Below are 57,671 nucleotides of genomic sequence, written 5' to 3' on the forward strand. Positions count from 1 at the left end.
ATTAACCATTATTCCGTTGATACCAAGATTTTAGTAATAGGTAGATGAAATTTGCTGTCCATAGCGGTAGATATCTGCTTTTTTAATTAATAAATACACTAATCGAAAATACACTTCTTGTTACTCATACCCTATAAATAGACATTCGTCTCATTTGTGTATATTAATTGTGATTTAAGTATTATTCTTATTATAAGATTATATGTATATTCTATCCTTGTTCTCGGAGCTATTATGAACCCGTATATTATACCATCGACTCTAAAGTCAAGAGTAACGCGTTGGATAGCTCTACCATCCTTATTAATACTGCTACCTAACTATTTAGCTTTTGCAGCGATAACAACATGTCCTGCTGGATACATTTCTGATGAGTTTTCAAAAGTTGATTACAGCAACTTAGCATCTACTGTTTCTCCACCAATCCTTGGGGTAAATCAACTTTTAAATGGACTTAAAAGTGAAAGCTATGTCATTGCATCTAATAGCCTTAGTACTACTGGCACTCTAGATGCCGGAGGTTCCAACTTTTATAGAACTAAAGATATAGGTACTAACATTCCATCTTTCGAGTTTTTTCAGGATTTTACTAACAAGGAATCTACTCGTACGGTTTCGTATACTTTTACAAATAATTTTAGTAAGCAATCACAAGCACTTGATAATGTCAGCTTAAGTATCTATGACATAGATGTGAACTACGTAGCGACAGGAACAGGTAGTAGTAATTTAGGTGTTAGATATTTTGAGTTTTCTGACCAAGTGACAATAACAGGCTTCACCAGCGCAGGTGCACCGGTAACTCCAATTCGAAAATATAGCGGTGCCGGAATGACGACTACGGCACCTTATCGCCAAACGACCACAACTTCTGACGTTCTATGTAGCACAGACTCAATAGACGAAAAATGCAAAGTGTCGGTAGCTTTTGATCAACCTATAGTCAGAGTAGATGTAACTTACGGCAATAATCCTAATTTAGAATATTATGACTTTAATAGTATCGGCAACCCAGGTGACCAACTAATTAATATTGTGTTTGATGGCTACTGCTATCAACCGCAGCCGCGTCTAACATATACAAAAGCGCTTTCAACTTCTCGTAAAACGAATAACGATCAATTTACTGTCCAAATCAAAGACAATGCAGATAATTCGGTAGTTACGAGTGGCATTACTTCTGTTACTACAACGGGATCGAATAACACTGTCACGACTGGTACAGGTACTACAGGAACTTTCAAAGTTAATCCTACCAAGACCTATACATTGACAGAAGCAGTCTCAGGATCGACAAATTTAGCAGATTATACTGCCTTATATGCTTGTAGAAAATCAGATGGTACATCCGTTAGCACTTTAGACCCAAAAAACCTTAAGCTAATTTACGGAGACAACTGGACGTGTACAATCACAAACGGCAGCCCTAACTATGTCTTCTCAGGCACTGTCTTTAACGATAATGGCGGTATTACTGCTGCAGACTCTACTAAACAGAATATTACTAACACCTTTACTGCAAATAGTGCTTACTTTAATGGCATCTTAGATAGTAACGAGTCTGGAATATTTGACAGTGCGTTACAAGTTACTTTAACAAACTGTAACGGTACTAAGGTTATTACAAGCTCAGCTAATCCACAAACAGTATCAAGTTCAGGTAAGTACAGTTTTACTGTTCAACCAAGTGCATTGCCAACTAGAATCTGCTTAGTGGAAACCGAGCCAACCTCATGGGTTTATAGTGTAGATACCACTGCTAATACCAGAGAAGTATCACTTAATAATGGCACCTACATATATAACAATTTAGACTTTGGGGAAGTTCAGGCGAATAACGCTTCTTTAGTGCTTATTAAATCGCAATATGTCCATAATTGTAATATCAATACAAACTTTAACGGTACTACTGGTACACCTTCTCAAACCCCTGCATTTAGTATTGCAGAAATAAAAGACATAGAACCCGGAAAATGTATTGCTTATAGAATTGAAGCTTATAACCGAGGTCATGTTGATTTGAAAGATATTCAAATCAACGATCAATTACAGGTAAAGTCGCAAACCAACTTGGTAACCTCTGTTTTCGCTTTGCCAGTTCCTAAAGGAGATCCTACTTCTCTCTATACTGGCACAACTCTACCGACAGGTACTATTACCTCTGAGCTGTTTAACTTAAACAAACCTACTGGATCAACTCCTACCAAAGCCACGCTATATTTTAATACTAAATATGGCACGACTATGGACACTCAGTAGCTATTATTTCTTGCATCTCTAAAGTATTACTAATCTTCTTTCTAACCAGAAAAGGCCCTGTCTACCTAGACAGGGCCTTTTACCGTTTAGCTACCTCGAATTACCATTTGTCGTCTTTATAATGAATATTTGTATCGGTTACGTGACAATAGCTTAAAGGGAAGATGTGCGCTTTTTACAGACGATCCTGAGATCAAATTATAGACAGTTTCACTTTAGCCCAAGGCATCAACATCCCAATGATAGCAATGATATAAGAAAGGATTTTATATGAAACGTTTCAAAATTCTACGCAATGTTCTATTAGCTACTATAGCTTCTAGCTGTCTACTAAATATAGCACATGCTGACGATGCTCTAAAAATGGAGTTAACGTCTAATCAAGTTGTAAAAAACTCAGAAGGTAAAACGATCTATACACCAGTACGTACCGCGCCAGCAGGTACAGTAATCCAATATAAAGCAACTTATACCAATACCATCAACAAAGATATTAATGACTTGATGGTAACTCTACCTATTCCTACTAATATGACATTTACTGGTGAAGCAGTCCCTGCAAGCGCACAAGCCAGCACGGATGGTAAAAACTACGCTGACATGCCGCTGATGCGTAAAGTAGACGGCAAAATGGTCAAGATTCCATATTCTGAATACCGTACGCTACGCTGGAATATTAAGCTATTACCAGCTAAGAAATCTGCAGCCGTCGCTCTCAATACTACCGTTAATTAGTTCAGTATCTATTAAGCCTCAACTCTTTAAAAACTCTAATTTTTAATCTAAGTCCATATCATCTCTTTTGGAGCATTACATGAAATCAAATACTTTTAACTACAGCATGCTTGCTGTCGGTGTTGCGGCTGTTATGGGCCTATCTACTGGAGCTAATGCTGCAACCCCTACTGGCGGCACTTCAGGCTCTTTTAATGTTACTAACAAAGCGACAGCTTCTTATACAGTTGCAGGTAGTGATGCTTCACAAACCGCAGAATCAAATGTAGTTACAGTGAATGTTACTGAAACAGGATCATTCTCTTTAATCTCGACGGTAGTAGACGATGTAAAGGATGATGATTTTGGTAAAGACCGTGCTATTAATGCGCAAGCGAGCTCAACAGTAGACTTTACTCATACACTAACTAACGGTGGTAACGTTAACGACATTTATAAGATCACTCTTGCTAATATAACTGGCGATAATTTTGACTACAACCTTGGCAACAGTGTTATTAAGTATCAAAAGGTTAATGCTGCTGGCACTAACGTTGGTGGGGAAGTCACTATTGCTAATAATGAATCAATTGCGTTAGCACCAGGTGAAAAAGCTCTAATCACAGTTACTGCTCAATCTAATACTAAACGTGTTGCTGATACTAACGGTATCCTTACGGTTACTGCTGAAAGTACGTATTTGAAGTCTAAATCTGCAAATACAGACCCTGCTACCTATACAGCAGTAAACACCGATAATGCGTTGACTAAGACACCTATTTACGCAATTACCAAGTCAGCTACGACCAACCTTGGTAACAAAAACTTTGACTTAAACAATACTGATGCTTTTGTTGACTACACTATTACTGTCAAAAACGAAGGTAATATCAGTGGTACTGCAATTAGCATCTCAGATGATCTACCATCAGGTTTAGTAGCGATCGCATCAGGACAGCAAAACTATAAAGCACCTTCTGTTGCAACATCTAATGGTAGTGCGGTGGGTACTGCTGTCCTTTCGAACAGTAACAAAACAATCACTGTAGCTGGTCAAAACATCAAAGTGGGCGAAACTATTACAGTTACTTTCCGTGCGAAAAAGGCAACTGATGCAACATCTAGTAGCTTATTTACCAACTATGCAGTTGTTAGAGATAATACTAATAGTGATGTAAATGCTAATACCCCTGATATCATCGATAGATCTGATGATGGTGTGACGCCGGGTGGCCTAACAGAAAGCACTTATGAAAATACAGCTACACCTCTAATAGGTAAGGATGATAATACCAACGCGACAGTAACAACGACTAATCAGACTCGTGCTATTGCTATCACCCCAGGTGCGAACAAAGAAGTAGCTCTAATCACACCTACAACAAATAACGATGTTGCCAACACTTACACTTATACCATTACAAACAACGGTACTGATATCACGGAAGCAGCAGGTACAGGTGACAACGATAGTTCTGTCAAACTTTCTATCAAGCCAACTGCGACTAGAAATAACGGCATTATCGATGATCCTAATATCAGTATTACACGTGTATATGTAGATGCCAACAATAATGGTAAGTTTGACACGGGTGAAACTGAACTTGTAGGCGTAAACGGTATTTATGAGTTGAATGCTGCTACTCCATTTGTGACAGGTAGTACTACCAATCGCAAAGGCTTAGCTCCTGGTGAGAGTGTCAAAATTGGTGTGCAAGTTACCACGTCAGGTGAAGGGAGTAACGATCCAAACTCTACACAAGCTAATGTAAATAACATAGGCGATTTTGAAACTTTAACCCTATCTATCCAACCTAAGGGTCCAGTTAACGGTACCGCTGTACCTACTAGTACTTCTGATAATCCATTGTCTACAACGTCTACTACGATCATGCAGGGCATTAATCTAGCGAAATACCAAATAGTAGATAGTTGTGGTGCAAGTCCTGCTGTTAACTCTGCTGCATGGGTGACTGGAAATCTAACAGCGACTGCTGCTCAATGTATCTTCTATAAATTAGAATCTAAGAACACTTTCACTGATAGCGCTAGAGTTATTAATAATCTTGTCGTATCAGATACTTTGGCACCTACGCTAACGTATCAAGCCAACAGTTTTTCAGCCTCGCCGACGGCAACTGACCAGTCCCTTGGTCAGACAATAAAGGTTACATTTGCAACGGTAAATGCTGGTGCAACAGCCAACGTTGTATTCTCTGCAAAACCTTCACAAACTGGTACTAATCAATAAATAATTCAATCTATTTATCTACGAGTAGTAAATGCTACTCATAGATAAACCCTCTAGCTTGACCTAATCGATTTTGATGAACCAAGCTAGAGAGTTACTACCCTACTCTTCTATGTTTTATTGGATAAGCGACATATGACTCTATCTATCATGACACCGTCTAATCGTACTACGTTGCATACAGCGAAGATCTCTGCGCTGACGGCTGCAATGTTGCTTATGCAATCAAATATGGCTTTTGCTGCGCCAAATGCTCTTGTACAAACTATCAATAACATTGCTAATTCGACTTATGAAGTTAATTCTATTAAACAAAATAGCATTACAAACCAAGTACAAGTAAAAGCCTCTGCACTTCCTGAATATGGTATCAGTTTGACTCAGCATGCTTTACGCACAGTCATGCCTAATACACAGGTAAGTTGGGTCAACGTACTGAGTAACACCAGCTATAGTGATCAAACTGTTGAATTGACACTTGCTATATCACCAACTGTCTCTAATTTAAAGGTCTATCAAGACCTTAATAATAATGGTGAGGTCGATTCAGAAGATCGACAAATCATGCTCGATAACCTGAGCGCTCAGATCAAACTTGGTCAGAGTGAGAGTATTCAGCTTATCGTACAGGCTCTATCAGATGCCAGCGGTGAAGATGGCGATACTGCCGACATAAAAATTGGCGCTATCATACTAGAAGACCCATCAATAGCAGCTGTTGAAGCAATTGACAGACTGGTTATTGTTGAACCTAAAATCAACTTTACTACTCCTCAATTTGACGGTGCTAAAACCACCTCGCAAATCGGGGACAACGTTTATATTGATGCCAGTTACGCGCAGTGTAATGTGCAATCTGATAAACCTGATCAAGTATGGATTACTGTTAAGTCCCCTGCAACAGGTGACACCTACTCTCTTAAAGGAATTGAAACTGGTAATAATACAGGCAAATATCGTCTAACTGCACCGACACAAAACAACGCCAATGCTATTAATGATAAGTTCATTCAGACATTAGCTAACGATACTTTAACTGCTAGTCTAGAAGCGTGTATTGCTCCTTCTGTTGGTACAGATGCTGATCAGCTACCAAGTAATAGTGATTTTACTGTAGTTATCGAGGATCTGAGTTCTCAAGTAAGTATAATTGATAATAGTGCCAGTTTGGTTGTCACGAAAGAAAGTGATGTCAAAACTGCAGAGCTTGGTGATTATGTCAGCTATACCATCGATATTACCAATAACGGCAAATCGACTGCTTACGATGTACAACTAAAAGACGCTTTACCGCGTGGTTTTGACTACGTTGAGAACAGTGTACGTGTTAGTCCAACGACTGATATTGATATCAACCAAGCGCAGACTACCGAGTTTAAAGCTGATGGTAAATATCAGGTTTTGAGCCTAGGAAACATGGCAGTTAACGAAAGTAAAAAAGTTACTTATCGTGTACTCATCGGTGCGTCATCACTAGGCGGCGATGGTATCAACCGCGCCACCGCTACTGCTAGAAATGACCAAGGTCAAAGCGTCGGCTCAAGAGAAGCGCAGTGGAAGATTGATGTAGAGCGCGGAGTGATGAATACTGATGGTATTATCGTCGGTAAGGTCTATCACGATATCAACCGCGACGGTATTCAGCAAAAAGTAGACGGCGAGCTTGGTGTCGCTGGTGTACGTATCTATATGGAGAACGGCAACTTCATCGTGACTGATCCTGAAGGTAAATATAACTTCTACGGTATCAGTGCCAAAACACACGTACTAAAGGTCGATCGTACTACTATCCCTAGAGAAACTGAGCTGGTTACCCAAAGCAATCGCAATACTGGTGATGCCGGTAGTCGTTTTGTTGATTTGAAATACGGCGAATTACATCGTGCAGATTTTGCAATCGTTGGTGGCATGGCAGATAGCACTGAACGCTTAAACGCTGAGCTAATTGCTCGTAGCAAATTAGTAGAAGCTAAAAATGATACGCTAGAGCAAGCGGTAAAAACAGAGCTAACACTAGAACCAGATTACGATATCGACACGACTGATAATGTCGATGCAAGTGGCTGTAATATCAATGGTGACTTAGACCTTGGTAATAGCTGTGATTCAGCTATCGTTAATGACATGGTCAATCCAGTAGATAGCCGTGTTGATATGACGGTAACCACTGTTGCTCCGCCAGTAGAAAAAGAGCTCGAAGAGTACTTAAAAGAAGTGGCGAGTAACGATGTTGCCTTCATTAACCTAAACGAAGGTCAGCAGCTTAGCACTTATAAACAAATGGTACAGGTTCAGGCACCGCTTGGGTCTGTGTTCACACTATATGCCAACGGCAAAGCTGTATCAGAACAAAAAATAGGTAAAACTGCTGAGCAAGAAAAACAGAATGTAACGGCTTTCGATTACTATGCTGTTGATTTACAGCGTGGTAAAAACTCCTTACGCGGTGTTGCGACTGATATAAATGGTCAGGTCATCTCTGAGCAGACGATCAAGGTATTAACTCCTGATAGCTTACAAGCTATCGACTACCGTACTCAGGAAAATCTAGTACCAGCTGACGGTATTAGTGAATATCAGGTAGTCATTAGTCTAAAAGATCGTGATGGTCGTCCATATATTGCATCAACTCCGATTACTATCGATACGAATATCGGCCGAGTTAATCTAAAGGATGGCAGTAAAGACCAATCTGGTACTCAAGTAATCGTATCCGGTGGTGAGCTACTAATACCCGTAACTGCACCTAGCGTACCAGGTAAGGGCGAGCTAGTAATTGACACTGGTAGCAGCAAACAAATCATTCCATTACAGTTCACCGCTCAACTACGTCCACTACTTGCTGTTGGTATTGTAGAAGGTGCTATTTCACTAAAAGACTTTGATGGTAGTAGCATTACCGATGCTCAAGGTGCATTTGAGCAAGAGCTAAATGACTTTGCTGGTAATGATGATTACACAGCTTCTGGTCGTGCCGCAATGTTCCTAAAAGGAGAAGTGCGCGGTGACTACCTGCTAACGCTTGCATATGATAGTGATAAAAAAGGCGAGCGTTTGTTCCGTGATATCGAGCCGGGCGAATACTATCCTGTCTATGGCGACTCATCAGCTAAAGGCTTTGATGCGCAGTCTACTAGCAAGCTTTACGTGCGCCTCGATAAAGGCCGTTCGTTCGCTATGTATGGTGATTTGAAAACTCAGATTGATGATGACGAAGGCATCAAGCTTGGTCAATACAACCGTACATTAACTGGTCTAAAAGCTCAATTTGAAGATAGCAACACTCGTGTTACTGCCTTTTTAGCAGAGACCAGTACTAGCCAACGTGTAAATGAGACTCGCGGTTTGGGCATTTCAGGCCCATATCCATTGGCTGAGAACTTCGATGCGGTATTAGAAAACTCTGAAACGGTTGAAGTTATTACTCGTGATGCCAACAACCCTGGGCTTATTATCAATCGTGAGACGCTTACTCGCTTTGCTGATTATGAGATCGACCCTATCAGCCGTAGCTTATTCTTGACGGCACCAATTGCTAGTCAGGATATCGAAGGCAATCCTATCTATATCCGTGTCACTGTAGAAGTTGATGAAGGCGGTGAAGATTATTTGGTCGGTGGTATTGCCGCGAAGCAGCAACTAACGGATAAAGTCGCCATCGGTGGTAGCTATGTGAATAGCGATGACCCATTGAACAAAGAAGAGTTGGCTAGTGTTAATAGTGTTGTTAAATTCAATAATAAGCTAAAGCTGGTCGCAGAATATGCGATGAACAAAGCTGAGAACCCAAATTTTCAGTCAAGTAATCAAATCAACGCGACAGAATTGACTGATAGTGATGTTGAAGGTAACGCACTACGTATTGAGCTTGATTTTGATAATAAGAAAAATACGCTTGCCAAAGCTTATTATAATGATGCTGATGAAGGTTTTGTCACTGGTGTATCACCGCTTACTGCTGGACGTACTGAATCTGGTGTAGAGGTTACTCATACTCTAAATGATAAGAAAACTGCTCTTAAGTTAGAAGGCATACGCACAGAAGAGCATACTACTGACGCCAGCCGCGAAGGCGTGCAAGCAAGCGTTGAGCATCGTTTAAGCGAAAACATCGTTGGTGAAATTGGGGTTCGTTATTACAAACAAGACGCGACTGCTGCCTCACGTAACACTCAAGCCGCGACAGACGTTGTAGATATTACAGACGATACGCTATTCAATGATGACATTATCAATCAGTCAGCGTTAAGCAGCGTTAGTGACGCTGAAGAAGATATTGAAGGTACGACTGTACGTGCTCGTATTACCTCTCGTCTACCTAAGTTGAATAACAGCTTGGTATTTGCAGAATATGAGCAAGATATCGAAAACAGCTCACGTAATGCGACTTCTATCGGCGGTGAGACACCGCTCGGAAATCTAGGTCGACTATACGCACGTCATGATTTGATCAACAGCCTATCTGGTACTTATGGTCTTGATGATACAGATGAGCGTCAACGTACCACTGTTGGCTTTGACGCAACTTACATGAAAGATGGTAAGGTTTATAGCGAATACCGCATGCGCGATGCAATCAGTGCACGTGAGGCAGAAGCAGCCATTGGTCTAAAAAACAAATGGTATGTTCAAGAAGGTTTAACCTTAAACACTTTATTTGAACGTGTTGAATCTCTGGAAGGTGAAGAAAGCAACACTGCAACAGCGGCAGGCTTCGGTGTTGAATATCTTGCCAAAGAGAATTATAAAGCATCAGGACGTTTTGAAAAACGTTGGGGTGAAACAAGTGATACGCTACTTGGTAGTGCTGGTATCGCCTATCGCTATACTGATGAGGTTACCTTCTTAGCCAAAGACATCTATTCACGCACTGACTATAGTGATGGTGATCGCACTATTAATCGTTTTCAGCTAGGTGCTGCGTATCGTGACTACGATAGCAATCAGCTAGATATGCTTGCAAAATTCGAATATCGTTTGGATGATAATAATACTGGCGATGACGCTTATCAAAAAGACACCATGATTTGGTCATGGAATGGTAATTACCATCCTACGCGTCCGCTAACCTTGTCTGGACGGTATGCTGGTAAGTATACAGAATACGAAGCAGACAGCTTAACCAGCAATAACACGGCTCACGCTGTTTATGGCCGTGGTCTTTATGACATCAGTGAGCGCTGGGATATTGGTTTACAAGCAGGTACTTATTGGAATGATCAGGCTAATGACTTGGCTTATATGCTTGGTGCAGAAGTAGGTTATAGCCCAATAACCAACCTTTGGTTATCACTTGGTTATAACTTCATGGGCTTTGAAGATGAAGATATTGCTTATGATGACAGTACTCAGCAAGGTGCTTACTTTAGATTGCGCTTTAAGTTTGATGAAGACTTATTTAAACGTGAAGACCCACGTAAGAACCAACGTCTGAGCAGCAATTCTGCATTTTAATTGTTTGATACTAATGATACTGTCGTAAGTACAACCTTATAACAGTATCATGATTATCTTATGATGAATTATTTTGTCATTCAATAAACAACTAAGTCAGCCCTAGTAATGGTAAATAATACCAACGTTTATTACCTTAACATAAGGTTTACACCATGTTTGATTCATCCATCAATGCAGCACCTTTCAAGCGCTCAATATGCGTTACACTATCAGCTTTATTTTCGTTAACCTTTATGCAGCCAGCTTTAGCTAAGAGTGAGACTATCCAAGTAGCTAACTCAACTAGCATGGCTAAATACTGCCGTGATGATAGTCAGACTCAAGCACGCTCTTATAGATATCAAAGCGAACAACAGCGCCTGTTAAATTGTATGGTCACGCAGTTAAAACCCTATCAACAAAAAGACAAGACAGCCGCTCAACAGTATTTCGCTTATAAAGCGCAAGCGTGGTTGAACTATGCCATTTATCAAGACAGTATGAATAGCCGCTCATCCGCTGGTCAAGTTGCGTTAGAAATGGCAGAGCCTATATTGCAAGCGCTAGATAATGATACGGTACAAGCCTTGAGCCTGTATCAAGATATTCCGTCTACCTCTGCTTTAATGCGTCCTGATCTATGGGCAACTTTAAGCGCGCTTAAAGACGGCGATGGCATAACATCAGCACCACGTGAGATGGCATTTAGTGAAGTGGCTTTAATTTGGGCAGCAACCAATGCTTACGTCAATGCAAATGACTCACAGACCAATGTAGCGCTAGAGAAGTCAATAGTCAGTTATCATAAGCAGTACTCGCCTTTAGATGCGAGCGATGATACTTGCCGTGGACAAGATTTGACGTCTAACCGTTAGAATAGTCGCTGTTTTATTAGAGATATTAATCTGTATTATTTCCAGTCCTATACTAAAAACTAAACATAAAAAAGCCGACCTATTTGTCGGCTTTTTTATGTTTAAAGTAAGCTCAATTAGCGGTTTTTACGTGGCAACTTTTCTGGTAGGTAACAACGTAAATAAGCAATAAATGCTGTATTTGCTTCTTGGATATACTCTTCAGTAATACTCTGATGACGGCGATAAGACAACGTAAAGATAGCATTTACGATGCTATAAGCAATCAACAAGGTATCTTGGATATCGTGGAAGTTTGGCATCTCATAACGCTCTGACAAACGCTTATAGACCAGATCAACGATTTGATGATCCATATCTTCACCAAAGCTGTCACCTTCAAAATCAGGTGTATTGGTGTCATAGATAAGCTTGGCTTTTGTCTCATCGTTATGGAATATCGTAATACAATGATCGATAAGCGCCGTTAAATACCCTTGCCATCTATCATAGTTGCCAATATCGACCGTCTCTACCATCTCTAATATTTCAATCGCATTCAAAAAACGCAATGCTAAAAATATTGCTTCAATATTGGGGAAAAAATGGTAAGCAGAAGCTCTTGGTATGCCCGCTTCTTCACACACAGCCGCTAACGTAATATCGTTAATAGCATGTGTTTCGCTCAATTTTTTGGCACCAGCCAAAAGTTTTTGACGACGTGCACGGCCTTGCTGGCTAGTAAACTTAAACTTATTAGGTACAAGCTTCTTTGCCAATTCCGAATCCACCAACACATCTTCGATCTTTTCGTCTTTGTTATCACTCATTGTAAATCTCTTAATGTTACGCCCTATTTTATAAATATAACTTTCATCGAATAGTAATTATCCTCAAATCAAGGATAGTTGCCTGTTGGCTAAAATATAAAGCCTATATGGTCACTACTATATTCAATGCAGAGGCATCATAAACGCTTGTATAGCATCAAGCAAGGGACATGAATAGGTTAAAAACAATAATACGCTCAGCAATTTAATAGAGCTAACCGTCTAATTTTATAAAGTTAATCTTTGAGTTTTATTTTCGCCCTTATAATACCATGATCGGTCACTCTATCGTCATAGTCCCATTTCAAATGATCATTAAAATAATCGACTCGTTCAACATGACCAAGTGAAAACTTACTATCAGGCAAAAACTCTTCAGAGACAAATAGCTGATCGATAACTTCTGGCATACCTTGATATATATGGGTGTATGCGACATCTTTCATCCAACCATACCGTGCTTGAATACGAGCAGCATCAAAAAGTGCAACATCACGCATACTTTTATCGTAATTAACCTCCCCAGTTTCTGTCATCAACTGAGTAGTCACGCTACCTGTAACATCATTCATATCGCCCAATAGAATCAATGGTTCACGGGTATGTTGCAATCGCTCTATAATAGACATACGGATGGAGGCCGCTTCTGCCGCGCGCATACATAAACTACGAAGCTTGGCGCGAACTCGAATATTTGGATTGTCCATATCTTCTAATAGGTCACCATTTTCGTCTCGTAAGAAAAAAGCACGTTTGCTTTTTAGATGCGCTGTAATAATAGTAATGGGCTGCCCATACGCGTCAACACGTAACACTAATGGAGGACGGTTGAAGCGTTGATAGGGACCGATATCAGGTACATCAATAATGGCTTTTGGTGCTATATCTTCTAGCAAACTGGTTTCTAACTGCTCAAATCGGCTGATAATACCGACAGCAGGTGTATTCTGTGCACCCATGCCTTTGGTATATATACTCGCGTTATCGTTACTTGCAAGTGGAATGACCGCATGTTCAGGCTTGAAACCTAATGAAACAGCCAGCGCCTCTAATGCATTACTATCCCAAACCTCTTGTACTGCGATAATGTCAGCATGCGCTTTAGCCAATAAATCTGTAAGACCTCGCAGCTTATGTTCATAGGCTTTATCGTTATAAGCTGGCGCATTTTCATAATAAGTTCGATTAGGGTTCGCAAAGTTCAGCAAGTTTGCCGTTGCGATATAAAACTGTTTATTGCCTTCAGTGTTATTACTCATATATTCCCCATCGTTCTCATTATTATAGTACATAATATTCACGTATGTGTATACGCTGCAAATTTTATGCCTAAAAAAACTCCCAAAGTTAAGCCTTGGAAGTTTTAAAATAGCATAAATGTTGATAAGTAGATTTACTAATAGAACTAGACATACAATTAATCTATTTTAGGTAATGGTATAGCAACCTCTAATGTTAGCTAATTACTAAATGCATTGGCTGCCAAGATGTTTGACTAACCGTTCTAATAGTTACCTAAACTCTCTTATGATACACGGTGCCATGCATCACGCGATGCTTTACGTGCTTCATTCCATTCCAAACGAGACTCGCCTTTTACTTCGTGCCATGAGCGCTCTAAATCTGCCTCATGATCTTCAAAACGTGCATCTACTGGATAACGAGCACGGTTTGCGTAACCAACTGCATATGCTGGATGCAAGTCACGGTCGAAATCGTATTCTTCTCTATGATAATCTGCATTTGCGTATTCTGCACGCCAGTACGCTTCTTCATGCGTTGGATCAATGGCTTCTGCTGCTGCATGACCTGCACCGCCACCAACGATAGCACCAATAGCACCACCAATTAGCGTACCTAATGGGCCTGCCATTGTGCCGATAGCTGCACCTGCTGCTGCACCGCCTACACCGCCGATACCTGTACCTACTGGATGTGAACCTGGCTCACCGGTAATGATGTCTGCGTTTAAATCTTCTTTTGTCTCTTTTGACATGTGTTTTACTTCACTGCGATCGATAGCATCATGGTTACTCATAGTATTTTCCTTAAATTATTTATTATTTATTGAATTATTTATTTGCTAATTATTAGCGGTCTTACTAAATCCAATTGAAGTATAGAAATTTATAGGTAAGGACAGATAGGCCGATTTTGTAAACTGTGTCCGTATTGCGATTATCTTACGTTACAGCCTGTATCTTTATCACATTTGTGTACGGCAGCCTCATACTTTGAGTAATTATAAATGTACGATCACAATAAATTTACTAAGTAAATCAATCTTATAACGGCATTAGAGACCTTTTGATAGCCTGCTGCCATTTAGCAAGATGTCGCTCACGAGCATCAGCCGACATACTTGGTTCAAACACGCGATCTACCTGCCATGAAGCTTTCATTGTCGATTCGTCATATAGCCCAGTCTTTAAACCTGCGAGTAGTGCTGCGCCCTTCGCCGTAATCTCTGTATCTCTAGGACGCAATACCGGAACACCCAATAAATCTGCTTGAAACTGCATGAGTAAATCATTATTTGCAGCGCCGCCATCTACCCTCAGCTCAGTCAAAGGATGAGGGCTGTCCTTTTGCATAGCGATAAGCACATCATAGGTTTGATAAGCCACGGCCTCCAATGCAGCGCGTGCAATATGTGCCTTAGTAGTACCGCGGCTCATACCAGTGATGCTAGCACTGATATCCGAACGCCAATAAGGCGCGCCCAATCCTGTAAAGGCAGGTAATAGAACAACATCTTCGCTACTGTCTACTTGACGGGCTAGGTCCTCGACATCACTACTCTGCTGAATCATACCCAAATTATCACGCAGCCATTGAACGATAGCCCCTGCCATAAAGACACTGCCCTCTAGGGCATAAGTGACTTCCTTTTTGGGCGGTTGTAGCATGCGTTTTCCTGACTGTACGATTTGGTCAAATGATAAATTGTCCGGACGAATTGGTGATGTTTTACGTTGCCATGCGATGGTGGTTAGTAGCTTATGCTCACTCAATTTTGGCTGTTGGCCAATATTCATCAGCATAAAGCAGCCTGTACCATAAGTGTTTTTGGCCATGCCTGCATCAAGACAACCTTGTCCAAAGAGCGCTGCTTGCTGATCACCCAATACCGCTTGAATGGGTATTTGCTTTGCAAACAGGCCTTTTTTGGTTTTGCCAAAATCGCCGTCGGACGGTAGTACTTTAGGCAATATATGCATAGGTATAGCAAAACGGTCACAAAGTGTCTCTGACCATGCCAGCTTATGGATATCAAATAGCAATGTACGAGAAGCATTGGTCACATCAATGACATGTTCACCGCCTGTGAGCTTATAAATCAGCCAACTATCAATCGTGCCGACCGCTATCTCACCTCTGCTGGCTCGTACACTCAGCTTCGGATTGTTTTCGAGTAACCAAGCAATCTTACTGGCACTAAAATACGGATCTAAACGCAGACCTGTAATACGTTGAACTTCATGTGCCATGTTGACGCTATCAACACCCGGATGCACAGGGTCATTCGTGCTATTGGTAGCGCTTTCAGCAGCAAGCGTCTTACAGTAATTTGCGGTACGCCTGTCTTGCCAAATGATGGCAGGAGCCAGTGGCTTGCCAGTTTGCTTATCCCACATCACAATCGACTCACGCTGATTGGTAATCGCGATACTGGTAACGTCAGTGGCAAGCAACCCTGCCCGATTAATAACATCATGTGCACAGCTAATCTGAGTTTGCCAAATTTGCTGTGCATCTTGCTCAACGAATCCAGCTCTTGGTGTTTGCAGCGTCGTTGGCTGTTGTACCATTTTGATAGGACGCGCATGATCATCGTACAATATCGCTCGACTTGACGTGGTCCCTTGATCCAACGCTAAAATATACCCTGCCATGACACATCCTCTGCTAATATTGTTTATTCTGTTTGATAGCCATTTAGTGACTATTCATTGACTGATTGACTGATTGACTAATGCTTATTGAGCATTTTTTATTTGTTAATTACTGCCTAAATGCTTTCATAATGAGATTAAAAACAAAATCTAACTAAAAATAAATCGCTTGAATCTAAAATACCTTGTTGGCTATGTTGTTACTTATAAACAGATATTTAAAAATTAAATCAATCCTCTATCATACCGCTACTGGTCGCACAATAGGAAACAGCAAAATACTGAGCATTGACCCGTCACCATTGTGGCTCTACAGTGTACCTCTTATGACGAATGACCGCTTTTTAGCGCTTTCAATATAGACGTATTTTTATATTAGAATATGAATGATTTATTTAAGCATCATTCTTTCGCTAGCTAGCAAATAGTCTATAATAGTTCAGCAACTTTATATCCTGAGCAATGAAACTTATCGGTGCTGTTCCTTATTTTATAATACCTTACATTCTAATTAATGGCTTATGTGACTTATGAAATTCATTTTATCAGCGCTACCGACTGCTATGATGACAGTTGCAGTCATGAGTGTGCCTGTCATGACTTACGCGAGCACTGCCGCTGACAGTATAGAAGTATCAGATGATGTTACACCAGTGGCTGTGACACAAATCATAGATGCTGATAGTCCAACTGATAATGATAAACCAGCTTTAGCGCCTTTTCATACAATACCAAACCCTCAAAACTTTGAGTCGCAGGCACTGTCTACGCTTGTTGACCCTATTACACATAAAACAGTCGATAACAGCTACGCACTAGACGTCTCAAGCTTTTTAAGCTTAGAGCAAGCGCAAAAGCTGCTGGTACAAGTATCACCTAAAATTGCTGCCAATCAAGCAGCGATTGCTGCCAGCGAATACCAAACTGACGCGCTCAGAACTATCGACAATCCGCTCGTATTTGCTCGAGTATCTGCCAGTGCCTATCATTTAGATGAGGATATAGACTTATCTTCTCTCAGAAGCGGTATCGTCAACGAAGTAAACAATGGCGTAGATAACATAGTCCCTCCTACAGCAGACCTACCAGACTTTGGTGAGCTGGTCGGTGAGCGTATTCCCGACTCTTATAACTTCAAGCGCTCAGGCTCTACGTCGGGTGCAGGTCTTGGTGTCGTTTGGCCTATTTATACTGCTGGGCGTACAGACGCATTGACTGGCGCCTCGGATGCACGTACACAAGAAGCGATGGCTGATAGCGTACTGGATAAAAATGAGCTTTATAATACGTTAATTGAGCGTTATTTTAAGGCACAGCTAGCGATTATCGCTGCTTACTTACGAGAAGACGCTTACGATACATTGCAACAGACCGACCATATGGCCGAGCGTCTGTTTGAAGAAGGTTTTATCTCACGTGTCGATAGACTAGAAGCACAGTCAGCGCTTGCGGATGCCAAGAGTGAATCCGTCAATGCGAATAATGACGCGCGCCTAGCCATGATTGCGCTACAGCGTCTACTACGTACCGACTACCGTATTAAACCGACCACGCCATTGTTTGTCTCTAGTCGCCCTCTACCAGATGTGAGCTATTTTCAGGACTTGGCACTAAACAACCATCCCGGACTGCAAAAAGTTGCAGCCAAGCGGGCACAGGCTCAGCAATTACATGCGCTATCAGATACGGGCTACAAGCCTACGGTGTTGCTATACGGTTATGGTCAGGTAGAGAAAGATCCAAGCTGGGTCGCTGGTATATCTGCCAGTTGGAAACTATGGGGCGGACTCGATAAAGCCGCATCACTAGCATCCAGTAGTGCCAAAATACGTCAGGCCGATCTCTCTGAGATTGAAGTCAGTGACAATTTATTGCTACTGGTAGAAAAAAACTGGCACGATGTCAATAATGCCCAATCACGCTATCAGGCATTGCAAAGTAATGTTGATTTGGCAGCAGAAGTATTGCGACTACGACGTTTAGGATTACAAGAAGGTGTAAATACTACCGTTGACGTGGTGCAAGCACAAACGCAATCGCTCAAAGCACGTACCGAGCAAGCACAGGCTGCTAATGACTATGTACAGTCACTGGCTGCCCTTATGCAAAGCTGTGGTACGCCACTTGCTTTTAATGCTTATCTCAATGCCGCTGACATTCAATTGCCTACTTTATATACTGAGCAATGATATAACGTGAGAAACCATAGATCGTGCTGATAAACGCTTTGTATTACCATAAAGCCGTCATCGAAAATACTATTACCAACCCTATTACGAACAGCTGCTTTTATGAAAAAATTGACCTCTAAATCGATAAAAAACTGGCTACAGACGTTACTAGAAACGTGGCGTATTGCCAATAATTCTAACGTTTGGGCGCATTGCGCAAGCGTAGGTTTCTTTGGATTCTTATCAATTTTTCCCGTGATGGCTGTGTTTGTCCTACTTTATGGTCTTGCGTTTTCTCCCGCCGAGATGCAAGAGCAAATCTCGCTTTTGAGTCAATTTATACCTGATACAGTATATGAAGTGCTCAACTCCCGTCTGAACGAGTTGGTTTCTACAACTACGTCTGCTCTGACTTTCAGCCTGCTTATATCGTCCTTGCTCGCACTTTATGCGGGCTCTAAAGGTATCAAATCTTTAATTATTCTTATTAACCTTGCGTTTCATATCACTCAAGAGCGCAGTTTTGTACAAAGCACAATTCGCGCAGTTGGTTTGACCTTTGCAGCAGTAGTCGTATTGATTATCGCAGTCTCTTCTATCGCGATTATTCCCTTGGGAGCAGCCTACTTCCCTTTCCCTCAGATAGCAAAGACGATTGCGCTTTGGAGCAGGTGGCCCATATTGACGGGTATCATATTCTTAAGCTTTTTGGGTCTTTATCGCCTAGCCCCAAATCGTGATGCCGTCGCCCTTAAGAAACTGATGCCGGGCGCTGCGTTAGCAACTGTTTTATGGATTATATTGTCCATCTTATTTTCAATTTATGTGCAAAATTTTAATAACTATAGTGCTGAGTTTGGCGCGCTTTCAGCTGCCGTGGTCATTATGCTATGGCTCTATTATTCAGCATTTATCGTCGCTCTTGGTGCTATTTTTAATTCTGAAACCATAGACAACGCCAAGCCTTATGCGTTTCGAGTGTACTAGTAATAAACCCTTTATTTTCAACTTTGTTGCTTTAGGAATCTCATTGTCATGACAGAATTACCACGCGAATCAGACGACTCAAATAAATCAGCTGATGCAACCGAGTCAGTGACCTCTCAAGATACACAAAATTCAGTCGATCCTGTAGAAGACGTGTCTGATATTGAACCAGAGCAACCGACACCTGCTTATAATCGTGACGCCTCTAAAACTGACAAATCTGCGCGTATGAAAAAAGGATTACTTGTACTATTTATACTGATTGTCCTTGGTACGATTGCGTACGGCTTATACAAAAGTAATGCGCATAGCGAGCCAGAAGTTATTACGCTGCAAGGGCAAATGCAAATGCAGCAAACGTCGATCGCTGCAAAAGTACCAGGGCGCATTGCTCAAATTATGGTAACAGAGGGTGATACGGTAACAGCAGGTCAGCAACTGGTGGAGATGGATTCACCTGAGATTAATGCCAAGATTAATCAAGCACGTGCTGGTAAGCAAATCGCGCAAAGCCAATTAGACAAAGCAGAAAATGGTGCGCGCCCGCAAGAAATCGCACAAGCAAAAGCCGCTTGGCAAGCCAATAAAGCCGCGTCTGACTTGGCAGAAAATACCTATCAGCGTGTCAATCGCCTTTACGAAGAAGGACTGATGGCGCGACAAAAGCGCGATGAAGCATATGCTCAATATCTCGCTACTCAAGACCAAACCGAAGCAGCCCGCTTGCAGTATGATCTGGCGCTAGAAGGCGCACGTACTGAAGATAAGTCAGCGGCCACTGCACAAGTCGCACAGGTCGATGCAAAACTCGATGAAGCACTAGTAGCAAAAGAGGAAGCGAACCTAAGAAGTCCTATCGCTGGTATCGTCGATAATGTCATAGTGAGTGCTGGAGAAGTCATCGGTCAAGGGGTTCCGCTTTTGACGTTGGTGGATACCAACGACCAATGGGTGGTACTTAACGTCACTGAGTCTTATTTAAATCAATTTGCTATTGGTCAGACATTTACCGGTACTATCCCAGCGCTGTCATCAGCGGATAAGCCTTATACAAAACAGTTTACCGTCTATGCGACATCGACCTTATCAGACTTTGCCACTTGGCGTCCGACCAACAACGATGATGGTTTTGATGTGCGTACTTTTGAGGTGAAAGCACGACCATCTAAGCCCGATGCCCGTATCCGCTCAGGGATGAGTGTGGTCGTACGTATCAATCCTACTCCTGTCAATCAGAACCAAGAGTAAGCCATGCACTTGACTAAGTTAAGTGAGGCTTTTTTACGAAGTGCAGCCTACGAGCGCCGTTTTTTGGCAAAAAATCATTGGGACTTTAGCATGGTGGTATGGATACCACTGGCAACGGTGCTGCTAATATGGTGGATATTTTCACAGACTCAAATTACCGATTTGCCTATCGGAGTCATCGATCAAGACAACAGCGCTGTTGCCAATACTGCCGTCCGTTACTTAGAGGCCAGTCCTACTTTGACGGTCAGACAGCTGTATTACTCCCAAGCGGATGCAGAGGCTGCGATTTTACAGCGCGATATTTACGCTGTCGTCATTATCCCAGAGGACTTTTCTCGTAATATATTATCGAGCCAGCCTGCTACGTTGACTCTACAAGTCAATGCACAGTACGGTACGCACTCTGGTATTATTCAGGCAGGTGTCCAAGCGGTCGCTAGTACATTATCCGCAGGTGTAGAGATCAAGCGATTGGTCAAACAAGGCGTAGCGCCATCACAAGCGATGACGGCTTATGCGCCTATCAGTGTGCAGCGTATTAGCTTATTCAATGCTGCGACCAACTATCAGCAGTTTTTGGCATCGACTGTCATACCTGCCTTATTACATATATTGGCAATGGTCATTGGCGCAACCACGATAGGCCGCGAGTTACGTGATAAGAATATCGGTCGCTGGTACCGTTTTATTGATACAGGAAAGCCTCATTTAACCTTATCTAAAACTTTAAAAACGACATCTTCGCTATCAACCAAACAAGATAGCAGCAATAACAAAACATCATCGTCAAGCGCAAAAGTGCCCCATTCGGTCAGCCTATCAGTTTTGGTATTTGGCTTATTAGGTAAGTACTTTTGGCCAATACTGGCATATAGCTTGTGGTCAGCGTTGATACTGTGGTTGGCAACGTCCAATCAGAATATCAACATCATGTCTCTCATGGCAGTCTATGCTGGGTTTTTGTGCCTAATGGTATTGTCGTTTTGGCTGGGTGCTATTTTTACTTTGAATTCTTTTTCATTACGTATGGGTCTATCGACTACCGGATTTATTTCAGCGCCTTCTTACGCCTTTGCCGGTGTTACTTTTCCTTATATTGCGATTAGTGATAGCGCGCAATATTGGTCAAATGCCCTGCCGCTAACGCATTATCTCAAACTCCATATTGCACAGTTACAAATGCAAGCACCGATCGCCATATCGCTACCTATCGTCTATGGCCTCATGCTTGCAGCCATAATAGCGCTAATACTTGCGGCACTATTAACCAAACGCGCATTGGCGCATCCTGAACGTTGGGGAGCACGCTAATGTCTGCACAATCAAATAATACACACTCAAAAACTAAATCAACGGTCACGCCAGCATCACAAAGCTTTTGGAACAGTTTTATCCAAACTTTCAAAGACGTTTTTGGCGATAAAGGCGTACTTTTGATGTTGATTATCGCCCCTATCATCTATGGGTTTTTCTATCCTTGGCCTTACTCGTCTGAAGTAGTCAATCATGTGCCAGTAGGTATCATTGATCATGATAACAGTAACTTATCGCGTACTCTCGTTCGCTATGCGAGTGCTAGTCCATATCTAAATACTGAACGATTTATCAATGAGCAGGCTGCCAAAGAAGCCATATGGTCAGATCAAATTGCAGGCTATATGGTGATTCCAGCTGGTCTTGAAGAACAAGTTCAGTCCGGAGAGCAAGCGCACGTTAGCGTACTGGGTAATGGTGGTTATTTTATTTTAAATAAGAACGTCCAATTGGGATTCTCTCAAGCAGTAGGTACGGTATCGGCTGGTATTAAGGTAAAGAAAAGCATTGCGAAAGGCGCTTATGCATCTACCGCAGCGCAGAATACTCAAGCTGTACCGCTACGGATTATGCCACTGTATAACCAAACTGAGGGCTATGGTGCTTATGTCGTACCTGCTGTCTCTGTTATTATCTTACAGCAGACACTTTTAATGGCGACTGCAATGCTGATTGGCACATGGTACGAGCAGCGCCGTCACAGTACCAGTATACGTGGCTGGCTAGGACGTATTGGAGCGCTAAGCTCACTTAGCTTTATCGTTGGCTGCTTTTATTATGGTTGGGCGTTTGAGCTACATCATTATCCACGCGGACAAAACATGCTTGGCACGCTGCTGTTTTTGGCACTATTTTGTCCGACAGTCGCAACGCTCGGCTGCGTGCTCGGATTATGGTTCCGGCAGCGTGAGCGCAGTATGCAGATCTTAATTTTTATCTCCTTACCGATATTCTTCTTAAGCGGCTACCCTTGGCCAGCAGACCAATTGCCTCAAGTATTACAAGTAATACGTTGGCTCGTACCGACTACGCCTGCAATCAATACCTCTGTGCAGCTTAACCAAATGGGTGCCAGTATCTCTCAAGTCTCTATAGGATTTTATGCGTTGGCTGGCTTATGGTTGCTCTATTTTGTTTTATTGCTATTTTTACGCAAGCGTATTCCGCAAAGAAAAGCCTATTTATAAATCCTCAAATTAATGAAATCTATGAGCATAAAAAAAGCGCCTGCACTATTAATAATATAGTAGCAGGCGCTTTTTTATTTATACGATATCAATAGCGGTGGTTTAAAAGACTCGGTTCAAACCATTCAATGCTGCCACACGATACGCTTCTGCCATCGTTGGATAGTTGAAAGTCGTATTTACAAAGTACTCAAGCGTATTGTTGCTCTTACACTTCATCACGGCTTGACCGATGTGAATAATCTCTGAAGCGTGGTTACCGTAGCAATGGATGCCTAGAATTTCTAACGTATCACGATGGAACAATATCTTTAATACGCCCGAACGTTCACCAATAATTTGGGCACGTGCCAGATGTTTAAAGAACGCCTGACCCACTTCATACGGAACTTTTTCATCAGTGAGCTCTTGCTCTGTCTTACCGATACAAGAGATTTCAGGAATCGTATAAATACCAGTCGGTACACTAGATACTGGCTCGGCATCACTATCACCAACCATAAATGCAGCGGCACAACGACCTTGGTCATAGGCAGCAGAGGCTAGTGATGGCCAACCGATTACGTCGCCCGCCGCATAGATATTGTCGACGTCCGTACAGTAAGTGTCATCTACTTTTAGCTGACCACGGCTATTGGCTTTTAGGCCAACGGCTTCTAGGTTTAGGCCCTCTGTATTACCTGATCGACCATTTGACCAAAGAATGGCGTCAGATTTGATGCGCTTGCCGCTCTTTAAGTGTAAAACCACATAATCATCATGAGTCTCAAGATGATCAATCTCTTCATTACTACGGATAAGTACACCGAACTGTCTAAAGTCATGCGCGATGGCATCACTGATTTCGCTGTCTAAGTAGTTGAGCAATTGATCTTGGTTATTGATTAGGTCAACTTTGTAGCCAAGTCCAGTAAAGATAGATGCATACTCACAGCCAATAACCCCTGCACCATAAATGATGATTTTCTTGACCACATAATCCATTTGCAAGATTTTGTCAGAGTCAAAAACGCGTGGATGATTAAAGTCTAAAATTTCAGGACGGTAAGGACGACTACCGACAGTAATGATGGCTTTATTGAAAGTGATGGTTTCGTACACATTTTCATCGACTTCAATACGTAGCGTATGTGCGTCAATGAAACTTGCCCAACCTTGGATGACTTCGATACGGTTGCGCTCATAAAAACGTGTATGGGTACTGACTTGACGACGAATAACTTGACGCGCCTTAGCCAATACTTCATTTAGCGGTACTTGCTTATATTCCATCGCCTTGGTAAACATTGGATCGCGGCGGAAATTAATCAAGTTAAATACAGATTGGCGCAGTGCTTTACTTGGAATTGTACCGACGTGAGTAGAGTTACCCCCTACTTGATCACGCGGATCGACGACAACAACTCTTTTACCAGATTTAGTCAGCTTCATAGCAGCGGCTTCACCAGCAGGCCCCGCCCCTAAAACAACGGCATCATACTCATACTCATGGTCGTCACTTTTTAGACGACGAGAGTCTTTGGTAAAGCCAGACTTAATATCGATTCGTGTGTCATCGAGCGGATTCACTAAGTCAGGATGATGCATGACATCATCAGTCACTTGCTCGTGAGTCTGCTCTATCTTTTCTTTTTTGTTCTTACCTTCGGTATGTTCAGGGCTTGGCACGTGTCCGCTAGATTTATTTGATACTTCGGTATGAATATCTTTACCAGTATCATTGGTCTCGTCGCTTGCACTTTTACTTACCATGATGTCCTCTTTATATTTATTTATCGAGTAAATGTTTGAGATATAAATGAATCAATATGTAGATGAGTTAGTATCATGTAGATAAATGAATACCGCCCTACTAAGGCATGACCACCATACGTTGTGACAGTATGTTTTGCAATGTCCAGTGACCAGTGGCACTCTGTTGCCCTTCATCAATCTGCGGGCGGGCGCTAATAATGTACTCTGTACCAAGGGTTGGTTTGAAGTCGTCGATCCAGTCATAAGGAATCTGGAATACGCTACCGTCTTTAGACTTAGCAAGTAGGCACTGCATTGGTAACTCTGAAGCACAAGCCACACGGTTTGGCATGACGGTCAGTGTTTGCGCCTCTCCCAATACAATACTTGGAATATAGCGCGGCTCAGGTACTGGATCCTTTGCAAATGGTGATGTTTGACAAGCACTCAATAAAGTCGCTGCACTGATTAAACCTGCCAGCAACAACGATGGCTTTATAGATTGATAGGCTGAAATCATAGTATTCTCTATATGATAATTATCTAGGATGAAATGATGTATGTTTATTAGTGTTTTTTGCGCATTTATTAAAGCTGCCTGAACACTTATTAATACCGATTGAACAGATACTGTTTAAGCTGACATTCATTATCCAATACGGCGTTTGAGACCTGTCATCTGCAAAATACGCGTGGCAATCTCTTCAACAGACATCTCTGATACATCTAAGCTTGGGATACCGTGCGTGATATAAATACCCTGAATCGCGCGCTGCTCTTGCTGGCATTGCTGATAGCTAGAATAACGACTGCCTGCACGGCGCTCTTGACGGATTTTTACTAAGCGATCAGTATCGATGAGCAAACCAAACAGCTTGTCTTTGTGCTCACGTAATGCTTTTGGCAACTGATTGTCGTACAAGTCATCTTCAGTCAAAGGATAGTTAGCCGCTCGAATACCGAATTGTAATGCTAAGTATAAAGAAGTCGGCGTCTTACCAGAGCGCGACACACCCACCAGAATAATATCGGCTGCATTGTAGTGACGAGTACGCGCGCCATCGTCATTGTCTAAAGCAAAATGAACTGCATCGATACGCTCTTTATAGGTCTCAGAGTCGACATCATCATGCGCATGCCCTGAATGACCATCTGGCTCTACACCAGTCTCTTCTGCAACACGGCCAATCAGACCTTCATACATATCTAAATTACAACTATGCGCTGAGTTAATCTTTTCGCGAATCTCAGGATTGACGATCGTATCGAAAACCAATGGCAACGACCCATCGCGCTGATACGCCATATTGATTTGTTCAACCGCATCTTCCGCACGCTCTAAGCTATCGACGTATGGCAATACTCTTGTTTCAAAGGGAACTGAGGCAAACTGACTCAAAATAGCGCGTCCAAGTGTCTCAGCCGTAATCGCTGTGCCATCTGAGATAAAAAACGCCGTTCTAATCGCCTGTGAGCTGTCCAAGTTTAGCGCATGGCGATTTTGGATAGTGGACTTAACTTGTTCAGATGGATTGCTTGAGTACATATCGTTGACACCTCGGTTGAAAACTCAATAATGACCTTCATTTAGTTTTTGGTATAGATCTTAGTAATAATTCAGACTTGGTAAATGTTTAGCAGTTATTGACTATTAATGGCGTGAATTTTACTCGGCTTCTTATAGCTGCCTTTATAACTCGTATAACTAAGTTTTATAACTGCCTTCTTAAAACGAACCTTTTTCAGCACCTATACCGCACATTTAATATGCAATGCGCATCAACTATCTATGCGCTACATTATACGCATATTAGCCTCTTAATAGAAATCAATGTTACAGGCGTACACTTAGGACCAACATTGTTTTTCATCTTGTCACCATAGTTAATTCACCTTTCATTGAGGTATTTTTTTATGCTTCTTCTATTATGCTTTGTTTATACAGATACATAAGATTGAAACATAAATTATAGAAATACTCTAAATGTGGCTTATTGGAATGTATCTATTTTATGCAGTAATTGGCTTTTATAAGCGCATAACATCGTCACTAACGATGATGTTTTTCATCTGAGTAAATAAGAAACTTGATTGGACTGGCCCTAATTTATGTAGCAAACCCCACAATTTGTATATTTTTAACAAGTTTTTTGGTGAAAACCCTCGAAATTGTCCTAATATGGCGGTATAATTCACCGTTATAATCTTTACTAAATAACCTTATTTTCTGGAGTTATCATGGCAGCGCAATCTACAGCACTTGTAATCAATCTTGATCAGCTAGGAAAAGACGACATCGAAATGGTTGGTGGTAAGAACGCTTCGCTTGGCGAAATGATCAGCCATCTTTCTGATTTAGGCGTTAGTGTTCCAGGCGGCTTTGCCACCACTTCAAATGCATTCAACCGCTTTTTGACTGAAACAGGCTTGCTTGACAAAATCAACAGCGAGCTAAAAACACTAGACGTAAATGATGTTAATAAGCTTGCGGCGACTGGTAAAAAGATTCGTACTTGGATTATTGAACAAGAACTGCCAAAAGATCTTGAGCAAGAAGTACGTCAATCATTTGAAACCATGAGTGGCGGCGAAGACATCGCTGTTGCTGTCCGTTCTTCTGCCACTGCTGAAGATTTGCCAGATGCGTCATTTGCCGGTCAACAAGAAACCTTCTTGAACATTCGCGGTATTGATAACGTCCTAATTGCTATTAAAGAAGTATTTGCCTCTCTATACAACGACCGTGCAATCTCTTACCGTGTACACAAAGGTTTTGAGCACGAAGGCGTTGCACTATCTGCTGCTGTACAGCGTATGGTACGTTCAGAGACTGGTGCTGCTGGTGTTATGTTCACGCTAGATACCGAAAGTGGCTTTGATCAAGTGGTATTCATCACCTCAAGCTATGGCCTAGGTGAAATGGTTGTACAGGGTGCGGTTAACCCAGATGAGTTCTATATTTCTAAGAAATTGCTAGCCAATGGTAAGCCTTCAGTTATTCGTCGTAACCTAGGTAGCAAGCATAAGAAAATGGTTTATGGTGATGAAGGCAGCACGGCTAAATCAGTTAAAACCGTTGATGTTGAAAAACAAGATCGCATGCAGTTCTCTCTATCGACTGAAGAGCTAACCTCACTTGCCAAGCAAGCGGTAACGATCGAACAGCATTATGGCCAAGCGATGGATATCGAGTGGGCAAAAGACGGCGATACTAACGAAATCTTTATCGTTCAAGCACGTCCTGAGACTGTTAAGAGCCGTCAAGACAGCAACGTAATGGAACGTTATGTCATCGACACGACTGGCGCAAAAGTATTGTGTGAAGGTCGTTCAATCGGTCAACGTATCGGTTCAGGTAAAGTGCGTATCGTTAGCAACCTAAACGAGATGGACAAAGTAGAAGAAGGCGACGTACTCGTATCAGACATGACTGATCCGGATTGGGAGCCAGTTATGAAGCGCGCTTCTGCTATCATCACCAACCGTGGTGGTCGTACTTGTCACGCTGCTATTATCGCGCGTGAGCTAGGTGTGCCAGCTATCGTTGGTTGTGGTAACGCAACTGAGCTATTGGTTGATGGTCAAGACGTAACTGCTTCTTGTGCTGAAGGCGACACTGGTTTCATTTATGAAAGCCAGATTGATTTTGAAGTACAGACTAACTCTGTTGAATCTATGCCAGAGCTAGCATTCAAAGTGATGATGAACGTTGGTAACCCAGATCGCGCCTTCTCATTCACTCAAATGCCAAACGAAGGTATTGGTCTTGCGCGTTTAGAGTTCATTATCAACCGTATGATCGGTGTGCATCCAAAAGCGCTGCTAAACATGAACAGCTTGCCACGTGAGATCTCACAAGCCATTCAAGAGCGTATCGCAGGCTATGCGTCACCTGTTGACTTTTATGTTGATAAATTGGTTGAAGGTATCTCAACCCTAGCCGTTGCCTTTATGGATCAGCCAGTTATTGTTCGTATGTCAGATTTCAAATCAAACGAATACGCTAACCTGCTTGGTGGTAAGTTATACGAGCCATCAGAAGAGAACCCAATGCTTGGTTTCCGCGGTGCTAGCCGTTATGTGTCTGATAACTTCCGTGACTGCTTTGAGCTTGAGTGTAAAGCACTAAAACGTGTACGTGATGACATGGGCTTGACCAACGTTGAGATCATGATTCCATTCGTACGTACTGTTGGCGAAGCCAAAGAAGTCATCGAATTACTTGAGAAAAATGGTCTAAAACGTGGCGAGAATGGTCTACGCGTCATCATGATGTGTGAGCTACCAACCAACGCCCTATTGGCAGAAGAGTTCCTAGAGTACTTTGATGGTTTCTCAATCGGTTCTAACGATTTGACTCAGTTAACGCTTGGTCTTGACCGTGACTCAGGTATCGTCTCACATCTATTTGATGAGCGTGATCCTGCTGTTAAGAAGCTATTGTCTATGGCTATCGAAGCTTGCCGTAAGCAAAACAAATACGTCGGCATCTGTGGTCAAGGTCCATCAGACCATCCAGATCTAGCGTTTTGGTTAATGGAGCAAGGTATCAGCTCAGTGTCATTGAACCCTGACTCAGTACTAGATACTTGGTTCTTCTTAGCTGGTGAAGAAGCGAAGTAAACCGCTACGTTTAGTCACAGCGGTCATTCACACAGTCATTAAAGATACCACTATTAGGGTCTATTTGATTTTTTCAAATAGACCCTAATATAATGTCCTAAGACATGACTAACTATGCAGGCAATTATGCAGATTTTCCTTGCTCGAAATAACGTACAAGCTGGCCCATATCAGTTGGAGCAGCTGAACATCATGCTGGCATCTGGCGAAGTATTGCTTGATGATTTGATGTGGCATGAAGGCTTAGCTCAGTGGCAGCGCGTAGGTGATCTTACCAATAACCAAACGGTGTATCGCCCGACCAGTGCTAACACGCCTGAAGTAAACGACTCTATCATCAATAACGTGACCGTCTTCCCTGAAGATACCAATAAAGCAAAAGATGATAAGTCAGTATCGTTAGACAGACTATATGGCAAGCCTGAACGTCCTAAAAACGTGAAAGCCGACATGACGACCAATCGTCATCAAACGCCGCACAACAATGTCTCACTGAATAAGTCTACTCTCAAAAAAGCTGTTGCAGACAATGATAAAGTCGTCGGCAACGTGGTACTTGCGCCAATTATGTCACGCGTATTGGCAACCGCGCTTGATTGGCTGCTACTAATAATGGCGTTTCTTCCATTAATGCTAGCTATGAGAAAGTTGGGAGACATGCCCACAGACTTACAGAATATGGAAGCAGTAATTAAATATTCTTTGAGTCTTTCTGAAAGTATTCCGCAAGCGACACAATTAATATCCAATGCGATGGTTTTCGGCCTTATCGCTTTGCAATTACTTTTTATTATCTTGCGGGGCCAGTCGTTAGGTAAATTGATTACGGGAATTCGTGTTGTAGATCAAACCACCCATCATTTACCTTCTTTTCTTAGATTGGTTGTGATACGTACTCTTTTTCTAGCACTACTTTATATCCCCCTTTCTACTTCATTTATAGTACTGATACCTTTAGCCATTCATTACTATATGGCATCTAAAAGCCCTGAAAATATTGGTTGGCATGACAAACTTGCCAAAACCTTAGTGGTCAAAGCAGACAGTAGCCAATTGGCAAAGAAGTCAAAATCTGAATAACAGTATTTTGATTTGGCTATTGGTTTTATAGCTCGTTATACTTAAAAAAGCTGCGTACTATCGCGGCTTTTTTATTTAGCAAAGCTTATTTAGCCTTTTTTTATATTTTATTGACAGTAGCTTGGTGATTAACCTTTGTGTTAGTTGCCGAGTACTGTTATAATACGGCGCTTTATAAACTAAGCTTATTCTTGATTGTTTTTTATAAAATATGACTAGAATTGGGCTTACCTTATAAATCTCCTTGCTATTAACATAGGGTTAATAGCTACTAATCCGTAAGGAGTCATAATGCGACATTACGAACTGGTGTTACTTGTACACCCAGACCAAAGCGACCAAGTGGTCGGCATGGTTGAGCGCTATATCAAGTTAGTTCAAGACAACAACGGTGTTATCCATCGTCTAGAAGATTGGGGCCGTCGTCAACTGGCTTATCCAATCAACAAGATTCACAAAGCTCATTACGTTCTTTTCAACATTGAAACTGACGGTGAAACTTTAGCTGAACTTGAAGAATTATTCCGTTATAACGACGCGATCATTCGTAGTCTAGTTATGCGCCGTGACGAAGCTGTCACTGAAGAGTCGCAGTTAGCCAAGAATGCCGATGAAAAACGCGCACGCAAAGCAACTACTCGTCGTCCAGACAATCGTGAAAACGATAATGACGACAACGACAACAGTGAAGACTAATTAAAGGAGAATACTCATGGCACGTTTCTATCGCCGTCGCAAATTCTGCCGTTTCACTGCTGAAGGCATCACTCACATCGACTATAAAGATGTTGAATTGCTAAAACAGTACATTAGTGATAATGGTAAAATCGTACCAAGCCGTATTACTGGTACATCTACTAAATATCAGCGTCAATTAGCGACTGCTATCAAGCAAGCTCGTTACTTATCGCTACTTCCATACACTGATAACCATCAAGGTTAACCGCTAACTAGGAATGACTCATGCAAATTATTTTGTTACAGCGTATCGTCAACCTTGGTAAACTCGGTGAAACTGTCGATGTAAAACCAGGTTACGGACGTAACTTTCTTATCCCTCAGGGCAAAGCGCTACCTGCTACTAAAGCTAACATTGAAAAGTTCGAAGCACGTCGTGCTGAACTTGAAGCTGAAGAAGCAAAAGAGATCGCTGTTGCTCAAGAGCGTGCTGATGCATTGACTGACGTTAATGTTATCATGCGTGCTAAATCAGGTGACGAAGGCAAGCTATTCGGCTCTATCGGTACTCGCGATATCGCTGAAGCATTGACTAACTCAGGTCTAGAAGTAGACCGTGCTGAAATCAAGCTACCTGAAGGCACTCTACGTCAAGTTGGCGAATACAATGTTGATATTCAGCTACATCATGACGTTACTGCTAGCATCTTAGTTACTATTCTTTCTGAAGATGGTAACAATGAAGATTCAGCTGACGAAGAAGCTGCTGAAGAAGACTATTCTGAAGAGTAATCTTCTATATAGTTAGACTCAGTCTGTAAAAAGCCAGCAACTTAGGTTGCTGGCTTTTTTACGTGCGTCATTTTTGACATTAGAGTTTATGTATTTAGATTATTTATATCACTAACTTGCACCCCTTTATCTCAATAAATGTGGATTTTATATATTCCTAAACAGCTTAGGGTTCTCAAAAAATCTATTGCTATGATAGCGGTGTTATCTATGCAATGTTGTAGTAACTAAATGCAACAATTGCCTTAAAAACGCTATACCAAACAACAAGATACTGCCTATATAATCATCTTTATTACTATTAGCAGAATTGATAATCTACTGCTATCTAATGTACTAATAGGGCGCAAGAACATGAAAGAAAATCATAACATTCATACCAATGACAAGCTTATCTGTACTCAAGGTAATGCATACTACTCCGAAGGTGAGGTGTATACAGTTGGCAGAATAGTCAATGACAAATACTTTCAGCTGCTGACCAGTGGCAATGATGATCATTGGTATGCCACGTTGGATGATCAAGGCATTTACGTCAGCTTTGATACTGCAACTGCTACCAATAACAAAGCTTTTTTTGATAAGATTGCCTAACTGTCAATCAGGGCACTCCTTAGAATACCTATTCTAAAAATAATCATTACTCAGGTAGGTAAATATTGTTTAGACAAAAACTGGTCATTATAAATGGCCAGTTTTTTTTGTTTGAAGTATTAGCAATTGCTAGTTATAAAAGTATTTCCACACACCTCTTCGACGTTTTATTACTGATTTCCGTCATTTTAAAATTAAGTATCTCTCAATTTTTTGTCAACAGCGCCAACTATTTAACGAATCTATTTCCTAGCGGCGTCTATTTGCTATAAAATATGCCCCTTTAAAATTTCGTATCGTTAGTGATGCAGATAGTTGGTCCAATATCGTTTAAATGTAGATATGGTAAAAGCACTTGCAAGCACTACGCAAAGTAGAATTAGCAAGCTATATACCGTGTTTAATCTCGATATAATTGGCTGTATTGCATTGGTAATCAATTAAGATATAAACCATATTGAGACAGTGATGATTGTATTTTGGCTTGTACTGACCATTCTTTTTATTATTTTCGCTACCGCAAAACTAAAGTGGCATCCCTTTTTAGTATTGATTCTCTCTGCTTTTTTGGTCGCGCTATTTTATCAAGTACCGCTTAATACTGTCGCAAAAACGATCTCTGATGGTTTCGGTGGTATCTTAGGCTATATCGGCCTAGTGATTGTATTTGGTACGATTATTGGCTTAATCCTTGAAAAAACGGGTGCTGCTATCGTAATGGCAGAGTCAGTCATTAAAGTATTGGGACCACGCTTCCCTACTTTGACCATGTCTATCGTCGGTGCAGTCGTTTCGATCCCTGTGTTTTGTGACTCTGGCTATATTATCTTGAACTCTCTAAAAGAGTCTTTGGCTGAGCGATTACATGTATCAAGTGTCGCGATGAGCATTGCCTTAGCCACCGGTCTATACGCTACCCACACCTTTGTCCCGCCTACGCCAGGCCCAATCGCAGCGGCAGGTAACTTAGGTCTAGAGTCAAACTTGGGTTTGGTCATTATGGTCGGTGTGGTCGTGACAGCAGTTGCGGTACTAGCTGGTTGGTGGTGGTCTAATCGCTTCCTTAACGCCACTCCTGACAATATCAATGCGGCAGATGCTCCTACAGCCGCAATGCCTGAAGGAATGAAAACTCGTGACGATTACAGTCACTTGCCTTCAGCAACAATGGCTTTCTTACCGATTATCGTTCCTATCATATTAATCTGCTTATCGTCGGTAGCTAATTTCCCAAGCGCACCATTTGGCAGTAGCATGGTAGCGGAGATTTTGATATTCATTGGTAACCCATTGACTGCGTTACTTATCGGTTTGTTCTTATCGTTCTTCTTAATTAAATCAAGCCAAAAAACGCAAGAAATCAGCGACAGTATCTCGCAAGGCTTGGTAGTGGCAGCCCCTATCCTATTGATCACTGGTGCTGGTGGTGCGTTTGGTGCCATGCTAAAAGTAACACCGATCGGTGATTATTTAGGTTCGACGCTATCGGCCTTGGGTTTAGGTATCTTCATGCCATTTATCGTCTCTGCTGCGCTAAAAACAGCACAAGGCTCAACCACAGTCGCATTGGTTACGACTTCTGCTATGGTTGCCCCACTATTGAGCCAGATTGGCCTAGACAGCGAACTTGGACGCGTGTTCTGCGTGATGGCAATTGGTGCCGGTGCCATGACCATCTCGCATGCCAATGACAGCTTCTTTTGGATCGTGAGCCAGTTTAGTCGCATGAGCGTGGCACAAGCTTATAAAGCGCACTCAATGGCCACTGGTATCCAAGGTGTGACTAGCATCGTATTCATCTGGTTGTTAACCCTAGTGTTTATCTAGTTCATGAGATTGGGTACGTATACATACGTTTATTTGATTATTACTAAGTAAACGTTTTAAAAAATGACACTATCGCAATGATCGTGTCATTAAGATATTCAAAGAGAGCCGTATGAAAATTTTGATCGCCCCTGACTCATTTAAAGAAAGTTTAGAAGCACTTGATGTTTGCCACGCCATTCAATCTGGCTTTAGCCAAGTGTTTCCAGATGCTGACTATAAGCTGTTGCCAATGGCCGATGGCGGTGAAGGTACCTCTGCGGTATTGTCTTATGTATTGGGCGGGCGCTGGAAAGAAGTCAGAGTACATGACCCATTGATGAGACTGATTACGGCAAAGTATCTATTATTGCCTGACACAACCGCTGTTATCGAAGTGGCTCAAGCCTGCGGATTGCATCTACTGACAGCTGATGAGCGTAATCCTGTTATTGCGAGCAGTTATGGTGTTGGGGAGCTGATCGAAGATGCATTAGCAGAAGGTGCTAAGCGTATCGTTATCGGTCTAGGTGGTAGCGCAACCAATGATGCAGGCCTTGGTATGCTAATGGCGCTAGGCATAACATTTCATGACATCAATGATAGCCTACTCACTCATGGTGGTGGCGCACTTGCCAGCTTACATAAGCTCGATAATACTAGCCTTCATGCAAAGATATCAGACACGGTATTTGAAGTTGCTTGTGATGTGACCAATCCGTTATGCGGTCTGCTGGGTGCAAGCGCAGTATTTGGCCCACAAAAAGGCGCCTGTCCAGAGCAAGTCAATACCTTGGACAAGGCACTCAGTCACTTCGCTACCATATGTGGACAGCAAGGCTATGAAGACTGTCAACACGTTGCAGGCGCTGGCGCTGCTGGTGGTCTTGGCTATGCGATGATGACTTTCTTTCAAGCTCAGCTAAAGTCAGGCTTTGATACGGTCGCCGAAGTGGCTCACCTGTCACAGTATATCGCAGAGGCAGATCTCGTCATCACTGGCGAAGGCAAACTCGATGCACAAACAGCCATGGGTAAAGTGGCAGGCGGTATCAGCCAAATTGCTAAGGCTAGCCGTACTCCTGTCATCGCAATCTGTGGCAGCGTCGATGGACTAAAACCTGCTCAGACCAGCCAGTTCGATGTGGTCATGCCGAGTATCCAAAAAGTAGACACGATCGATAATGTGTTAGGTTCTGCTTACAACAATATTGAGACTACTGCTGCTAATATTGCTGCAAGTATCAAACTTGGGCAGACTTTGAAATAGATGCAATCTTTCATAGTCACAATCTATCAATGAACCTCCTCCACTAAACGCACAGCTATTGAACTTTCGATTAACCTTTCGTTAGCTGTGCATTTATCATTCTCAACATATCTATAACCATTTTTGCACGTCATCAATAACCGTATACATTCTATTAGAAAGTGCCTGCTGTCTTCTAACTGCCAGATATAGCGTTTCGCTAACGGCAACTGGTAAATGATGACTGTTAATCAGCTCAGGCTTTGGATAAGCAGCCACGGCATGTGCTGGCAAAACAGTAAAACCTATTCCCCTGCTGACTGGCTCTAGTATCAGACCAATCTGATTCGAAAATCCTTTTTTCTTAAAATCATTGATATGCTGGAATTGCTCGTAATTTGCAGTCAGTAGCATGCCTGCATGATGGGCGCCATCCGGATGATCGATAAATCCAAGTGCCATAAGCTGCTCCCAACTGGGCTCCACTGTAGCCGCAGGGGTTACTAGTATCAATGCTTCTTGCGCCATAGGCTTGCAGCTAACCGTTTCATCATCTGAGATATCCGTCATAAAGCCAATATCAATCTCGTGATTAGCCAGTGCTCGCTCTATATCAGAATTGGGTGCAAAACGATAGTCAATGATTAGTTTTGGGTGCTGCTGCTGTAAAGACAAAAGCTGCGGATACAGCTTAAGTCCCACACTCCCCGGTGACATCAACCGCACCAATCCTTCATAAGGAGGATCTTCACCGATGCGCTGTTCTAAATTTGATAAGCGCTGCAATATCTCGCCTGCTTCTTTATAGAGCTGCTCACCTGCACTGGTCAATGAAAATTGCTTTCCTTGACGAATCAACAAGTCTGTATCTAGTTGCTCCTCTAACTTACTTATGTGTTGGCTCACACCGGACTGCGTCATATATAGACGTTCAGCCGTACGAGTAAAGTGCCCAACTTCAGCAAGCGTACAAAAGGTGCGTAGCCATGTGATATTTATCATTACGTTTCATACTTATTTATATAATATTTGATAATTTTACATAATGAATGTGCGTTTGTATACTGGCCTCACGTTAAACAAGAGTACAGCAAACAGGAGCACAAATTATGAACAACGTTTATCCAAGAAGCTTTTCGCACATCGGTCTTTCAGTCCCTGACCTAGATGCAGCCGTAAAATTTTATACTGAAGTGATGGGTTGGTACACCATCATGGAGCCAACTGAGATTGTCGAAGATGACAGTGCCATTGGTGAGATGTGTACCGAAGTATTTGGTGCTGGTTGGGGCAGCTTTCGTATCGCTCACCTGTCGACTGGTGACCGTATCGGCGTCGAGATTTTTGAATTCAAAAATCAAGAAGACCCTGAAAATAACTTTGAATACTGGAAAACGGGGATCTTCCACTTCTGTGTTCAAGATCCAAATGTTGAAGAGTTGGCTGAGCGTATGGTTGCAGCAGGCGGTAAAAAACGTATGGAAAAACCACGCTACTACTACCCTGGTGAAAAGCCATATCGCATGATTTATATGGAAGACCCATTCGGTAACATCGTTGAGATCTATAGCCACAGCTACGAGCTTATCTATAGCGAAGGCGCATACTAATCTCAAGATACATACAGCTTAGTATAAATTTAAGTTAGTATAGATTTAGATTATATCTGATTGAAAAACCAATAGCGTACTCATCATCTGAGTGCGCTATTTTTTCGTGCGCTTTCTATGTGCTCCATCTATTGTATAGAATGTGAGCCATGCTACTATTTAGTCAGCTATATATAAAACTATAAACCAACCCATTATCAAGGATGATACATGACTCAATCTGACATTACTCTAGACCTAGACGACCTTCTGGTTATTAGAGAAGACAATAAAGAAAGTGGCGTCGTCACGCTCACCTTAAACCAACCCAAACAATTTAATGCGTTGTCCGTTGAAGTGCTGTCTGCCATGCAAACAGAGCTAGACAGTATCGCTCAAGACGATACGATCAGAGTCGTGGTTATTCAAGCGACAGGCAAAGCATTCTGTGCTGGTCATAATCTAAAACAGATGCGCACGCATACAGATGCAGCATTTCACCGTGCCCTATTCCAGCAATGTAGTAAAATGATGCTTACCATCAACCGTATGCCGCAAGTCGTTATTGCAAAAGTACAAGGCATTGCCACAGCCGCAGGATGTCAGCTGGTCGCCGCTTGTGACTTGGCCGTTGCCGCTGATAATGCAAAATTTGCCACCTCTGGAATAAATGTGGGACTTTTTTGCTCTACGCCTGCTGTAGCCGTCAGTCGCAATTTGCCTCGCAAGCAAGCATTTGAGATGCTGATTACGGGTGAATTTATCGATGCGCACACTGCCTTGCAATATGGCTTGATCAATCGAGTTGCGCCAGCAGAGCAACTTGATCAAACACTACAGTCACTGATAACATCAATTACTGCCAAATCTCCGGTAGCAGTAAGAACGGGCAAAGATATATTTTATAAACAGCTAGATATGAACATCGAAGATGCGTATGACTATGCCAGTGAAGTTATGACGGGCAATATGATGGCAGACGATGTGGGTGAAGGGATTGATGCATTTATTGAGAAGCGCCAAGCGGTATGGAAAAGGTGTTAGTACCTATGACACTAATCACTGTATTACTTAGCTGACATCATACAGCGTAGGCTTTATCTAGAAAGCTAGCACGCTCTTTTTCAGTTATTAAATGGCTTATTACCAAGCATAAAAAAGGCCACGATATCATTATCATGGCCTTTTTTATTTCTATTTCTACTTGATACAGATACTGCGAGCCGTTTATTACTCAGCAGCGATAGCGATCATTTCAACCAATAGCTCAGGACGTGCTAAAGCTGACTCACCACAAGCGCGAGCCGGTGGCTGAATACCTTCAAACCACTGGTCATAAACTTCATTCATGGCAGCAAAGTCAGCCATGTCTTTGATCCAAACCGTGACTGATAGTAGCTTTGATTTATCACTACCAACTTCTTCTAGCAACGTTTGGATCTTTTCTAGACAAGTCAATGTTTGCGCTTTGATATCGTCTTCTGCATTACCTACCTGACCACACAAATAGATCGTCTGGTTATGGATTACGGTTTTGCTCATACGTTGATTACTGTGTAGCTTCTTAATCATGTCTATACCTTTCATTTATTAATTTAAGTCTGTGCTAACTATAATCAATCCACTATAAAAGCGTTACAGCGTTAACCTCGCTTGAAGTATGACATATACATCTGCACTCGGTTGCCTTGTATCGCTCTTAAATTGGATCAACTATATATCAGATGCGCTCTTAGTTAGAAAAACGCTGGGCACTAAATGGTGCAAGATTGACCAATGTCGGCTTGTCGTGAATCATCTCTTCGACCAGACGCCCTGTCATTGGTCCTAAGGTAAAGCCTTGATGACTATGACCAAATGCGAACCATAGTTTGTCATGCCTGTCAGCAGGACCGATTACTGGCTTCATATCAGGCATACAAGGACGTGACCCTGCCCATGCTTCACTCTCAACCGCATCTTCTAATGGCAAGATTTTTTTAGCCAGCTTCAATACAGTTTTTAACTGACCAAAGTTCTTTGGCGCATTCATCGTGGTCATCTCAGCACCAGTGGTGATACGGATACCCTGCTGCATCGGCCCCATCACAAAACCTTTGTCCATATCAAACATACTGTGATTGATGGTGTTCTTTTCTGTCACTTTGAAATGCTGATGATAGCCGCGCATTGGGAACAACGGCAAGTTATAGCCAAGTGGTCTGATCAAATCATTAGACCATGGGCCTGCTGCGATAACCAATTTATCACTATAGTAGGTATCGTTATCAGTGATAATTTTCCAGCCCTCACCGTCTTGAACGATTTCTTTTACATCGCTTTCTTTGATCGTACCCTGCATATCTTGGAAGTTTTTCGCATACGCTTTGACTAGCGAGCTTGGGTTTGATACTTGCCAAGAGTTTTTCCAATGAATTGCGCCAACAAAACCTTCAAAATTGGCACTAGGCTCCATTGCTTTTAGCGCTTCAAGGTTTAGTACGTTATGCTCAACACCTTGGTTACGTGCATCAATGGCTGCTACTTGCGCTTCTTTAAACGTCTCTTCAGAACGATGCAGTTGTAACCAGCCGTCACGCGTGATTAGCTCATCAGCACCAGATGCTTCAATCATCGTTTGATGCTCACTGGTACAATGCTCAATCAAAGTCTGCCACTCTGATTCGATTTTTTTGACTGAAGCTGGCGTAGAGTATTTCCAGTACTGAAGCAGTGCTTGGTGATAACGCAAAATGGCCGGAATACGATAGCGAATATCGGTCCCTTGGTTTGGCAACACTCTAATCATTTCTGTCAGCTGACGAGGAAAAGGATGTGTATGAATGGCTTCGCGCTGAATCAATCCTGCATTGCCGTATGAGGTCTCTGACCCTGGCAATTTCTTGTCTAAGAGTAATACATTTGAGTTATTTTTTTGTAGATGCCACGCGATTGACGTGCCAACCATACCTGCACCGATAACGATAACTTCGTAGCGCATAACCTATCCTTTTCTTAGGGTGTTAATACAGAGTATCAAATATAAGGGTCTAACAGAATTAGGTGGTAATAGTAACGCATTAGGATAAATTTGAAACCCTTATCTGAGAAATATTTTCGCGTCACATACTTTTGGTTATGGGGTTTTTGAGAAGGTATTTTTGATAGGAATAATATTGGCTTCGAGCAATAATCTAGCAACAAATTTATTGAGAATCGCGGCAAATTATCCAATGTTTTTGGTTATAAAACGTTCAAGTATTCGAAAGCTCACTTATCTATATTACTGAACGGTTTTATTAGCTTATGTTTAATTGATTGGATAATCAACTAAACATAGAGTATTACCACCAAATGGGATCATCGTCTTCTATCATGGTTCGCCTTGTCGTCTCAACCGTTACCTCGTCCGCAGATAGCTCAGCGATAAAACGTGACGGTTTGTCAAAGTATCCAGAATAACTAGAAAAGTAGTTCGGTGCCGTCAGATATAACTGGGTTTTGGCACGACTGCAGGCAACATAAAACAGCTTACGTTCTTCTTCTAACGCTTCAAAGTCATCTAAAGAACGATGATGCGGCGTGATGCCATCTACTAAAGAATTTACAAACACTACTGGCCATTCAAGCCCCTTAGCACTATGAATGGTCGAGATAGTAACTTTGTCATTGCTACTGTCTTGTCCATTATCCAGATTACCCATGACAGCAACCGAATCATTAGGTGGGTCTAAAGCGAGGTTTTCTAAAAAGCTATCAAGGCTTGTGTGCTCTGTCGCTAAGTCCTTTAGCACCCGAAAATCTTCGGTACGCTCACGCCAATTTTCTTCAATCAGCTTTAACACTGGAATATAAAACTCAAGAATATGTTCAATAGCTGTCTCGACCGATTCAGCTTTCTGTGCCTTGGTAAGCGCATAATATAGAGGTTCTAGCTGATCACTTTTTTTTATAAAGGGCGCGGCCAGTAAGGATTCAAACGCATTGTTGTCAGCAGTAATGGCTTGGGTTAATCGCGTCGCCGTTACTGCTCCTACCCCTTTAAACAAAGTTAAAATACGATGCCAAGCAATCGTGTCATTTGGGTTATAGAGTATTTTGACAAAGGCCAATACATCTTTGATATGACGTCTTTCAATGAACTTGATACCGCCCACCACGATAAAGGGAATATTGCGCGCCATAAACTCTAGCTGTACGTAATTGGACTGAAAAGACGTACGGCATAATACCGCAAAGTCGTTGTAGTCATACTCTGGCTTAAGCGCGACAATCTTATCAGTGATATAGCCCGCTTCTTTTGGCTCATCACTGAGTCGTCGAAATACTGGCTTGTGTCCTTCTATTGGCGCATCAGAATACAGCTGCTTTTGATAGCCTAGCGTGATTTGCGCGGACAACGCATTGATATAATTTAAAACGGATGGCGAGCTACGATAATTTTGCTCAAGCTTAATAAGTTTGGCTTGAGGATAAGTCTCACCGAACAGAAGAATGTTTTCATAATTGGCACCGCGAAACGCGTAAATACTTTGATTGTCGTCACCGACTACCATCAGCGATACCGACTCAGGCTCACATATTAAGTCGATTAGCTGCTTTTGCGGAATATTGGTGTCTTGGTATTCATCAACCATAATATAGCGATACTGGCTTTGCAGCAGCTGTCGAAAAGTGTCATTAGTTTTTAAATGACGCACTACTTGGCTGATGATGTCATCAAAATCATATAAGTGATTGGTGCGCTTGTACTCATGAAAGTCAACTGCCAGCTGCTCGATGATAGGAATATGCACGGCAATATCTGGGTAGTTACTTTCGATTAAGTCGCGAATTTGTATACGTCTATTTCTAGACGTCGATATGATATTTTGCAGCGTTTTTTTGCGTGGAAAGGCTTGTGACTTGGTCTGAGCAGGATACTTTTTTTCTTTATGCACCAAGTCGATAGCGTCCTCACTATCACCCGTATCCAAAATGGTAAACCTTGGATTGATACCGAGTAGCCCTGAATATTGACGTAGTAACATATTACAAAACGAGTGAAAAGTACCACTAGCTATGCTATTTAATGCTTTATCAGTTGGCAGCTTACCCTCAGCCAGCTCTTCATCTGATAGTTCTTGATTTGAAAGACTGCTAGCTAGCAAGGACTTAGCTCGATCTTTTATTTCATTTGCGGCTTTACGCGTAAAAGTCAGTAGCAAAATCTCTTTAGGCAACACCCCGTTTTCCAATAGATAACTGGTGCGGTAGGTCAAAGTTTTGGTCTTGCCCGAACCTGCACCAGCAATGACCAATACTTTGCCGTCGATCGTAGTCGCGGCCATTAACTGATCGGGATTTAACTCTCTGGCATAATCGACCTTTAACCCCAGTCCACTATCTAGCCTCTGCTTTAACAATTTGATATTTTTCGGCTCAGCAGTATCAATTAAATTTGCCTCTAGCTTTTTAATAGCCTGCTCAAGCCGAGTCAGTTTAGGCTTCATCTCAAGGAAGTTCTGTGGGTATTTATAGTGGCGTGTGTCAAAAATCGAGGTTGTCATTGTCTAAAATTGCCTTACATTTTATTTTGGCGATATTATCAGCGTATATCTGACTGTCTATAGCTTTAGAATAATTATGATTTGCTAAACTTAGCAGAGTATATATGCTGAATTTTCGTGAACTTTTAGTCCTTATCTATGAGTGACAGTTTACCATATTAAAAAATAGGGTTTATTAGCTCACATAAGCTATGTGTCACTCCTATTGGTTAGCCTTGTTCATTTTTAAGCCTCTAATATGACCTGCTTTTATCGTAAAGATGCATATTGTCATCGGGTAAAAACCTGAGCATATACCGTAACAACCTCACCCCTATTCAGGTAAATTTGCTACAATGTGCCCAATTTTGATTTATCATTTAACCAAACTTTATACCAACTGATTTTATTAATACATTGAGAGAATGTTATGGGTTTTAATTGCGGCATCGTCGGCCTACCAAACGTGGGTAAATCCACCTTGTTTAATGCGTTGACCAAAGCGGGTATCGCCGCTGAAAACTTTCCATTTTGTACCAAAGATCCCAACACGGGTATCGTACCAGTACCAGACCCACGCCTAAAACAACTGGCTGACATCGTCAATCCTGAGCGCGTATTACCAACGACCATGGAGTTTGTTGATATCGCAGGTTTGGTTGCAGGCGCATCGAAAGGCGAAGGTATGGGTAACCAGTTCCTAGCCAACATCCGTGAGACCGATGCAATTGCTCATGTGGTACGCTGTTTTGATGATGACAACGTCGTACACGTTGATGGCCGTGTTAGCCCGATTGATGATATCGAAACCATCAACACTGAACTGGCACTTGCAGATTTAGAAGCTGTTGAGCGCGCAATCCACAACCAAACCAAAAAGGCTAAAGGTGGTGATAAGGATGCGCAAGCATTGCTTGATGTGTTCAAAAAAGTTGAACCATTATTAGCAGAAGGTAAAGCGGCTCGTGCAGCTAATCTAGACGCTGATGAGAAAAAACTGATCAGAAGCTATGGTTTAATTACGCTAAAGCCGACCATGTATATCGCTAACGTCTCTGAAGATGGTTTTGAAAATAACCCATATCTTGACGCTGTTCGTGACTATGCCACTGGTGAAGACTCTATCGTTATCGCCCTATGCAATCAGATCGAATCTGAAATTGCTCAGCTCGATGAAGACGATAAAAAAGACTTCCTAGCTGAAATGGATATGGAAGAAGCTGGTCTTGATCAAGTCATTCGCGGTGGCTATGACTTACTTGATATGCAGACTTACTTTACCGCTGGCGTAAAAGAAGTACGCGCTTGGACTGTCGCTATTGGTGCGACAGCGCCGCAAGCAGCTGGCGTAATTCATACTGATTTTGAGCGTGGTTTTATTCGTGCTGAAGTCATTGCGTATGACGACTTTATCGAATACAACGGTGAAAAAGGCGCTGCTGCTGCTGGTAAATCGCGTCTAGAAGGTAAAACTTACATCGTACAAGATGGCGACGTGATGCACTTTAGATTTAACGTGTAACTTTAGACAATACAACTTGCTTAAAGTTAATTAGCCGATGTTGGATATTCTCCATCATCGGCTTTATTTTATCTATCAATTGTTATATTATAACATATCTTTATTTTTCTTATTTGAGGGTTCATACTGTGACTAACTATTCTTCTAGACTTGCAGGTATTACGATATTAGGAACTGTGATAGCAGGCTCTTTACTGGGCTGTCAGCCAAACAACGATACCGATGCAGTGGCATCTGAAGAAGCACCAATAGATAATCACGCCGAGCATGAACAAGGTCATGAGATGCATGACGATAAAGAGCATGAAGAGCACGGCCACGAAGAACATAGCGATATGGAACATGGTCATGAAGGGCCTAATCATGAAGGACACGATCATGAAGGACACGATCATGAAAGTCATAATCACGAGGAACATACGTACGCAGGTCATGATCATGCAGCTCATACCAGCAACAGCACTCCTTTCTCTTGTGAGCCTACTGCTACTATTGGCGTTTCTTATCATAGCGACAGTACACCACAGACAGCGCATTTGCTCATCGATGGTATCGAATACGATTTAACAGCTACTGCTAATAGTGAAACTGATGCTGATAAGGGCATCTATACCAGCGATATTGGATTAGACGATACCCACGGCATCATATGGCAAGTAAATGGAGACAAAGCGACATTGCTCAATAAAACACTGGACAGCGATGTAGCTATCGACAAGGAAGACGTACTTTTTAACTGTCAAAAGTCTTAATATAGTTGATTCAATATAACTTGGATACAGGCAAAGCGAGTGAAAGCACTACCAATAGTAGGCTAAGCGAAACTGGCACCGTATCCGATCTATAGGGCATTAACTCTAGTCAAAGAAGTCTAAAATGGGTACAAGGCAGCCGACTACAGATTGTAAAAATAGCACTTCTAAGGAGGGTAACACCGTAGCCGTTTAGTAGTTCTCTGACTATATAGCTGTACCAAGGGCGCTATTTTGCTATGCTAGAGGCTCCCTTGGTTCCGGATGTTTCAATATGCTAAATAAACCAACTTCCTTGTCGTCCCCTACCACACAATGGTCACATCTTCTCAACTCACAACGTCTTGGTGCTTCCAAAAAATTTAACGCCAATACCAGTACTCGTTCTCAGTTTCACAAAGACTATGACAGACTGGTATTTTCTCACTCTTTTCGCCAGTTAAATCAGAAAACCCAAGTCCATCCATTGACCAATCAGCTCGGTATTCATACGCGTCTGACTCACTCGTTAGAAGTGTCTTCTATTGGTCGCTCTTTGGGAATGATGGCTGCCGAAAAAATTCATGATGCACTAGGTAGCGGCCTACCAGCAGGAGTTTCACCTGCAGACGTCGGTGTGATCGTACAAGCAGCTTGTCTCGCTCATGACATTGGCAATCCGCCTTTTGGCCATGCTGGAGAGTATGCGATTCGTGATTGGTTTCGGCAGCCTGAACCGCAAGCGATTTTGGAAAATTTAAGCAGCAACGAGCGATTAGACTTACTGGCATACGAGGGTAATGCTCAAGGGTTTCGCCTATTGGCACGTAATGAGCATCATCCTGACAAGGGTGGTATGCGGCTCACCTGTGCCACGCTAGGCGCCTTTATGAAGTATCCGTGGTTGGCAACTCACAGTAACGATGTCAATGAAAACCATTATAACGTGCAAAAATTTGGCTGCTTTTATAGTGAGGCCTCTCAACTAGAAGAATTAGCGGCATGCTTGCATTTACCACGCTCGGAGCAACATGATGGCTTTGCGCGCCATCCATTGGCTTACCTATTGGAAGCGGCGGATGATATCTGTTATGCGCTAATCGATTTAGAAGATGGCATCAATCTGAATATGTTAACCTATAGCGAAGTGGCTACGATATTTTATGAGCTGATTGGTGAACGTCCGAGTAGCGTAAACTTGCCAGCGCATATGTCTGTCAGACAAAGTCTCGCCTCCCTTCGGGCACGAGCCATGATGCGTTTGGTCAATACCGTCACCGATGCCTTTGTAGCCAACAGTGATGCATTACTAGCTGGCACGTTGCAAGGCAGCCTATTTGCCCATTGCGATACCAGCGTACAGAATGGTATCAATCAAGCTAAGCAACTGGCACGCGAAAAAATATTCAATCATCCGAGCAAAGTAAGAATGGAGCTGATGGCCAATCAGTGCTTGCATAGCCTATTGAATGCCTTTATGCCACTCGCTTGGACAGGGTCGCAATCTGCTACTATGCAGCCGCCGATGTCTTTTGAGCAGCAACGTCTGTTAAGATTACTACAGCCCCATCTTGACGAACATCGCCGCATCTTGTCTGACGATATCTATCATAATGTCTTAAATATTTTGGATTTTATTACAGGTATGAATGACCATGAAGCTTATCGACTGGCGCAAGAATTGCAGGGTCATTGGGGCACAGTGGTTTAAAAGACCAGTACAGGTTTAGTAAATTAACACGAATGACGTATTTCAGTCGTATTTATGCGTTGAAATGAGTATGATAAACACCTACCGGACAATTTTGAAATATTATGAGCAGTCGCGAACAAAAAAAACTTCAAACTCGGCACGCCTTTTTTAATGCTGTGCTCGATTTATGTATGACAGGGCAATCTTTTAGCTCTATCAGTCTCAGACAAGTAACACGCGAGGTTGGCGTTGTGCCGACTGCGTTTTATCGCCATTTTGATGATATGGAGTCACTCGGGCGCGCTTTGGTCATTGAGGAATTGGGCGGTACGTTAGCCACGTTAAGTGATAGCCTGCAGATTGGGCGCAAACGTAGCTTTGATCGTCAAATCGCAAAAAGTATTCAGCTATTCTTGTATATGGTCAGCGATCAGCCTTATTACTGGCAGTTCTTGGTCAGTGAGCGTTATGGTGGGTCAGAAGCAGTACGAAAAGCCATCAATGAGTTGATTAAGATACATGCTCAAGGGTTGGCCGACGACTTAGCGTTGCAGCCAGCGTTTACCCATATCAATGCTTATGACCGTCGCCTATTAGCTGAGGCTGGCGTAAATATGTTCTTCTCTTGGATTATTGATTGGCTAGAGCTGACCTATACAGAAGATCATGATGATGAGATTGATCTAAACGAAATCGAAGAAAACAAGCAGCTAATGCTACATAACTGTACTCGTCAAGCACAGATGCTTTTTTACGGGGCTTATAATTGGAAGTCTAGCGAAGAAACACGCCTAAAAGACTAAATGTTGCTCTCAATACCATCCGCTAAAAGCTCGGACGAAATGCCCATAGTCGCTGTGTTACTACTTTGACTTCCTTGGGCCTTTTACCGTCTACCCCACTACTATTACTCGCCTGATTATTATTAGCTGTCTGACTACTATTAACTGCCTGATTATTATCAACGACGGTTTTACTAATCAAAACAGTGGCAAAACGCTCTCTAGCCTGACCGACAGTTGCATTATCAGTCGCTGTGATAAGTGCCATAAATGCTTGGCTATCAACGGCAAGCATTGGTGTTAAGGCTTTTCGTTGCTCATCATTTAGACTGCCGAATATCGGTAATTGCCATACTGTATCAATAGACGCCAGCGCCTGCTGTGCGCGCATATCTACCAGTGATTGCATCTGTTGGCTGTTAGCATTATCAACTAGTGCGGCTAACAATACAGGACTGGCAGTATTGATATTAATCGGCACATAATAAGGCACTGCGGTAAGATAAGGCCGTAATACTGCTAATGTCTCAGCGCTTACCCCCGTCACTTCTAGTAGCTGATCGATACTGACAAAAGGCTGATTTGGCAGAGCATCTGTTGCTACAGCATTTGATTGCTGCGCATATACCGTACTTTCATCACCGCCATCTTGGTATACCTCACCGTCTGCATCTTGCCAATCAAGTATAGCAATAGCAATATCAGGCTCTAGATTTAGTTGCGTGAGTAGTCGTTGGAATACTGCTAAAGCAGTGGTGTTGGCTGACCCATCTTGATTCAAGTTATTAATGTTAAAACGACCAGACTCATCGCGTAGCTCGATGCTGACACTGTGACTAGCCAATGTATAAGGTGGTATAGGCTGTGCCCAGATATCTTGCGCACTATCCGTATCATTGAGGTTGCTATCAGCGCGAATCATCGTCACTGCCAACTGTTGACCTGCATCGATATCTTGCAGCAATTGATTTTGATCGAATAACAGACCACTACGCCTAATTGCAATTTTTTGGCTAGCAAGCATCGACCCTGCAACCACAGTAATACTTACTACCAATAATAAGATAGTCAGCAGTGCAACACCGCGTTGAGAGTTCGCAGTCATTGACATACATAACCTTTGTTATTGAGCAATTGATGCATTTTAACTACTACCTTCTCAATTATTCGTTCCTAAATTGCTATTATCCGCACTACTATTATTGTCACTACCGCTGTCGTCGTTATTAGCGTTATCATTGCTGCTACTATCTGTATCATTGGCCATGCTTTGACTATTGCTAGGCGATATCGGTTGCGGGGCGAGTGCCCATTGCCAAGTGATTGGCATATCTTGGTATGTAAAGCTGACCGCGACTCCTTTCGGTAATAAAACAGCTGTTGGCTTAGGACTCGCTGTATTCGCTGACTGTCCCACCGCTGTATTTGTACTACTGCCACTGTTAGCGTCATCGCTCGGAAATCTGGTACTTAGCTCTGGTAGATAGGCTTGCCAGCTCCCTGCTGTGACACCTTCAAGCAATACGCTGTCCAAGCTGACGCTATCACGCCCGCCTTCCATACTGGTATACTGGCGACGTATCAAACGCTCATCCGCAAAAATATATTCGATACGTTGGAGTCTATTGCTACTCTGATATCGTGGATCAGGATCGGCAAAGCGTACAAAGCTGATAATTTCACTATCTAAGCTCATAAAGGGCTCAGGCGCTATTTCGTTCATTTGCTCGCTTGATTGGGAGCTAGTGTTCGCGTTAGTACTATCGCTTGGACTGTTATTCGTCGCACTGACACTTTGAGTAGTAGACGCTTGATAAGGGATGATTTGACCCATGTCTTGCTGTAGTTGCAAATAGGCGTACTGCAGGACAGCCAGATTGTCAGCATGGAATTGTGCGCGCTCACGAGCACGGTTGACCCCATCAAATACTTGCCAGCCTGCAACGGCTAACATCGCAAATATTGCCATTGCAACCATTAGCTCAAGCAGTGTGAAACCACGCTGATGCTTCATAGACCGCCCCCGGCCTGCTCGCTATTACCTGCTATGCTTAGACCACTTAAATCCAAACTGTTCGTATCTTGCTCAGCATTACTTAGCATCACAGTGATATCAGTGACCGATGTGCGTGTCTGTCCATCTATAATAGGCGAAACTGCGATATTTACTTCTTTTAAGGCAGGTGTGATGGCGTCACCGACCGTCATTTCTATTTGCCAATTGCGCCCTTGTGCATTAACGGTTTGGGTGCGGTTGGCTGTCAGCCACGTCTCTTGAATACGTAAATCAGCGGCGGCATTTTGGGCAACGAAGTGAGCAAGCGTACGAGTACGCAATATATCAACCGAACTCAGATACGCACTACTGGCACGGCTCGCCGCGACTGCTACCACTGCCAAAATAGCCAGAGCAACCATCACTTCGATAAGGGTAAAGCCGCTCTCGCGCCCACACTTGAGTGATATGGATTTTGATGACATAGGCTGGCTTGTCATAGGAGGTTTATATAATTTAGTCACTATACCCCCTGTCCGATTCGCATACTGCCATCTGGCATTATAGTAATCACCTCGCCCACTAAACGCGAATCATGAAGCACTTCAATGGTGACAGGCGTTGCTTGTCCCGTACCAAACCACAAGACTTGTGGTACGTTTTGGTCGCTAAACCAAGGCTGTAACGTTTGGGTTCGTCCCATATTTTGTAAACTACTAGAATCTAAACTTTGAACTCTAATACTTACGCCAGTAGGCGGTTCAGGCAAATTGATGCCCAACTCAACCTCCCAACTTGGCGTTGGTTTTTTCTCATTAGTAGAGCCTGATAGACCAGCCACCTCTGCCGACAGCTCCATAGCATTCTTAGGCTGACTGTCGGTGCTATCTGACATCATCTCTGTTGTCTGGTACGCGACATATGGATTTGATAGGGTAACAATGACTGGCTCTACTTGACCTTGCTTATCTGCCTGCATACGCAAACCCATCGGCTGCATACGTTCAGCCGATAATAGGCGAACGTAGCTCAACGAATCGGTCAAATGCTCATAAAAAGCGCGGTTTTTGCGGGATTCACTGCTACCGACAGACAAACTCATTATGCCAGCAAATATAGATAAGATAACCACTACCACCACGATTTCTACCAATGTAAAACCAGTCTGTGTCCGACTGTTTAACGATGAGACTGATGATAAGTGATGGGTATTAGTTGATATGGAGGCGCAGCTGTGACAATGGTCTGTAGGTCTTGTATCTAAGCAGCTTGACTGAGACGTTTGATTAATTAGAGTAAAAGAGCAAGTAGCCGCTGAACTGGACTGAGTCTTGACAGTGACCGGCATATTGCACCTATAAGCCCAATTTTAATTATCGCAGAATGAGAAAGGGTTTTAAAGAATGTAGAAGATATATGAATTCGTGCTGCAATAGTAAGCATTACAACACGATTTATTAAAGCCGAAAAAGGTTCACAACCCAAAAATTACTTGCTACTTTATTAATAACTACTTTAGTAGTTGGTATTACGGTGCTCTTCTGATTCAGTATCGATTTGCTCTACCAGCTCTTGCATATCTTCATCCATGACCTCTTCATCGTCAGCAGGATAATGACTTGGCAACTCTAGTACTTGCTGAACAAAGGCGTAACGCAGCGTATCACGACGACCTAAGTAGCGTTGGTAAAAGCTTGAGTTTAGTAGTCCCGCACCGCCCTGACCAATCGCCCAAATAGACGATAGATAATCACGAGTACTCAAATTACTGTGTTCGTCTTTTAAGTATGCACTAATAATATCAATCAAACGTTTCATGCGCTGGCGACGGATATCATATAACTCACCAAACAAACGATTGAGACCAGTCACTGATGCTGCCAAACGCTCTTCAATTTGGTTCAATAGCATGGCTTTTTGCGGGTTGAATAACTGCTGAAAAATCATACGGGCAACGCCTGCCGATGGGCAGTCATCAATACGGTTAATCTCAAACAATTGCTCTTCGTAACGAATAATAATACGCAGATAAAGCTCATCTTTACTGGAGAAATGCTTGTAAAGGGTGCCTTTAGCCAAATCGAGCTGATCTGCCAAACTGTCTAAAGTGATATCACCATCGCCTGACTCAAGTAGCAATTGCTCTGCCATCGCTAAGATGTTCTCTTCTCGTGCCTTGAACTGGTGCTGACGACTCATAATCTCTCCTAAAACATGACAAGATTAAGCATATGACCATCAATTATGTGCGTACATTTGGCAATGAGCGTATAAAACTATACAAGAACTGCTGAAATACCATAAAAGGGATATGCTTATATTTACAAATAGTCATTGATAATCATATAGTTACATTTAGCAATTCAAATACTAAAGGGGATTGAACTATAAGACTATCACATAAATGACTGACTGGTCATAGCATAACCATTTTAGCGATACTGTGCCAGTAAATTTTCAAAGTTTTTTGCGGTTAATGCTCCAACCTCGTTACTATCACAACCGTACATATCTGCGATAAAGCTGGCGACATAAGGTACGTAGGCAGGCTCATTGGGACGACCACGCTTAGGTACAGGCGCCAAATATGGACTGTCTGTCTCAATCAAGATTCTGTCTCTAGGCATGTGCCTTGCAGCATCTTGGATATTTTGGGCACTTTTAAAGCTAACAATACCTGAGAAGGAGATATAAAATCCTAAATCTAAAGCACGTTTCGCAGTCTCCCAGTCTTCAGTGAAGCAATGAATAATACCATGCTCAGCGCCTTCACTTTTTAAGATATCGATCGTATCTTCTTTTGCGTCACGCATGTGTATGACAAGCGGTTTTTTTAGTTGCTGACTGGCATGGATATGGCGTGCAAGACTGGCTTGCTGCTCTTTTTTATTTTCTGTAGACCAGTAGTAATCTAGCCCTGTCTCGCCTATTGCCCATACATGGTCTTTATCAGCAGTCTCTATGAGACGCTCAACCGTCGCTGATTTAAGTACATCGATATCTTCGCAAGGATGGATTCCTACACTCATCCCTAGATTTAGCGTCTCGTCACCATAGGTGCTCACAATATTGGCAATCTCGTCGTATTCTGCAAAATCACACATAATCGCCATCGCACGGGTAACATTAGCAGTTTTCATGGCGTCAATCGCGCCAGATAATTTACCATCGTATTTCGTCAAATCTAAACGGTTGAGGTGGCAATGAGTATCTGTAAACATAAATAATCTCGTTGTTAAAAACTTATCCATTAAAAGTCTGGGAATTAAAAATTGAAATTTTCATTATATTGATTGCTGTGAGGTGCGCTGTTTTCAAGTGGCATCGTATTTCCTATTTTTAAAATAATATCCACTAATGCACGTCCTAATACATAAGACTAATTAAGAGGCACGACTCGCATCACCTCTTCTATAGTTGTCACGCCTTCACTAATACGTTTTGCGCCTGATAAACGTAATGGCTGTAGTCCTTCGCGATAGGCTTGTTGTTTGAGTACATCTAAGTTTGTATCGGCTGCGACCAGTTTTTTTAATTCGTTAGACAATGGCATAATCTCGTATAGGCCGACTCGTCCCTGATAACCAGTGTGTCGACAATGCTCGCAGCCTTGAGCCATATAAATTTGTGCTGGAGTAGGCGCACGCCATGGTTGTACCAACTCCTGCCATTGAATGGCAATCTCACTATCTGGCACAACGTCTACTGCTTTTTTGCAATGCGGGCATAGCGTACGTAACAAGCGCTGTGCCATTACGCCTAAGATAGTCGCTGATGTCAAAAATGGTTGAATACCCAAATCATGCAAACGAGTGATTGAACTTGGCGCATCGTTAGTATGTAGTGTCGAGAGCACCAAATGCCCTGTCAATGAGGCTTGTACTGCCATATTAGCTGTTTCAGCATCACGAATCTCCCCTACCATAATGATGTCAGGATCTTGGCGCATCAAAGAGCGAATGCCGTCAGCAAAGTATAAATCAACGCCTGGATTTACTTGCATTTGGTTAAATGCAGGTTCAATCATCTCAATAGGATCTTCGATGGTACAGACATTGACTTGTTCAGTCGCTAGCTGCTTGAGAGTACTATACAAGGTCGTGGTCTTACCCGACCCTGTAGGCCCAGTGACCAAAATAATCCCGTTTGGATGAGCAGTCAATTCATGCCATGTTTCAAGCTGCTTGCCCGATAAACCAAGCTGAGCAAAGGAGCGCACCAGTACTTCAGGATCGAATACCCGCATGACCAGCTTTTCACCAAACGCAGTTGGCATAGTCGATAAACGAAGCTCTGTCTCTAGTCCCTTCGGCGTTCGCGTCTTTAAACGACCGTCTTGTGGTTTACGCTTTTCTGCAACGTTTAGTCGCCCTAGAATTTTAATACGTGCGGTCACCGCGACGATGATTGCCAATGGCATCTCATACACCGTATGGAGTACACCATCGATACGGAAGCGCACCTTACCTGTCTCACGACGTGGCTCTAAATGAATATCACTAGCTCGTTGCTCAAAAGCATATTGCAACAACCAGTCAACAACTCTGACAATATGCTGGTCATTGGCATCAGGGTTGGTATTGTCACCCAATTGCAATAATGCTTCGACATTGGTCACATCGGCAGCTGCACGCTTATGGACACTATTTGCGCCTGCGATCGCTTGGGTGACTTGATAGAACTCCTGCCGGTAGCGTTTGATCTGCTCAGGATTGATATAGACCGTACGATAGCTTTTTGATTTGATCAATTTTTCAATACTTGAGTGCCAGTCAGTATAAAAAGGCTGATCTGTTCCGATAACCACTTCGTCTACAGCGACCTCAATCGGTAAAATATGCTGTGAACGTGCATATTCAAATGACATCAATTGTGTAACTGCAGGGACATCAACTTTTAGAGGGTCAATACGAACGAGAGACATATCTGCTTTAGCCGCCAACCACTGGTTGAGCCAAGCCAAAGTTAATTTATTTTCAGCGCTATTGTCCGTCGCATGGCCATTAGGCAAGCCAAATTCACTAATCGTTAGTAGAGGGTGCTGCGCTTTGTCGCGGCGGCTAGTAATGACTAGGTTATAGCCGCGTTGGTCAATCACTTTATCTGCCAATAGCTCATCTAGACACCAACGCAAATCAATCACTATCGAGTACTGTTGAGCAGACATATCTCTCTTCTTCTATTGTTTTAAAATGTGTTGTCAAAAATGATATCAGTGCAAGCCAGTTAGATTGCAGCTACGGCAGTTATCTGTAGCTGTCCTGATTCTATCAACTGAAAACTCACATCAACGGGTTTATAACGCATAACAAATGGTGTAGCGATCTCTGTCCGTCGATAAGCTGGACGCGGGTCTTGGGCAATTAGCTCTTTGATAATGCTCATATCTGAGGCTATCAATTGATTTTGTATATGATGAACTGTAGACGCAACTGTCGCACTGTTCGACCCAGTATTTGCGTCTTTAACACTTGTCTTATTATTATGAGTACTGTTGTTTACTAACATCATAAACTGTTCGTTAGCAGCATCGGTCACGGTTACGTTTAATAATTCTGGAGCGGTTGGTGCAAAACCACTCTCTGTCTGAATCAACGCATCACTATAGGCCACATATGGCTTTATATCGATGATTGGCGTGCCATCTATCATATCAGCACCTTCGATAATCAATAATACACGACCTTGAACTATTTTGACCTGTTCGAGCTTGACAACAGATAGGCCTAGTCCTGAAGGACGATACATACTGCGACTGGCAAACACCCCTATTTTTTGATTACCACCCAATCTTGGTGGGCGTACTTGAGCGCGAAAACTAGTACTGGTTTCATTGTTATTTTTATATCGATAATTATGATGAAACTGCCAACTCACCCATATATGACTAAACTTGTCCAAACCAACAAATGCAGCTGGCGTATCATATGGCGCTAACATCTCAATGACACTAGTCAAAGCGACTAGGTTTGGCTGGCGCGGCACACCGAATTTTTGTGAAAGCGGGGCACGGTGATAGCCAATAACAGGAGCTTGATGGTAGTTATCTAACAGGGAATTCTCGTCAAGCATATACCAACTCCAGTAATACAAAACTGCCCTGATAAGGCAGTTTTGTCAAATGATACAAAATTACTCACTAACGATATTCCATTTTATCATGCTAGACAATCACTGCTAGACGGATTTTTATTTTAAAGTTTGGTATTATGAGCAAGAAATTTGATGAGAGTCATTTACATTTGGGCGATATGACCAGTAATGCTGTCATCGTTGACGCAAATCTACTATGTCTAATGCCGTAATAGATAGCTGTATATAAGCTGATAAACTAGTTCTATTGCGCTTACTCATCATTTACTCGTTCATAAAAATAGCAGTTTCGACAACGATTAAAAGACTGATACGTTTTTACAATGTTCAATTTAACATTGTAAATTCTGATTTAATACTTATTCAAACTTAACACACAAATAACAACTTATTAACGAGGACTTTATGTCAAAACTTCGCACCGAAACGGTAACAGAGGTTCATCACTGGAATGACTCTCTATTTAGTATCAAAACCACTCGTGACGATGGTTTGCGCTTTCGTAATGGCGAATTTGCGATGATTGGACTTGTTGTCGATGGCAAGCCACTACTACGCGCTTATTCAATTGCTAGCCCTAACTATGAAGATCATTTAGAATTCTTCTCTATTAAAGTGCAAGATGGTCCATTAACTTCGCGCTTACAGCATATCAAAGTAGGTGATGAGCTGTTAGTCAGTAAAAAACCAACGGGCACACTAGTCTTGGACGATCTGCTACCAGGTAAGAACCTGTACATGCTCTCTACTGGTACTGGTCTTGCTCCGTTCTTGTCACTAGCACGTGATCCTGAAGTGTATGAGCGTTTTGACAAAATCATCTTAGTACATGGCGTACGTCATGTTCATGATTTGGCTTATCGCGAAATGTTTGAAAATGAGCTGCCTAACGATGAAATCTTTGGCGAATGGTATCGCGAAAAATTCATCTATTACCCAACCGTTACGCGTGAAGAATTCAGAAACCAAGGACGTGTCACTGATTTGATGAAATCAGGCAAATTGTTCGAAGATATTGGTTTACCGCCAATGAATAAAGAAGACGACCGCGTCATGCTTTGTGGCAGCATGCCATTTAATGCTGAGGTTTCTGCTATTTTAGATGATTTTGGCCTGACTGTTTCACCACGTATGGGTGTGCAAGCAGATTACGCAGTTGAGCGTGCCTTTGTCGGCTAGAATGATGCTATTTAGCATCGTTAGAATAAATGAAAAATTGTATAAAATAATACTTGACGCATGTAAATAGGCTGCTATAATACGCAGCCTATACAGTCAACACTGTAGCCCAATTAGATAATATTTAGTCAATAACTATTATCACCTAACATGCCAGTGTGATGGAATTGGTAGACATGACGGATTCAAAATCCGTTGCCTTTAAAAGCGTGTCGGTTCGAGTCCGACCACTGGTACCAATATATAGTACAAATTAGCCTCCTTTATCGGAGGTTTTTTTGTGCTTATTGTTTATATTTGTTTTAACAAATTCTTAACTCGTTTATATCGATACTTCAAATGGCATAACAGCGCTTATCTTAATCGGTACTGCATAACTCCATGGCATGCCAGCGCTACAATAAAAATATCCATCATTAAACGATACGATATAAGCGGTAAAATCATTACCACACTGATCCATCATCGCTTGTTCATCGCTTTCATCACAAACCGCACACCATATATTTTCATCACCGCGCGCTAACATTGCTCTTGTCAAATCGCTCCCTTTTAGTTCATGACTCATCATCAGCTCCTTAATTATCTTGAACTTTCTCATTAATATTTTTAGAAAGTTAATTTGCCAGTACTCAATTTATAAGTTTGGTATGAGCTATAAACAATGTTTTATCAGGTAAATAAAATTCCTATAAAAAACCATTTATTACTTTCATAACTATTGATTATCGTGGTTAATATATTGTAAAACGATAGCATTAGAACTGTAACATATAACTATAATATTCATGATGGAAGGCTATTATATTCAGACAGACGGTATAGAAAATCTGAAAAACTTAAGGTATGTACCATACAGAACATCTATTAGTA

Annotated in this window: 45 protein-coding genes and 1 tRNA gene; 26 read left to right on the forward strand and 20 right to left on the reverse strand. The window is 42.2% G+C overall.

What is annotated here, in order from left to right; translation table 11 throughout:
* Positions 1-234: 234 nt before the first annotated feature.
* From ACI2IW_RS01135 to ACI2IW_RS01155, 5 genes are all read left to right on the forward strand, one after another.
* Entirely contained in the window at positions 235-2,259 is a 2,025-nt protein-coding gene (locus ACI2IW_RS01135; RefSeq protein ID WP_404692365.1) for a hypothetical protein, read from the forward strand.
* A 270-nt stretch (positions 2,260-2,529) separates the two neighbouring features.
* Positions 2,530-2,994 (forward strand): hypothetical protein, encoded by a 465-nt coding sequence (locus ACI2IW_RS01140; protein ID WP_404692366.1) that lies wholly within the window; start codon positions 2,530-2,532, stop codon positions 2,992-2,994.
* Positions 2,995-3,073: 79 nt separating this feature from the next.
* Positions 3,074-5,224 (forward strand): beta strand repeat-containing protein, encoded by a 2,151-nt coding sequence (locus ACI2IW_RS01145; protein ID WP_404692367.1) that lies wholly within the window; start codon positions 3,074-3,076, stop codon positions 5,222-5,224.
* Between the two features lie 135 nt (positions 5,225-5,359).
* Positions 5,360-10,678 carry a hypothetical protein gene (locus tag ACI2IW_RS01150; protein ID WP_404692368.1) on the forward strand — a complete coding sequence of 1,773 codons (5,319 nt, stop codon included), beginning with the start codon at positions 5,360-5,362 and terminating at the stop codon, positions 10,676-10,678.
* 155 nt (positions 10,679-10,833) lie between these two features.
* Positions 10,834-11,535 carry a hypothetical protein gene (locus ACI2IW_RS01155; protein ID WP_404692369.1) on the forward strand — a complete coding sequence of 234 codons (702 nt, stop codon included), beginning with the start codon at positions 10,834-10,836 and terminating at the stop codon, positions 11,533-11,535.
* Between the two features lie 116 nt (positions 11,536-11,651).
* Here ACI2IW_RS01155 and ACI2IW_RS01160 read toward each other — a convergent pair whose 3' ends face one another.
* The 4 genes from ACI2IW_RS01160 to glpK form a co-directional block, all read right to left on the reverse strand.
* The gene (locus tag ACI2IW_RS01160; RefSeq protein ID WP_101205430.1) at positions 11,652-12,344 is read right to left on the reverse strand and encodes a TetR/AcrR family transcriptional regulator; all 693 of its coding nucleotides are present in this window, start codon (positions 12,342-12,344) and stop codon (positions 11,652-11,654) included.
* A gap of 236 nt (positions 12,345-12,580) precedes the next feature.
* Entirely contained in the window at positions 12,581-13,603 is a 1,023-nt protein-coding gene (locus ACI2IW_RS01165; RefSeq protein WP_404692370.1) for an endonuclease/exonuclease/phosphatase family protein, read from the reverse strand.
* A gap of 266 nt (positions 13,604-13,869) precedes the next feature.
* On the reverse strand, positions 13,870-14,382 hold the full coding sequence (locus tag ACI2IW_RS01170) for a hypothetical protein (RefSeq protein ID WP_165597173.1): 513 nt from the start codon (positions 14,380-14,382) through the stop codon (positions 13,870-13,872).
* A gap of 247 nt (positions 14,383-14,629) precedes the next feature.
* On the reverse strand, positions 14,630-16,240 hold the full coding sequence (gene glpK, locus ACI2IW_RS01175; protein WP_404692371.1) for a glycerol kinase GlpK: 1,611 nt from the start codon (positions 16,238-16,240) through the stop codon (positions 14,630-14,632).
* A gap of 530 nt (positions 16,241-16,770) precedes the next feature.
* On the opposite strand from glpK, the gene ACI2IW_RS01180 reads away from it, so the two are divergent.
* The 5 genes from ACI2IW_RS01180 to ACI2IW_RS01200 all read left to right on the forward strand — a co-directional run bounded on the left by ACI2IW_RS01180 (position 16,771) and on the right by ACI2IW_RS01200 (position 23,150).
* Positions 16,771-18,429, forward strand: coding sequence for a TolC family protein (locus ACI2IW_RS01180; protein ID WP_404692372.1), 1,659 nt, complete (start codon positions 16,771-16,773; stop codon positions 18,427-18,429).
* A 102-nt stretch (positions 18,430-18,531) separates the two neighbouring features.
* Positions 18,532-19,398, forward strand: coding sequence for a YihY/virulence factor BrkB family protein (locus ACI2IW_RS01185; protein WP_404692373.1), 867 nt, complete (start codon positions 18,532-18,534; stop codon positions 19,396-19,398).
* Positions 19,399-19,446: 48 nt separating this feature from the next.
* Positions 19,447-20,646 carry an HlyD family secretion protein gene (locus tag ACI2IW_RS01190; RefSeq protein ID WP_404692374.1) on the forward strand — a complete coding sequence of 400 codons (1,200 nt, stop codon included), beginning with the start codon at positions 19,447-19,449 and terminating at the stop codon, positions 20,644-20,646.
* Between the two features lie 3 nt (positions 20,647-20,649).
* Positions 20,650-21,960 (forward strand): ABC transporter permease, encoded by a 1,311-nt coding sequence (locus ACI2IW_RS01195; RefSeq protein ID WP_404692375.1) that lies wholly within the window; start codon positions 20,650-20,652, stop codon positions 21,958-21,960.
* Positions 21,960-23,150, forward strand: a complete 1,191-nt coding sequence (locus ACI2IW_RS01200) for an ABC transporter permease (protein ID WP_404692376.1) — start codon at positions 21,960-21,962, stop codon at positions 23,148-23,150. The genes ACI2IW_RS01195 and ACI2IW_RS01200 overlap by 1 nt, the downstream gene beginning before the upstream one ends.
* A 102-nt stretch (positions 23,151-23,252) precedes the next feature.
* Here ACI2IW_RS01200 and sthA read toward each other — a convergent pair whose 3' ends face one another.
* The 3 genes from sthA to ACI2IW_RS01215 form a co-directional block, all read right to left on the reverse strand.
* On the reverse strand, positions 23,253-24,902 hold the full coding sequence (gene sthA / locus ACI2IW_RS01205) for a Si-specific NAD(P)(+) transhydrogenase (protein ID WP_404692377.1): 1,650 nt from the start codon (positions 24,900-24,902) through the stop codon (positions 23,253-23,255).
* Between the two features lie 100 nt (positions 24,903-25,002).
* Positions 25,003-25,404: a DUF4377 domain-containing protein gene (locus ACI2IW_RS01210; protein WP_404692378.1), complete on the reverse strand. Its 402-nt coding sequence runs from the start codon at positions 25,402-25,404 to the stop codon at positions 25,003-25,005.
* A 129-nt stretch (positions 25,405-25,533) separates the two neighbouring features.
* Complete coding sequence (locus ACI2IW_RS01215; protein ID WP_101205440.1) at positions 25,534-26,430, reverse strand: pyruvate, water dikinase regulatory protein; 897 nt, start codon at positions 26,428-26,430, stop codon at positions 25,534-25,536.
* Positions 26,431-27,122: 692 nt separating this feature from the next.
* Between ACI2IW_RS01215 and ppsA the strand changes: the two genes are divergently transcribed.
* The 8 genes from ppsA (at position 27,123) to ACI2IW_RS01255 (ending at position 35,727) form a co-directional block, all read left to right on the forward strand.
* Complete coding sequence (gene ppsA / locus ACI2IW_RS01220; protein WP_290177758.1) at positions 27,123-29,507, forward strand: phosphoenolpyruvate synthase; 2,385 nt, start codon at positions 27,123-27,125, stop codon at positions 29,505-29,507.
* Positions 29,508-29,621: 114 nt separating this feature from the next.
* Positions 29,622-30,587 carry an RDD family protein gene (locus ACI2IW_RS01225; protein ID WP_404692379.1) on the forward strand — a complete coding sequence of 322 codons (966 nt, stop codon included), beginning with the start codon at positions 29,622-29,624 and terminating at the stop codon, positions 30,585-30,587.
* A gap of 291 nt (positions 30,588-30,878) precedes the next feature.
* Positions 30,879-31,283 carry a 30S ribosomal protein S6 gene (gene rpsF, locus ACI2IW_RS01230; protein WP_101205443.1) on the forward strand — a complete coding sequence of 135 codons (405 nt, stop codon included), beginning with the start codon at positions 30,879-30,881 and terminating at the stop codon, positions 31,281-31,283.
* A 16-nt stretch (positions 31,284-31,299) separates the two neighbouring features.
* A complete protein-coding gene (gene rpsR / locus ACI2IW_RS01235) occupies positions 31,300-31,530 on the forward strand; it encodes a 30S ribosomal protein S18 (protein ID WP_010198808.1) in 231 nt (76 codons plus the stop codon).
* A 20-nt stretch (positions 31,531-31,550) separates the two neighbouring features.
* Positions 31,551-32,057, forward strand: coding sequence for a 50S ribosomal protein L9 (gene rplI, locus ACI2IW_RS01240; RefSeq protein ID WP_057759378.1), 507 nt, complete (start codon positions 31,551-31,553; stop codon positions 32,055-32,057).
* 354 nt (positions 32,058-32,411) lie between these two features.
* Entirely contained in the window at positions 32,412-32,651 is a 240-nt protein-coding gene (locus tag ACI2IW_RS01245) for a hypothetical protein (RefSeq protein WP_101205444.1), read from the forward strand.
* A gap of 468 nt (positions 32,652-33,119) precedes the next feature.
* Positions 33,120-34,478 (forward strand): GntP family permease, encoded by a 1,359-nt coding sequence (locus ACI2IW_RS01250; RefSeq protein WP_397476961.1) that lies wholly within the window; start codon positions 33,120-33,122, stop codon positions 34,476-34,478.
* A gap of 112 nt (positions 34,479-34,590) precedes the next feature.
* A complete protein-coding gene (locus ACI2IW_RS01255) occupies positions 34,591-35,727 on the forward strand; it encodes a glycerate kinase (RefSeq protein WP_404692380.1) in 1,137 nt (378 codons plus the stop codon).
* A 111-nt stretch (positions 35,728-35,838) separates the two neighbouring features.
* Here the strand turns inward: ACI2IW_RS01255 and ACI2IW_RS01260 are convergent, their stop codons facing one another.
* Positions 35,839-36,708 carry a LysR family transcriptional regulator gene (locus tag ACI2IW_RS01260; RefSeq protein WP_404692381.1) on the reverse strand — a complete coding sequence of 290 codons (870 nt, stop codon included), beginning with the start codon at positions 36,706-36,708 and terminating at the stop codon, positions 35,839-35,841.
* Positions 36,709-36,815: 107 nt separating this feature from the next.
* Here ACI2IW_RS01260 and ACI2IW_RS01265 point away from each other — a divergent pair, with 107 nt between their 5' ends.
* Together ACI2IW_RS01265 and ACI2IW_RS01270 are read left to right on the forward strand one after the other, a co-directional pair.
* The gene (locus tag ACI2IW_RS01265) at positions 36,816-37,316 is read left to right on the forward strand and encodes a lactoylglutathione lyase family protein (protein ID WP_114700921.1); all 501 of its coding nucleotides are present in this window, start codon (positions 36,816-36,818) and stop codon (positions 37,314-37,316) included.
* Between the two features lie 210 nt (positions 37,317-37,526).
* On the forward strand, positions 37,527-38,339 hold the full coding sequence (locus ACI2IW_RS01270; RefSeq protein ID WP_404692382.1) for an enoyl-CoA hydratase: 813 nt from the start codon (positions 37,527-37,529) through the stop codon (positions 38,337-38,339).
* 186 nt (positions 38,340-38,525) lie between these two features.
* On the opposite strand, the gene ACI2IW_RS01275 is transcribed toward ACI2IW_RS01270, so the two are convergent.
* The 3 genes from ACI2IW_RS01275 to ACI2IW_RS01285 form a co-directional block, all read right to left on the reverse strand.
* Positions 38,526-38,864 (reverse strand): RidA family protein, encoded by a 339-nt coding sequence (locus tag ACI2IW_RS01275; protein WP_055124581.1) that lies wholly within the window; start codon positions 38,862-38,864, stop codon positions 38,526-38,528.
* A gap of 163 nt (positions 38,865-39,027) precedes the next feature.
* Positions 39,028-40,275, reverse strand: coding sequence for an NAD(P)/FAD-dependent oxidoreductase (locus ACI2IW_RS01280; protein ID WP_404692383.1), 1,248 nt, complete (start codon positions 40,273-40,275; stop codon positions 39,028-39,030).
* Between the two features lie 343 nt (positions 40,276-40,618).
* A complete protein-coding gene (locus ACI2IW_RS01285) occupies positions 40,619-42,823 on the reverse strand; it encodes an ATP-dependent helicase (protein WP_404692384.1) in 2,205 nt (734 codons plus the stop codon).
* 409 nt (positions 42,824-43,232) lie between these two features.
* On the opposite strand from ACI2IW_RS01285, the gene ychF reads away from it, so the two are divergent.
* The 4 genes from ychF to ACI2IW_RS01305 all read left to right on the forward strand — a co-directional run bounded on the left by ychF (position 43,233) and on the right by ACI2IW_RS01305 (position 47,551).
* Positions 43,233-44,324: a redox-regulated ATPase YchF gene (gene ychF, locus ACI2IW_RS01290; RefSeq protein WP_201547425.1), complete on the forward strand. Its 1,092-nt coding sequence runs from the start codon at positions 43,233-43,235 to the stop codon at positions 44,322-44,324.
* A 128-nt stretch (positions 44,325-44,452) separates the two neighbouring features.
* Complete coding sequence (locus ACI2IW_RS01295; RefSeq protein ID WP_404692385.1) at positions 44,453-45,076, forward strand: hypothetical protein; 624 nt, start codon at positions 44,453-44,455, stop codon at positions 45,074-45,076.
* Between the two features lie 274 nt (positions 45,077-45,350).
* Entirely contained in the window at positions 45,351-46,766 is a 1,416-nt protein-coding gene (locus ACI2IW_RS01300; protein ID WP_404692386.1) for a deoxyguanosinetriphosphate triphosphohydrolase, read from the forward strand.
* A 104-nt stretch (positions 46,767-46,870) separates the two neighbouring features.
* Positions 46,871-47,551: a TetR family transcriptional regulator gene (locus tag ACI2IW_RS01305; protein WP_057759356.1), complete on the forward strand. Its 681-nt coding sequence runs from the start codon at positions 46,871-46,873 to the stop codon at positions 47,549-47,551.
* Between the two features lie 22 nt (positions 47,552-47,573).
* On the opposite strand, the gene gspK is transcribed toward ACI2IW_RS01305, so the two are convergent.
* The 8 genes from gspK to tsaA form a co-directional block, all read right to left on the reverse strand.
* Positions 47,574-48,641, reverse strand: a complete 1,068-nt coding sequence (gspK, locus tag ACI2IW_RS01310) for a type II secretion system minor pseudopilin GspK (RefSeq protein ID WP_404692387.1) — start codon at positions 48,639-48,641, stop codon at positions 47,574-47,576.
* Positions 48,642-48,689: 48 nt separating this feature from the next.
* On the reverse strand, positions 48,690-49,544 hold the full coding sequence (gene gspJ / locus ACI2IW_RS01315; protein WP_404692388.1) for a type II secretion system minor pseudopilin GspJ: 855 nt from the start codon (positions 49,542-49,544) through the stop codon (positions 48,690-48,692).
* On the reverse strand, positions 49,541-50,011 hold the full coding sequence (gspI, locus tag ACI2IW_RS01320; protein WP_404692389.1) for a type II secretion system minor pseudopilin GspI: 471 nt from the start codon (positions 50,009-50,011) through the stop codon (positions 49,541-49,543). The genes gspJ and gspI overlap by 4 nt, the downstream gene beginning before the upstream one ends.
* Positions 50,012-50,049: 38 nt before the next feature.
* A complete protein-coding gene (locus ACI2IW_RS01325) occupies positions 50,050-50,874 on the reverse strand; it encodes a prepilin-type N-terminal cleavage/methylation domain-containing protein (protein ID WP_404692390.1) in 825 nt (274 codons plus the stop codon).
* A 167-nt stretch (positions 50,875-51,041) separates the two neighbouring features.
* Positions 51,042-51,725 (reverse strand): TetR/AcrR family transcriptional regulator, encoded by a 684-nt coding sequence (locus ACI2IW_RS01330; RefSeq protein ID WP_057759351.1) that lies wholly within the window; start codon positions 51,723-51,725, stop codon positions 51,042-51,044.
* Between the two features lie 233 nt (positions 51,726-51,958).
* On the reverse strand, positions 51,959-52,747 hold the full coding sequence (locus ACI2IW_RS01335; protein ID WP_290177744.1) for a TatD family hydrolase: 789 nt from the start codon (positions 52,745-52,747) through the stop codon (positions 51,959-51,961).
* Between the two features lie 158 nt (positions 52,748-52,905).
* A complete protein-coding gene (locus ACI2IW_RS01340) occupies positions 52,906-54,693 on the reverse strand; it encodes a GspE/PulE family protein (RefSeq protein WP_404692391.1) in 1,788 nt (595 codons plus the stop codon).
* Between the two features lie 59 nt (positions 54,694-54,752).
* Positions 54,753-55,598 carry a tRNA (N6-threonylcarbamoyladenosine(37)-N6)-methyltransferase TrmO gene (gene tsaA / locus ACI2IW_RS01345; RefSeq protein WP_404692392.1) on the reverse strand — a complete coding sequence of 282 codons (846 nt, stop codon included), beginning with the start codon at positions 55,596-55,598 and terminating at the stop codon, positions 54,753-54,755.
* A 426-nt stretch (positions 55,599-56,024) separates the two neighbouring features.
* Between tsaA and ACI2IW_RS01350 the strand changes: the two genes are divergently transcribed.
* Positions 56,025-56,798: a ferredoxin--NADP reductase gene (locus ACI2IW_RS01350; protein ID WP_404692393.1), complete on the forward strand. Its 774-nt coding sequence runs from the start codon at positions 56,025-56,027 to the stop codon at positions 56,796-56,798.
* A 152-nt stretch (positions 56,799-56,950) separates the two neighbouring features.
* A tRNA-Leu gene (locus ACI2IW_RS01355) sits at positions 56,951-57,037 on the forward strand.
* 83 nt (positions 57,038-57,120) lie between these two features.
* On the opposite strand, the gene ACI2IW_RS01360 is transcribed toward ACI2IW_RS01355, so the two are convergent.
* Positions 57,121-57,369 (reverse strand): hypothetical protein, encoded by a 249-nt coding sequence (locus ACI2IW_RS01360; protein WP_404692394.1) that lies wholly within the window; start codon positions 57,367-57,369, stop codon positions 57,121-57,123.
* Positions 57,370-57,671: the final 302 nt, after the last annotated feature.

Source organism: Psychrobacter sp. NPDC078501 (genome assembly GCF_044900935.1).
Taxonomy (GTDB): domain Bacteria; phylum Pseudomonadota; class Gammaproteobacteria; order Pseudomonadales; family Moraxellaceae; genus Psychrobacter.

Coding starts and splice junctions, on each gene's coding strand:
- ACI2IW_RS01160 (WP_101205430.1), bottom strand. CDS start 12,344: ATGAGTGATAACAAAGACGAAAAGATCGAAGATGTGTTGGTGGATTCG.
- ACI2IW_RS01280 (WP_404692383.1), bottom strand. CDS start 40,275: ATGCGCTACGAAGTTATCGTTATCGGTGCAGGTATGGTTGGCACGTCA.
- ACI2IW_RS01330 (WP_057759351.1), bottom strand. CDS start 51,725: ATGAGTCGTCAGCACCAGTTCAAGGCACGAGAAGAGAACATCTTAGCG.
- ACI2IW_RS01300 (WP_404692386.1), top strand. CDS start 45,351: ATGCTAAATAAACCAACTTCCTTGTCGTCCCCTACCACACAATGGTCA.
- ACI2IW_RS01195 (WP_404692375.1), top strand. CDS start 20,650: ATGCACTTGACTAAGTTAAGTGAGGCTTTTTTACGAAGTGCAGCCTAC.
- tsaA (WP_404692392.1), bottom strand. CDS start 55,598: ATGCTTGACGAGAATTCCCTGTTAGATAACTACCATCAAGCTCCTGTT.
- ACI2IW_RS01255 (WP_404692380.1), top strand. CDS start 34,591: ATGAAAATTTTGATCGCCCCTGACTCATTTAAAGAAAGTTTAGAAGCA.
- ACI2IW_RS01305 (WP_057759356.1), top strand. CDS start 46,871: ATGAGCAGTCGCGAACAAAAAAAACTTCAAACTCGGCACGCCTTTTTT.
- ACI2IW_RS01265 (WP_114700921.1), top strand. CDS start 36,816: ATGAACAACGTTTATCCAAGAAGCTTTTCGCACATCGGTCTTTCAGTC.
- ppsA (WP_290177758.1), top strand. CDS start 27,123: ATGGCAGCGCAATCTACAGCACTTGTAATCAATCTTGATCAGCTAGGA.
- sthA (WP_404692377.1), bottom strand. CDS start 24,902: ATGGTAAGTAAAAGTGCAAGCGACGAGACCAATGATACTGGTAAAGAT.
- ACI2IW_RS01170 (WP_165597173.1), bottom strand. CDS start 14,382: ATGAGTAACCATGATGCTATCGATCGCAGTGAAGTAAAACACATGTCA.
- gspK (WP_404692387.1), bottom strand. CDS start 48,641: ATGTCAATGACTGCGAACTCTCAACGCGGTGTTGCACTGCTGACTATC.
- ACI2IW_RS01325 (WP_404692390.1), bottom strand. CDS start 50,874: ATGCCGGTCACTGTCAAGACTCAGTCCAGTTCAGCGGCTACTTGCTCT.
- ACI2IW_RS01270 (WP_404692382.1), top strand. CDS start 37,527: ATGACTCAATCTGACATTACTCTAGACCTAGACGACCTTCTGGTTATT.
- ACI2IW_RS01190 (WP_404692374.1), top strand. CDS start 19,447: ATGACAGAATTACCACGCGAATCAGACGACTCAAATAAATCAGCTGAT.
- glpK (WP_404692371.1), bottom strand. CDS start 16,240: ATGGCAGGGTATATTTTAGCGTTGGATCAAGGGACCACGTCAAGTCGA.
- ACI2IW_RS01210 (WP_404692378.1), bottom strand. CDS start 25,404: ATGATTTCAGCCTATCAATCTATAAAGCCATCGTTGTTGCTGGCAGGT.
- rplI (WP_057759378.1), top strand. CDS start 31,551: ATGCAAATTATTTTGTTACAGCGTATCGTCAACCTTGGTAAACTCGGT.
- rpsR (WP_010198808.1), top strand. CDS start 31,300: ATGGCACGTTTCTATCGCCGTCGCAAATTCTGCCGTTTCACTGCTGAA.
- ACI2IW_RS01180 (WP_404692372.1), top strand. CDS start 16,771: ATGAAATTCATTTTATCAGCGCTACCGACTGCTATGATGACAGTTGCA.
- ACI2IW_RS01285 (WP_404692384.1), bottom strand. CDS start 42,823: ATGACAACCTCGATTTTTGACACACGCCACTATAAATACCCACAGAAC.
- ACI2IW_RS01185 (WP_404692373.1), top strand. CDS start 18,532: ATGAAAAAATTGACCTCTAAATCGATAAAAAACTGGCTACAGACGTTA.
- ACI2IW_RS01340 (WP_404692391.1), bottom strand. CDS start 54,693: ATGTCTGCTCAACAGTACTCGATAGTGATTGATTTGCGTTGGTGTCTA.
- ACI2IW_RS01145 (WP_404692367.1), top strand. CDS start 3,074: ATGAAATCAAATACTTTTAACTACAGCATGCTTGCTGTCGGTGTTGCG.
- gspI (WP_404692389.1), bottom strand. CDS start 50,011: ATGTCATCAAAATCCATATCACTCAAGTGTGGGCGCGAGAGCGGCTTT.
- ychF (WP_201547425.1), top strand. CDS start 43,233: ATGGGTTTTAATTGCGGCATCGTCGGCCTACCAAACGTGGGTAAATCC.
- ACI2IW_RS01135 (WP_404692365.1), top strand. CDS start 235: ATGAACCCGTATATTATACCATCGACTCTAAAGTCAAGAGTAACGCGT.
- ACI2IW_RS01245 (WP_101205444.1), top strand. CDS start 32,412: ATGAAAGAAAATCATAACATTCATACCAATGACAAGCTTATCTGTACT.
- ACI2IW_RS01350 (WP_404692393.1), top strand. CDS start 56,025: ATGTCAAAACTTCGCACCGAAACGGTAACAGAGGTTCATCACTGGAAT.
- ACI2IW_RS01260 (WP_404692381.1), bottom strand. CDS start 36,708: ATGATAAATATCACATGGCTACGCACCTTTTGTACGCTTGCTGAAGTT.
- ACI2IW_RS01335 (WP_290177744.1), bottom strand. CDS start 52,747: ATGTTTACAGATACTCATTGCCACCTCAACCGTTTAGATTTGACGAAA.
- ACI2IW_RS01140 (WP_404692366.1), top strand. CDS start 2,530: ATGAAACGTTTCAAAATTCTACGCAATGTTCTATTAGCTACTATAGCT.
- gspJ (WP_404692388.1), bottom strand. CDS start 49,544: ATGAAGCATCAGCGTGGTTTCACACTGCTTGAGCTAATGGTTGCAATG.
- ACI2IW_RS01360 (WP_404692394.1), bottom strand. CDS start 57,369: ATGATGAGTCATGAACTAAAAGGGAGCGATTTGACAAGAGCAATGTTA.
- ACI2IW_RS01215 (WP_101205440.1), bottom strand. CDS start 26,430: ATGTACTCAAGCAATCCATCTGAACAAGTTAAGTCCACTATCCAAAAT.
- ACI2IW_RS01165 (WP_404692370.1), bottom strand. CDS start 13,603: ATGAGTAATAACACTGAAGGCAATAAACAGTTTTATATCGCAACGGCA.
- ACI2IW_RS01250 (WP_397476961.1), top strand. CDS start 33,120: ATGATTGTATTTTGGCTTGTACTGACCATTCTTTTTATTATTTTCGCT.
- ACI2IW_RS01200 (WP_404692376.1), top strand. CDS start 21,960: ATGTCTGCACAATCAAATAATACACACTCAAAAACTAAATCAACGGTC.
- ACI2IW_RS01225 (WP_404692379.1), top strand. CDS start 29,622: ATGCAGGCAATTATGCAGATTTTCCTTGCTCGAAATAACGTACAAGCT.
- ACI2IW_RS01155 (WP_404692369.1), top strand. CDS start 10,834: ATGTTTGATTCATCCATCAATGCAGCACCTTTCAAGCGCTCAATATGC.
- rpsF (WP_101205443.1), top strand. CDS start 30,879: ATGCGACATTACGAACTGGTGTTACTTGTACACCCAGACCAAAGCGAC.
- ACI2IW_RS01150 (WP_404692368.1), top strand. CDS start 5,360: ATGACTCTATCTATCATGACACCGTCTAATCGTACTACGTTGCATACA.